Source organism: Micromonospora sp. CNZ309 (genome assembly GCF_002846525.1).
Genome location: NZ_PJNG01000001.1, coordinates 3511302 through 3568972, shown reverse-complemented (window position 1 = coordinate 3568972; position 57671 = coordinate 3511302). Strand labels below are relative to the sequence as shown.

General features: G+C 72.8%; 43 protein-coding genes, 2 tRNA genes and 1 pseudogene (2 of these 46 cut by a window edge). 32 read left to right on the top strand and 14 right to left on the bottom strand.

Annotated features, from left to right (window positions below; translation table 11 throughout):
* The 3 genes from CLT72_RS14530 to CLT72_RS14520 all read right to left on the bottom strand — a co-directional run.
* Positions 1-906, bottom strand: the 5' end (the start) of a protein-coding gene (locus tag CLT72_RS14530) for a sensor histidine kinase (protein ID WP_101412326.1). It extends 1506 nt beyond the left edge of the window; only the first 906 of its 2412 coding nucleotides appear in the window; its start codon is at positions 904-906; its stop codon lies beyond the left edge, outside the window.
* A 68-nt stretch (positions 907-974) separates the two neighbouring features.
* Complete coding sequence (locus tag CLT72_RS14525; RefSeq protein WP_101412325.1) at positions 975-1994, bottom strand: TAXI family TRAP transporter solute-binding subunit; 1020 nt, start codon at positions 1992-1994, stop codon at positions 975-977.
* Positions 1991-4198, bottom strand: coding sequence for a TRAP transporter permease (locus CLT72_RS14520; RefSeq protein ID WP_434089782.1), 2208 nt, complete (start codon positions 4196-4198; stop codon positions 1991-1993). The genes CLT72_RS14525 and CLT72_RS14520 overlap by 4 nt, the downstream gene beginning before the upstream one ends.
* A 450-nt stretch (positions 4199-4648) precedes the next feature.
* Here CLT72_RS14520 and CLT72_RS14515 point away from each other — a divergent pair, with 450 nt between their 5' ends.
* The 21 genes from CLT72_RS14515 (at position 4649) to CLT72_RS14410 (ending at position 32118) form a co-directional block, all read left to right on the top strand.
* The gene (locus CLT72_RS14515) at positions 4649-5581 is read left to right on the top strand and encodes an ABC transporter ATP-binding protein (RefSeq protein WP_101412324.1); all 933 of its coding nucleotides are present in this window, start codon (positions 4649-4651) and stop codon (positions 5579-5581) included.
* Positions 5582-5674: 93 nt separating this feature from the next.
* Positions 5675-6220: a hypothetical protein gene (locus CLT72_RS14510; protein WP_144082255.1), complete on the top strand. Its 546-nt coding sequence runs from the start codon at positions 5675-5677 to the stop codon at positions 6218-6220.
* A gap of 189 nt (positions 6221-6409) precedes the next feature.
* Positions 6410-7210, top strand: a complete 801-nt coding sequence (locus CLT72_RS14505) for an ABC transporter permease (RefSeq protein WP_101415166.1) — start codon at positions 6410-6412, stop codon at positions 7208-7210.
* A gap of 10 nt (positions 7211-7220) precedes the next feature.
* Positions 7221-8030 (top strand): ABC transporter permease, encoded by an 810-nt coding sequence (locus tag CLT72_RS14500; protein ID WP_101412322.1) that lies wholly within the window; start codon positions 7221-7223, stop codon positions 8028-8030.
* Positions 8031-8162: 132 nt separating this feature from the next.
* A complete protein-coding gene (locus CLT72_RS14495) occupies positions 8163-9206 on the top strand; it encodes a YihY/virulence factor BrkB family protein (protein ID WP_101415165.1) in 1044 nt (347 codons plus the stop codon).
* A 655-nt stretch (positions 9207-9861) separates the two neighbouring features.
* Complete coding sequence (locus CLT72_RS14490; protein WP_101412321.1) at positions 9862-11040, top strand: ROK family protein; 1179 nt, start codon at positions 9862-9864, stop codon at positions 11038-11040.
* A gap of 476 nt (positions 11041-11516) precedes the next feature.
* A complete protein-coding gene (locus CLT72_RS14480; RefSeq protein ID WP_199184763.1) occupies positions 11517-13028 on the top strand; it encodes a sugar ABC transporter ATP-binding protein in 1512 nt (503 codons plus the stop codon).
* Positions 13025-14149, top strand: a complete 1125-nt coding sequence (locus CLT72_RS14475; RefSeq protein WP_101412320.1) for an ABC transporter permease — start codon at positions 13025-13027, stop codon at positions 14147-14149. The genes CLT72_RS14480 and CLT72_RS14475 overlap by 4 nt, the downstream gene beginning before the upstream one ends.
* 163 nt (positions 14150-14312) lie before the next feature.
* Positions 14313-15368 (top strand): substrate-binding domain-containing protein, encoded by a 1056-nt coding sequence (locus CLT72_RS14470; protein ID WP_101412319.1) that lies wholly within the window; start codon positions 14313-14315, stop codon positions 15366-15368.
* A gap of 53 nt (positions 15369-15421) precedes the next feature.
* Positions 15422-16645: a Gfo/Idh/MocA family protein gene (locus CLT72_RS14465; protein ID WP_199184762.1), complete on the top strand. Its 1224-nt coding sequence runs from the start codon at positions 15422-15424 to the stop codon at positions 16643-16645.
* Positions 16646-17130: 485 nt separating this feature from the next.
* A complete protein-coding gene (locus CLT72_RS14460) occupies positions 17131-18291 on the top strand; it encodes an inositol-3-phosphate synthase (RefSeq protein WP_101412317.1) in 1161 nt (386 codons plus the stop codon).
* A complete protein-coding gene (locus CLT72_RS14455) occupies positions 18275-19195 on the top strand; it encodes an SCO3242 family prenyltransferase (RefSeq protein ID WP_101412316.1) in 921 nt (306 codons plus the stop codon). The genes CLT72_RS14460 and CLT72_RS14455 overlap by 17 nt, the downstream gene beginning before the upstream one ends.
* Positions 19192-20139, top strand: a complete 948-nt coding sequence (locus tag CLT72_RS14450; RefSeq protein WP_101412315.1) for a sugar phosphate isomerase/epimerase family protein — start codon at positions 19192-19194, stop codon at positions 20137-20139. Before CLT72_RS14455 ends, CLT72_RS14450 begins: the two co-directional genes overlap by 4 nt.
* Before the next feature lie 36 nt (positions 20140-20175).
* A complete protein-coding gene (locus CLT72_RS14445) occupies positions 20176-20778 on the top strand; it encodes an EboA domain-containing protein (protein WP_101412314.1) in 603 nt (200 codons plus the stop codon).
* Complete coding sequence (locus CLT72_RS14440) at positions 20778-21641, top strand: TatD family hydrolase (protein WP_101415163.1); 864 nt, start codon at positions 20778-20780, stop codon at positions 21639-21641. The genes CLT72_RS14445 and CLT72_RS14440 overlap by 1 nt, the downstream gene beginning before the upstream one ends.
* Positions 21641-22921 (top strand): metabolite traffic protein EboE, encoded by a 1281-nt coding sequence (gene eboE / locus CLT72_RS14435; RefSeq protein WP_101415162.1) that lies wholly within the window; start codon positions 21641-21643, stop codon positions 22919-22921. The genes CLT72_RS14440 and eboE overlap by 1 nt, the downstream gene beginning before the upstream one ends.
* Positions 22918-24387, top strand: a complete 1470-nt coding sequence (locus CLT72_RS14430; RefSeq protein WP_101412313.1) for an alkaline phosphatase family protein — start codon at positions 22918-22920, stop codon at positions 24385-24387. Before eboE ends, CLT72_RS14430 begins: the two co-directional genes overlap by 4 nt.
* Positions 24384-25448, top strand: a complete 1065-nt coding sequence (locus CLT72_RS14425; RefSeq protein WP_101412312.1) for a polyprenyl synthetase family protein — start codon at positions 24384-24386, stop codon at positions 25446-25448. Before CLT72_RS14430 ends, CLT72_RS14425 begins: the two co-directional genes overlap by 4 nt.
* A gap of 308 nt (positions 25449-25756) precedes the next feature.
* Complete coding sequence (locus CLT72_RS14420; protein ID WP_101412311.1) at positions 25757-28624, top strand: PQQ-dependent sugar dehydrogenase; 2868 nt, start codon at positions 25757-25759, stop codon at positions 28622-28624.
* 76 nt (positions 28625-28700) lie between these two features.
* Complete coding sequence (locus tag CLT72_RS14415; protein ID WP_101412310.1) at positions 28701-30806, top strand: ThuA domain-containing protein; 2106 nt, start codon at positions 28701-28703, stop codon at positions 30804-30806.
* Between the two features lie 304 nt (positions 30807-31110).
* Entirely contained in the window at positions 31111-32118 is a 1008-nt protein-coding gene (locus CLT72_RS14410; RefSeq protein ID WP_101412309.1) for a sugar phosphate isomerase/epimerase family protein, read from the top strand.
* Between the two features lie 144 nt (positions 32119-32262).
* Here the strand turns inward: CLT72_RS14410 and CLT72_RS14405 are convergent, their stop codons facing one another.
* Positions 32263-32667 carry a hypothetical protein gene (locus CLT72_RS14405; protein WP_101412308.1) on the bottom strand — a complete coding sequence of 135 codons (405 nt, stop codon included), beginning with the start codon at positions 32665-32667 and terminating at the stop codon, positions 32263-32265.
* A 272-nt stretch (positions 32668-32939) separates the two neighbouring features.
* Here CLT72_RS14405 and CLT72_RS14400 point away from each other — a divergent pair.
* The 6 genes and pseudogenes from CLT72_RS14400 to CLT72_RS14380 all read left to right on the top strand — a co-directional run bounded on the left by CLT72_RS14400 (position 32940) and on the right by CLT72_RS14380 (position 37441).
* A tRNA-Asn gene (locus CLT72_RS14400) sits at positions 32940-33012 on the top strand.
* Between the two features lie 218 nt (positions 33013-33230).
* Positions 33231-33386, top strand: a pseudogene (locus CLT72_RS32305) (hypothetical protein); the annotation flags it as partial.
* Positions 33376-34614 (top strand): NAD(P)/FAD-dependent oxidoreductase, encoded by a 1239-nt coding sequence (locus CLT72_RS14395; protein WP_101412307.1) that lies wholly within the window; start codon positions 33376-33378, stop codon positions 34612-34614. The pseudogene CLT72_RS32305 and the gene CLT72_RS14395, both read left to right, overlap by 11 nt.
* Before the next feature lie 43 nt (positions 34615-34657).
* The gene (locus tag CLT72_RS32810) at positions 34658-35611 is read left to right on the top strand and encodes a hypothetical protein (RefSeq protein ID WP_144082254.1); all 954 of its coding nucleotides are present in this window, start codon (positions 34658-34660) and stop codon (positions 35609-35611) included.
* Complete coding sequence (locus CLT72_RS14385) at positions 35608-37299, top strand: peptidase M16 family protein (RefSeq protein ID WP_101412305.1); 1692 nt, start codon at positions 35608-35610, stop codon at positions 37297-37299. Before CLT72_RS32810 ends, CLT72_RS14385 begins: the two co-directional genes overlap by 4 nt.
* A gap of 65 nt (positions 37300-37364) precedes the next feature.
* Positions 37365-37441 (top strand) — tRNA-Ile (locus tag CLT72_RS14380).
* Positions 37442-37573: 132 nt separating this feature from the next.
* On the opposite strand, the gene CLT72_RS32805 is transcribed toward CLT72_RS14380, so the two are convergent.
* The 6 genes from CLT72_RS32805 to CLT72_RS14350 all read right to left on the bottom strand — a co-directional run bounded on the left by CLT72_RS32805 (position 37574) and on the right by CLT72_RS14350 (position 45952).
* On the bottom strand, positions 37574-37714 hold the full coding sequence (locus tag CLT72_RS32805) for a hypothetical protein (protein WP_393400982.1): 141 nt from the start codon (positions 37712-37714) through the stop codon (positions 37574-37576).
* Between the two features lie 687 nt (positions 37715-38401).
* A complete protein-coding gene (locus CLT72_RS14370; RefSeq protein WP_101412304.1) occupies positions 38402-40315 on the bottom strand; it encodes a GGDEF domain-containing phosphodiesterase in 1914 nt (637 codons plus the stop codon).
* Positions 40302-40925, bottom strand: a complete 624-nt coding sequence (locus CLT72_RS14365) for an RNA polymerase sigma factor (protein WP_101412303.1) — start codon at positions 40923-40925, stop codon at positions 40302-40304. The genes CLT72_RS14370 and CLT72_RS14365 overlap by 14 nt, the downstream gene beginning before the upstream one ends.
* Complete coding sequence (locus tag CLT72_RS14360) at positions 40922-41218, bottom strand: hypothetical protein (RefSeq protein WP_393400976.1); 297 nt, start codon at positions 41216-41218, stop codon at positions 40922-40924. The genes CLT72_RS14365 and CLT72_RS14360 overlap by 4 nt, the downstream gene beginning before the upstream one ends.
* A 342-nt stretch (positions 41219-41560) precedes the next feature.
* Positions 41561-45607: a trypsin-like peptidase domain-containing protein gene (locus CLT72_RS14355; RefSeq protein WP_101412302.1), complete on the bottom strand. Its 4047-nt coding sequence runs from the start codon at positions 45605-45607 to the stop codon at positions 41561-41563.
* A 15-nt stretch (positions 45608-45622) separates the two neighbouring features.
* Positions 45623-45952 carry a CU044_2847 family protein gene (locus CLT72_RS14350; protein WP_101412301.1) on the bottom strand — a complete coding sequence of 110 codons (330 nt, stop codon included), beginning with the start codon at positions 45950-45952 and terminating at the stop codon, positions 45623-45625.
* A gap of 371 nt (positions 45953-46323) precedes the next feature.
* Here CLT72_RS14350 and CLT72_RS14345 point away from each other — a divergent pair, with 371 nt between their 5' ends.
* Together CLT72_RS14345 and CLT72_RS14340 are read left to right on the top strand one after the other, a co-directional pair.
* Positions 46324-46995, top strand: a complete 672-nt coding sequence (locus CLT72_RS14345) for a hypothetical protein (RefSeq protein WP_101412300.1) — start codon at positions 46324-46326, stop codon at positions 46993-46995.
* Positions 46992-50348 (top strand): ATP-binding protein, encoded by a 3357-nt coding sequence (locus CLT72_RS14340; protein ID WP_101412298.1) that lies wholly within the window; start codon positions 46992-46994, stop codon positions 50346-50348. Before CLT72_RS14345 ends, CLT72_RS14340 begins: the two co-directional genes overlap by 4 nt.
* Before the next feature lie 109 nt (positions 50349-50457).
* On the opposite strand, the gene CLT72_RS14335 is transcribed toward CLT72_RS14340, so the two are convergent.
* From CLT72_RS14335 to CLT72_RS14325, 3 genes are read right to left on the bottom strand one after another with little or no spacing between them, the layout of a single operon-like run.
* Entirely contained in the window at positions 50458-51450 is a 993-nt protein-coding gene (locus tag CLT72_RS14335) for a hypothetical protein (RefSeq protein WP_486484264.1), read from the bottom strand.
* Positions 51447-52832 carry a hypothetical protein gene (locus tag CLT72_RS14330; protein WP_358167815.1) on the bottom strand — a complete coding sequence of 462 codons (1386 nt, stop codon included), beginning with the start codon at positions 52830-52832 and terminating at the stop codon, positions 51447-51449. The genes CLT72_RS14335 and CLT72_RS14330 overlap by 4 nt, the downstream gene beginning before the upstream one ends.
* Positions 52814-53119 carry a DUF6403 family protein gene (locus CLT72_RS14325; protein WP_088998970.1) on the bottom strand — a complete coding sequence of 102 codons (306 nt, stop codon included), beginning with the start codon at positions 53117-53119 and terminating at the stop codon, positions 52814-52816. The genes CLT72_RS14330 and CLT72_RS14325 overlap by 19 nt, the downstream gene beginning before the upstream one ends.
* Before the next feature lie 481 nt (positions 53120-53600).
* Between CLT72_RS14325 and CLT72_RS14320 the strand changes: the two genes are divergently transcribed.
* Positions 53601-54377, top strand: coding sequence for a hypothetical protein (locus CLT72_RS14320; protein WP_144082253.1), 777 nt, complete (start codon positions 53601-53603; stop codon positions 54375-54377).
* Between the two features lie 140 nt (positions 54378-54517).
* Here the strand turns inward: CLT72_RS14320 and CLT72_RS14315 are convergent, their stop codons facing one another.
* The gene (locus CLT72_RS14315; protein WP_486484263.1) at positions 54518-56752 is read right to left on the bottom strand and encodes a DUF4153 domain-containing protein; all 2235 of its coding nucleotides are present in this window, start codon (positions 56750-56752) and stop codon (positions 54518-54520) included.
* Between the two features lie 637 nt (positions 56753-57389).
* On the opposite strand from CLT72_RS14315, the gene CLT72_RS14310 reads away from it, so the two are divergent.
* Together CLT72_RS14310 and CLT72_RS14305 are read left to right on the top strand one after the other, a co-directional pair.
* Positions 57390-57659: a hypothetical protein gene (locus tag CLT72_RS14310; protein WP_088998975.1), complete on the top strand. Its 270-nt coding sequence runs from the start codon at positions 57390-57392 to the stop codon at positions 57657-57659.
* Positions 57659-57671 carry the 5' portion of a hypothetical protein gene (locus CLT72_RS14305; RefSeq protein ID WP_101412292.1) on the top strand. Its footprint extends 1025 nt past the window's final position, so the window shows 13 of its 1038 coding nt (coding positions 1-13); the start codon lies at positions 57659-57661; its stop codon lies beyond the right edge, outside the window. The genes CLT72_RS14310 and CLT72_RS14305 overlap by 1 nt, the downstream gene beginning before the upstream one ends.

The following is a 57671-nucleotide window of genomic DNA, read 5'->3' as shown; positions in this document are numbered from 1 at the left end:
TTCCCGGCCGAGCAGGTTGTAGCGCCGGATGGCGCCGCTCTGGGCCACGTACCAGGCGTCGCCGTCGGTCTTCAGCCCGGCGGGCTCGGTCTCCACGTTGAGCGCGCTGTCGCGCATCCGGCGGGCGGTGGAGACGTCGGTGCCGGCGACCAGCCGGGTGTACGCGTCCGCCGCCGGCCGGCTGGCGATCCGGGAGAACTCGGCCTGCCGCTGCTCCTGCGCGCCCCGCAGCTGGCCGAGGCGGACCAGTTCGCCGTCCACCAGCGCGCCCCGCACGAAGACGGTACGCAGCAGGTCGCGTTCCACGGCGGCGAGGTGCTCCTGGGCGGCGACGGCGGCGACCTCCCGTGCCCCGTTGGCCAACTCCCGGTCGCGCAGCTGGGCCGGCAGCGCGTCGGCGACGGCGAGCAGCGACTCGACCAGCGAGAGGTAGGTCGGGTCTGCGGTGGTGCCGCCCAGCGCGGACCCGCGGGCCGTTTCGAGCTGGCCGAGCTGCGCGTCGGCGCCGTCGAGCACCTGGCGCAGGTCGGGGGCGGCCCGGCGGGCGTCCCGGCTGGAGCCCCGGTACCGCTCGACGGACGCGTCGACCCGCCGGCGCTGCGCGTCGACGAGGGGCCGTCCGCTGTTGCCGCCCCGCTGGCGCAGGGCCGCCGTCTCGCCGAGTTCCCGTTGCAGCTCGTGCACCAGGCGCACGGTGGCCGTCGCGGTGCCGGCGAGCACCCGGGCGCGGTCCGCGTCGTCGGTGGCGGCCATGGCGATGGCGGTCTGGGTGGACCCCAGCACGACCAGACCGATCGTGGCCACCAGGATGGGCGCGAGCAGCTGGGTGCGTACCGACCACAGGCGGTCGGTGTGGTCGGCGGGCCGGTGGTGCCGGCGCACCCGGCCGGGGGTGGGGAGCGACACTCGTGCCCTCCGGGGTGGGGGTCGGGGGTGCCGGGCCCGGGCGCGAGGCCCGGACCCGGCACCGGGGATCAGCGTGTGCCGAGGTCCTGCAACGCCTTGTCCGCGCCGCGGTGCAGCGGTACGGGGTCGGTCTTGCGGGCGTTGTCCAGGCTGATGCCCTTGGCGGCGGGGTTCGCCTGCGCCAGGGCGTCCTTCTTGTCGAACACCGTCCGGGTGATGGCGCAGGCCACGTTCGCGTTGAGGTCCTTGCGGACCAGCAGCACGTTCGGCACCACGATGGTCGGGGTGTCCGCGGAGGTCTTGTAGACGTCCGCGCCGATGGTGCCGGCCTGGTACGCCGGGTTGAGCTCGGTCATCTTGGGCAGCAGCGGGGTGATGTCGATGAACTTCACCTTGTCCCCGGCGGTGGTGAACAGGTCGGTCAGGCCGCCCGTGGGCACCCCGCCCGACCAGAAGAGCCCGTCGACGCTGCCGTCCTTGACCCCCTCGACGCTCTTGGTGAGGTCGAGCCGCTGCGCCTGGACGTCCTTGGCGGGGTCGAGGCCGGCGGCCTCCATCAGCCGGTTGGCGATGACCTCGGTACCGGACTTGGGGGAGCCGGTGGAGATCTTCTTGCCCTTCATGTCGGCGACCGAGTTGATCCCCGAGTCGGCCCGGACGACGACCTGCGTGTAGTTGTCGTAGATCCGGGCGAGCGCCTCGACCGGCTGCGGGGACGTGAAGCTGCCCTTGCCCTGCACCGCGTTGACCGCCGTGTCGAACAGCGAGAAGGCGACGTCGTACTGGCCCGCGACGAGCTGCTCGACGTTCTGCACCGAGGCGCCGGTCTCGGCGGCGGTGCCGGTCAGCTTGCCCTCGGTCGCCCCGGAGAGCTGACTGGCCAGCGCGTTGCCGACCACGTAGTAGACGCCGGTGGCGTTGCCGGTGGCGATGCCGACGCGGGTGCTGTCGGTGACCTTGCAGGTGACCTCACTGGCGGCGTCGTCCTTGGTCGCGCCGTCCTGACGGCCTCCGCAACCGGCGGTGCCCGCCGCGACGAGGGCCAGCGCACCAACCCCAGCGGCGAGCCGCACGTTGATCCGTCTCACTGTCTTTCCTCCCCATGGTTCACCGTTGGTACTGCTGACGGCCCGCCGTTCCGGCCGGCGGATCCGCGTCTGACGAGCACACCCGCCACCATGACGGCCGCCAGTACGGCGCCGATCGCGACGGGCACGGGTTCGAGCCAGAGCAGCGTCAGCCCGGCGAGCGCGCCGAGGATCCGCTCCGGCGTACCGGCGGGGCCGACGCCGGGCAGCCAGCCGCCCGCCGCCACCGCCAGCACGGCGACGCTGAGGGCGGCGACCGTCGCGGCGACGGCGATCCGCTGCGCGCCCCCGATGCCGAGCAGCCCGAGGCCGGTCGGGGTGACCACGAAGGCGAGCGGGATGAGGTAGGCCGGTAGGGCGTACCGCAGGGTCTGCCACATGGTGGGCACCAGCCGGCCGCCGGTCACCGCGGCGGCGGCGACCGCGGCGAGCGCGGTCGGCGGGGACGCCTCGGACAGGACCGCGAAGTAGAAGACGAACATCGCGGCGGCGGGTGCGGCGACGCCCAGGTCCAGCAGGGCCGGGCCGATGATCACCCAGCCGATGACGAACGACGCGGTGACCGGTACGGCCAGCCCGAGCAGGGTCAGGGCGACGGCGGCGAACAGCGCGGTGAGTGCCAGCACGACGGCCGGCTCGGAGCTGATGGCCTGGGCGTTGTCGATGAGCAGCGCCGCCGCCTGGGGGCCCAGGCCGGTCTTGGTGGTGGTGGCGGTGATGATGCCCGCGGCGGCGCAGACCGCGCTGACGGCGAGCACCCCGCGCACCCCGGCGCTCAGCGCGGCGAGCAGGCGGGCCGGGGTGAGCCGGTGCCGACGGTCGAGGAAGGACAGCACTGCGGCCAGGATGGTGGCCAGCACCACGGCCTTCGTGGCGGAGAAGCCGACGGCGAGCAGCCCGACGATCGCGAAGAGCGAGAGGAAGTGGTAGCCGAAGCGGGCCAGCAGCCGGCCGGCGGAGGTCGTCTCGATCACCACCGGCCGCACGCCCGAACGCCGGGCGTCGATCTCGACCGAGAGGAGGATGCCGAGGTAGTAGAGCACCGTGGGGACGGTGGCCCAGCCGAGCACCTGGAGGTAGGACACGCCCAGGTACTCGGCGATGATGAAGGCCGCCGCGCCGAGGGTGGGCGGGGAGAGGATCGCCCCGACGCCGGCCGCGGCGAGCATGCCGCCCGCCCGCTCCGGCGGGTAGCCGGCCCGCCGCAGGACGGGCCAGGTGACCGCGCCGATGCTGACGGTGGTCGCCGCGCCGGAGCCGGAGACGGTGCCGAGCAGGAAACCGGAGGCGACGGCCGTGCGCCCGGCGGCCGTCCGCGAGCGCCGGAAGGCGGCGGCGGAGAGTTCCACGAAGAACCGGCCGGCCCCCGAGAGGTCCAGCACCGCGCCGTAGATGGTGAACAGCACGATGTACGTCGCCGCGACGTCGAGCGGGGTGCCGTAGAAGCCGCTGTCGGAGTTGTAGAGGCCGTCGACGATCTGCCCGAAGTCGAGGCCCGCGTGGGCCACCTGCCAGGACTGGGGCAGCAGCCCGCCGTAGTAGCCGTAGGCGAGGAAGACCACGCAGACGGCCGGCAGGATCCAGCCGGTGGTGCGCCGGCACGCCTCCAGCAGCAGGAGCAGCACGACGGTGCCCATCGCCACGTCCAGGCCGACCAGCAGGCCCTGCCGGTCGAGGAAGGCGTCGTACCCGCCGCCGCCGGTGCCCAGGCCGACGGGCAGCACCGGGTAGAGGCAGGCGACCAGCGCCGCGCCGGCCAGGACCCAGTCCGCCACGGTGGGGCCCCGGCGCCTGGGGCGCTCCGCCGGGACCGCGTCGCCCGGGCCGGTCGCGCCGGTGCGGCGCAGCCGCCGGGGCAGACGCAGATCCGCGGGGTACGCCAGGAAGACCATCGGCAGGACGCCGGCCAGGAAGATGATCAGATAGAACTTGCTGCCCTGCGGCAGCGGATTGAACACCTGCCAGAGGGCGAGCAGCGCGATCGCCAACGTCGTTCCGGTGACCAGTACGCCGATCGGTCCGGAGAGTTCCCGCCCGGGCTTCTCGTCCTCGAACTGCGCGGCGAGTTCCCGCGGATCGGGTGCCGGGCCGTCGGGATCGACCCGATCGTCCGCCTCGGGCGGCAACGGGACCGGACCGTCGTCCGGGGTGGACCCGGTGCCCACGGTGGACGGCTGCGGGGCGGACTCGCCGGATGAACGCACTGGTGGCACGAGGGGGCACGATACGCGAATTACATAACCGGCGGAACATTGCTGATCGTGATTGCGGTCAGTAATAAATTCGAACCTCGATCACGCAGAGAGACCACTTTCGAGTGCGGAAATGCGGCAGGCCGTACGCCGTAATTGGTAACAATGCGGCAAGCCGGCGGCGGTTTTGTATCCGATCCGTCCACTCTGGTCCGGTAGCCGCACGTACCGATCGCCACCTAGCCCCGCCGGCACACCCACGATTGGGGCCGCACGGATCGGTGACGCAGGGTAGTTTTCGTCGCTCTCCGTTGCCGGATAGGCCCTGACCAGGGCACCTGTACCCCTACCGCCACGGCCCCACCCTTACCCCTACCGCCCGGCGACGGACCCGCCCGGCACCGGTCGGGGTGCCGCAGCCGTCCGGTGGGAGGTGTCGGAGCCGGCGGTTATGGTCGGGCGATGACGACGGCTCCACCACTCATCCAGGCGCGGGCGCTGGTGAAGCGGTTCGGCGACTTCACCGCCGTCGACGGCATCGACGTCGAGGTGCGGGCCGGCGAGGCGTTCGGCTTCCTCGGGCCCAATGGGGCCGGCAAGTCCTCGACCATGCGGATGATCGGGTGCACCTCCCCGCCCAGCGGCGGCGAGCTGCGCATCCTCGGCATGGATCCGGTGCGCGACGGGCCGGCGATCCGGGCCCGCCTCGGCGTCTGCCCCCAGCTCGACAACCTCGACCCCGAGCTGACCGTCCAGGAGAACCTCACCACCTACGCGCGCTACTTCGGCATCTCCCGCCGGGTGGCCCGGGAGCGGGCCGCCGAGCTGCTCGACTTCGTCCAGCTCACCGAGCGGGCCGACAGCAAGGTCGAGCCCCTCTCCGGCGGCATGAAGCGGCGGCTGACCATCGCCCGCGCGCTGGTGAACGAGCCCGAGATCGTCCTGCTAGACGAGCCCACGACGGGCCTCGACCCGCAGGCCCGGCACCTGGTCTGGGAGCGGCTGTTCCGGCTCAAGCAGCAGGGCGTCACGCTCGTCCTCACCACGCACTACATGGACGAGGCGGAGCAGCTCTGCGACCGCCTGGTCGTCATGGACGGCGGGCGGATCGTCGCCGAGGGCTCCCCCCGGGCACTGATCGACCGGCACTCCACCCGGGAGGTGGTCGAGCTGCGGTTCGCCGCCGAGTCCCAGGAGGCGTTCGCCGGCAAGCTCGACGGGCTGGGCGAGCGCGTCGAGGTGCTGCCCGACCGGATCCTGCTCTACGTGCCCGACGGAGACGCGGCCGTCGCCGAGGTCGGCGAGCGGGGGCTGCACCCGGCCAACGTACTGGTCCGGCGCAGCAGCCTGGAGGACGTCTTCCTCCACCTCACCGGCCGCACCCTGGTCGACTGACAGAGCCTTGGGCGGGTGCGGTGGCACCGGCCGTTACGTAGCATCGGCGGGCCGGCGGCACGTCGCCCGCCCGGCGACGCACACGGGGGTGTCATGTCGAGGTTGGAGTTCCAGTCGCGCCGCCAGGCCGGGCTCGCCGCGCTCTATCTGGGCGTGTTCGCGACCATCTGGTTCAGCGTGCCGGCCGCCGAACAGCCGCTGCGTGCCCTGCTGGTGGTCGCGAGCGGGGGGGCGCTGGTCACGGCGGTGGTCGGGGCCGTCGTGGTGGCCCGCAGCCGGGCAACCGCCGTGGACGTCGCCCGGGACCGCGCCGCCGACCGTCGTTACCTGCTGATCGTCCTCGCCGAGTTCGCCGCCGCCGGGCTGGGCGCCGTCCTGCTCGCCCTCGTCGGGTGGTCGGAGTTCATCCCGGTGCTGGTCTGCGCCGTGGTGGGGCTGCACTTCTTCCCCCTCGTGCCGGTGCTGCGCGACCCGGTGCTGCGGCTGCTCGGCGCGGCGATGTGCGTCGTCGCGCTGGCCGGGCTGGTCACCGCACTCGCCACGGCGGTGTCGGCGGGGCTCGTGGTGGGCACGGGCGCCGGCCTGCTGCTGCTCGCCTACGCGGTGCTGGTGCTGCTGCGCGCGGCCCGGCAGCCCTGACGTGTGGCGACGGCACGGCGGGGACGGCGACGGGGCGACGGAGTCGCCGGCCTGTCGTACCCGCCCAGGCTGTCGTACCCGCCCAGGCTGTCGTACCCGCCCAGGCTGTCGTACCCGCCCAGGCTGTCGTACCCGCGAGGTAGGAAGTCCGTGGTGGACGCGGAGCGAGACGGGGGTGGTCGCGTGAGCGTGGCGCAGTCGGCGCGGGAACGGGCGCGCCCGAGGTTGCCCCGGGTGCCGGCGCTGGCGGTGCTGGCGCATCATCTCGTCGGCTACCGGCGCACCTGGCGGGCCGGGCTGTTCTCGTCGTTCCTGCTGCCGGTGCTGACCGTCCTCGGCTTCGGCGTCGGCGTCGGCGCCTACGTCGACCAGGGCATCGACGGGGTGAGCTACCTCGACTGGATCGTGCCCGGCCTGATCGCGTCGACGGCGTTGCAGACGGCCGTCAGCGAGTCGACGTGGCCCGTGTTCGGCAACTTCCAGTGGGTCAGGACCTACTTCGCGCAGAGCGCGGCGCCGCTGCGGGTGAGCGACATCCTCGGCGGGCACCTGGCCTTCGTGGTGTTCCGGGCGGTCACCACCGTCGCGGCGTTCCTGCTGGTGACGGCCCTGCTCGGGGCGCTGCGCTCGCCGTGGGCGCTCGTCGCGCTGCCGGTGACGGCGCTGCTCGGGCTGGCGGTCGCCGCGCCGACCTTCGCGTACGCGTCGGTGGTCTCCGTCGACAGTTGGCTCGCGATGCTGCTCCGCTTCGCGGTGATCCCGATGACGCTCTTCGCCGGCGTGTTCTTCCCCGTCGAGTCGCTGCCCCTTGCGCTGCGCTGGCTGGCGTACGCGACTCCGCTCTGGCACGGCGTCGACCTGTGCCGGGCGGCGGCGCTCGGCGTCGCTCCGCAGTGGTCGGTCGTCGGCCACCTGCTCTACCTCGCGGCCTGGGCGGTCGGCGGCTGGCTGCTGGCCCGGCACGCGTTCCGTCGCAGGCTGGTCGTCTAGGAGGGTGGCAGTGGTCGGTCTCGTCCTGCCCAGGCTGGTCGCCGTCTCCGCCGCGTCCCGCCGTTCGGTCTCCGTGGCCGAGCGCAACGTCGCGGCCCTGAAGGCCGTCTACTGGCTGCTGCTCGTCTCCGGGTTCGTGGAGCCGCTGCTCTACCTGCTCTCCATCGGTGTCGGGGTCGGCCGGCTGGTCGGCGACCTCACCCTGCCGGGCGGCGAGGTCGTCACCTACGCGGCGTTCGTCGCGCCGGCCATGCTCGCGTCGTCGGCCATGTCCGGCGCGCTGTCGGAGACGACCTTCAACTTCTTCGGCAAGATGAAGCAGATGAAGCTGTACGACGGGGTGATCGCCACCCCGGTGCAGCCGTTCGAGATCGCGCTGGGGGAACTGCTCTGGGCGATGCTGCGCGGCAGCGCGTACTCGGCCGCCTTCCTGGTGGTGATGGTGGTGATGGACCTGACCACCGCGGCTCGGGCGCTGGTCGCCTTCCCGGCGGCCGTGCTGGTCGGCTTCGCGTTCGGCGCGCTGGGCATGGCGATCACCACCTTCATGCGCAGCTGGCACGACTTCGACCTGATGTCGGCGGCCCAGTTCACCCTCTTCCTCTTCTCCGGCACGTTCGTCCCCGCCGAGTCCTACCCGGCCGTGCTGCGCTGGGCGGTCGAGGTGACGCCGCTCTACCGCGCGGTGCACCTGATCCGCGGCGTCTCGGTGGGCGCGGCCGGCTGGGAGTGGGTGCTCGACGTGCTCTACCTGCTCGGGGCGATGGCCCTCGGGCTGCTGATCGCCTCGCGGCGGATGGGCAGGTTGCTCTACGGCTAGGGGTTAACGGCGGCGGCTGCCTGGGCATGTCGAGGGGACTGACGCCGAGCACGAGGAGGGGCGATGGCCTCCGACGAGTCTTCCGCCCGCGGGCGCGACCGCGACGATCCCGGGGCGGTGGCCGCCGGCCGGATGGCCGACCGCCGGACGGGCCACCCCGACCGGGGGTCCGACGCGCGTACCGAGCGACACCGCCCGGGGCGCGGCCCGGTGGGGCCGGACGAAGGTCCCGACAGCCCGACCGAGCTGCCGGGCGCCGGGTGGAAGGCCGCGCTGCGCCGCACCGCACGGGAGTTCCAGGACGACAGCCTGACCGACTGGGCGGCGGCCCTGACGTACTACGGCGTGCTCTCCATCTTCCCCGGCCTGCTGGTGCTGGTGTCGATCCTCGGCCTGCTGGGTCCGGGCGCGACGCAGGGCGTCAAGGACACCGTCAACCAGGCGGTTCCGCAGGGCGAGATCCGGCAGATCGTCGAGGGGGCGATCGACCAGGCGCAGCAGAGCGGCGGTTTCGCCGGTTTCGCCGCGATCCTGGGTCTGCTGGCCGCCTTCTGGTCGGCGTCGGGCTACGTCGCCGCGTTCATGCGCGCCTCCAACACCATCTACGACGTGCCGGAGGGGCGCCCGATCTGGAAGACCCTGCCGATCCGCGTCGGGGTGACCGCGGTGATCGGCGTGATGCTGCTGGCCAGCGCCGTGATCGTGGTCTTCACCGGCGGCCTCGCCGAGCAGGTGGGGGAGGCGATCGGGCTGGGCTCGACGGCGGTGACCGTGTGGAACATCGCCAAGTGGCCGGTGCTGCTGCTCCTGGTGAGCCTGATGTTCGCGATCCTCTACTGGGCGTCGCCGAACGCGCGACACGGTGGCTTCCGCTGGGTCAGCCCCGGTGGCGTACTGGCCGTGGTGATCTGGCTGGTGATCTCGGGCCTGTTCGCGCTCTACGTCAGCAACTTCGGCTCGTACAACAAGACGTACGGGGCGCTCGCCGGTGTGATCATCTTCCTGATCTGGCTGTGGCTGAGCAACATCGCGATCCTCCTCGGCGCGGAGTTCGACGCCGAGTTGGAGCGCAGCCGCGCCATCGAGGCGGGCCACTCGCCGGAGAAGGAGCCGTACGTCGAGCTGCGCGACGACCGCAAGCTCAAGAAGAAGCGCAACGCCGCCAACCGCAGCTGACCCTCCGCCCGCAACCGCAACTGCAACCGTCTTCCGCCGCCCCGCCACCAGTCCGGTGCCGGGGCGGCGGCGGCACGTCCCGCGCCGCCACTGGCACGGCGTGCTGACCCACCCGCCACCCGCCCCACCCGCCCTACTGTGCGCCCTACCCACCACGCCCCCGCGCGCCGCCCCACGGTGCGCCCCACCCGGCCGCCCCACCGGCCCCGCGCACCTCACTTTGCTCCGCGTGCCCCGCGCACCCCGCGCACCCCGCGCACCCCGCGCACCCCCGCGCACCCCGCGCACCCCGCGCACCCCGCGCACCCCGCGCACCCCGCGCACCCCGCGCACCCCGCGCACCCCGCGTGCCCCTGCGTGCCCCACCCGCCCCGCCTCCTGGCTGGGCGTGCCGCCCACCCGCCGCCTCCTCCGGTGATCCCGGGTGATCAGGACGCGGTGGACCTTATCCGCCGGCTTTTAGGTACATGGCGTCCTGATCACCGCAGGTAGGGGTCGCTTTTCTTGATCTACCCGAAGCTTTTGCTCGTATGGACAAAAGTTTGCGTCAGATCGGCCGAAGCTCTGGACACGTGACACGGAACACTCCTACTGTGTCGGGCACGGCACCTCGGCAGTACGTCGATGTGCGCGAGCCCGCGAAGAGGTGAGTCCGGTGCGGATGGTCGACCCCCTGCACGTACGGCTGCTGCGCCTGCTCCGTGACGAGGGTGCGGTGTCCCGGGCCGAGCTGGGCGACCGGCTCCAGATGCCCCGTCCCCGGTTGCTGGCGGAGCTGGAACGGCTCGTCGGCCTCGGCTACGTGGCCGAGGCGGGGCTGGCTGCCTCCCGGGGCGGCCGCCGCTCCACCCTCGTCGAGCTGAGCCCGCGCCTGCGCTTCGCCGCCGTCGACCTCGGCGCCAGCTCCATCGACGTCGAGGTGGTCAACGGTCGGCTGGAGCCGGTCGCCGCGTACGCCGAGGCGGCCGACATCCGCACCGGCCCGAAGGTGATCCTCCAGCGGGTCAACGAGCTGCTGCACAAGGCCCGGGTGGACGGCGCCTACGAGCGGCTCGACGCCGTCGGCATCGGCGTGCCCGGCCCGGTCAGCTTCCGCGACGGCGTGCCGGTCTCCCCGCCGATCATGCCGGGGTGGGACCGGTTCCCGGTGCGCGAGCTGCTCACCCGTGAGCACGGCTGCCCGGCGGTGGTCGACAACGACGTCAACATCATGGCGATCGGGGAGCGGCACGGCGGGGTCGCGCACTCCGTGGACGACTTCCTCTTCGTGAAGATCGGCACCGGAATAGGGTGCGGGATCTACCTCAGCGGCGAGGTCTACCGGGGCACCGACGGCTGCGCCGGCGACATCGGCCACATCCAGGTCGACGCGCACGGCCCGATGTGCTCCTGCGGCAACGTCGGCTGCCTCGAAGCGCTGTTCAGCGGGGCCGCGCTGGCCAAGGACGCGACCGCCGCCGCGCGCAGCGGCGCCTCGCCCGCGCTGGCCGAACGGCTGGCCGCGCGCGGCGCGGTGACCGCCCTGGACGTCGCCGGGGGCGCGGTCGAGGGGGACGTGACCTGCATCCAGCTGATCCGCGACGGGGGTCGGCGGGTCGGTGGGGTCCTGGCCGGGCTGGTCAGCTTCACCAATCCGTCGATGATCGTGATCGGTGGCGGGCTGGCCCAACTCGGGCACATCCTCCTCGCCGAGATCCGCAGCGTGGTCTACCGCCGGTCCCTGCCGCTGGCCACCGGCAACCTGCCCGTCGTCCTGTCCGAACTCGGCCCACGGGCCGGCGTGGCTGGCGCGGCCGTACTCGCCAGCGACGTCGCCTTCGGGGAGGCGTCGTGAGCGTGAGGAGTGAGCCGGGTCTGCGAGCCCCGCAGTCGCGATCGGAGGGCGGATCTGTGAGCGTGAGGAGTGAGCCGGGTCTGCGAGCCCCGCAGTCGCGATCGGAGGGCGGATCTGTGAGCGTGAGGAGTGAGCCGGGTCTGCGAGCCCCGCAGTCGCGATCGGAGAAGTCGTCGTGAGCGTGAGGAGTGAGCCGGGTCTGCGAGCCCCGCAGTCGCGATCGGAGAAGTCGTCGTGAGCGTGAGGAGTGAGCCGGGTCTGCGAGCCCCGCAGTCGCGATCGGAGGGCGGATCTGTGAGCGCGAGGAGTGAGCCGGGTTTGCGAGCCCCGCAGTCGCGAACGGGGAAGGCGTCGTGACCGAGCGCGAGGAGGAGACCGTGGCCCGAACCGAGGAGACGCCCGCCGCCGGGTCGGCGCCGCTCGCCCCCGCCGGCGTCCCGCTGGTCGAGGCGCCCGCCGGCACCGTCGCGGGCGAGGTGGTGCTGCGCCTCACCGACGTGGTCAAGACCTTCCCGGGCGTACGCGCCCTGGACGGGGTGCAGTTGGAGGTGCGCGCCGGCGAGGTGCACTGCCTGCTCGGGCAGAACGGCGCCGGCAAGTCCACCCTGATCAAGGTGCTGGCCGGGGTGCACCGGCCCGACTCGGGGCTCGTCGAGTGGCGGGGCAGCCCGGTCACCTTCGCCAACCCGCAGGCCGCCATGCGCGCCGGCATCGCCACGATCTACCAGGAACTCGACCTGGTCGAGGACCTCTCGGTGGCGGAGAACGCCTTCCTCGGCCACGAGCCGCGCCAACTCGGCTTCGTCCGGCGGGGCGCCATGGCCCGGCGTACCCGGCAGATCCTCGGTCGGCTCGGCCACGCCGAGATCCCGCCCGGGCGGATGGTGCGCGCGCTGCCCGCCGCCGGCAAGCAGATCGTCAGCATGGCCCGCGCGCTCTCCCACGAGGCCCGGCTGATCATCATGGACGAGCCGAGCGCGGTGCTGGCCCACGACGAGGTGGGCAACCTGTTCCGGATCATCCGGGAGCTGACCGCGCAGGGCATCGCCGTCATCTACATCTCGCACCGGCTGGAGGAGATCCGCGAGATCGGCGACCGGGTCACCGTACTCAAGGACGGCCGGACCACCGCGGCGAACCTGCCGGCCCGCGACACCCCGACCCGCGACCTGGTCAGCCGGATGACGGGCCGCACCATCGAGTACGTCTTCCCGGACCGCCCGACCGGCGCGGCCGGCGGCGCGCAGCTGCTCACGGTCGAGGGGCTGACCCGGGCCGGCGAGTTCGCCGACGTCTCGCTCGACGTCCGGGCCGGCGAGATCGTCGGCATCGCCGGGCTGGTCGGCTCGGGCCGTTCCGAGCTGCTGGAGACCATCTACGGCGCGCGCCGCGCCGAGGCCGGCTCGGTGCGGATGGCCGGCCGGGCACTGCGCCCCGGCAGCGTCGGCGCGGCGGTGCGCTCCGGCATGGGGATGGCCCCCGAGGAACGCAAGAGCCAGGCGCTGCTGCTGGGCGAGCCGATCTACCGCAACGTGACCCTGGCGACCTTCGCCCGCTACGCCCGCGCCGGGTTCACCGACGTAGGGCGGGAACGGGCGGAGGCGGACCGGATCGCCGAGAGCCTGGAGCTGCGCCCCCGCGACGTACGCCGGCCGGTGCGCACCCTCTCGGGCGGCAACCAGCAGAAGGTGGTGGTCGGCCGCTGGCTGCTCGGCGAAACCCGGCTGCTGCTGCTCGACGAGCCGACCCGGGGCGTCGACGTCGGCGCGCGGGCGGAGCTCTACCAGGTGATCCGGGGGCTGGCCGCGCGCGGCGTCGGGGTGCTGCTGGTCTCCAGCGAGGTCCCCGAGGTGCTCGGCCTGGCCGACCGGGTGCTGGTGATGCGGGAGGGGCGGGTCGTCCACGAGGCCCCGGCCCGCGAACTCGATGAGAACACCGTGCTCGACCTCGTCATGGCGGGGTCCCTGATGGAAGGCGCGCCGGCATGACCGAGGGTCCTACTCCCACCGTGGCGCCGCAGCCGGCGGCACACCTGCCGGCGCAGTCGCCGCCGGTGCATCCCGCACAGACCGGGGCGGCCGTCGACAAGGTGGCGGCACCGGGCCGGATCTCCTGGTGGCGGGGCGACGGCGGCGAGGGCGCCCGCCGCAACCTCGGCCTGATCGGGGTGCTGGTCGTGCTCGTCGTGATCGGCGCCCTCACCCGCTCCGACCTGTACTCGAACCCGGACTGGGTGTGGGACAACGTCCTGAGCATCCTCAAGCTGGCGGCCGTGGTCGGCGTGGTCACCGTGGGCATGACCTTCGTGATCATCGGCGGGGGCATCGACCTCTCCGTCGGCGCGATCGTCGCGCTGGCTGGCGTCTGGTGCACCACGGTGGCCACCCAGAGCTACGGCGCCGGCGGCATGATCTTCAGCGCGCTCACCGTCGGGCTGGCGGTCGGCCTGGTCAACGGGCTGCTCATCTCGTACGGCCGGCTGGTGCCGTTCATCGCCACGCTCGCCATGCTGGTGGCCGCCCGGGGCCTGGCGGCCGAGATCTCCGACAAGCAGACCCAGGTGTCGGAGAACGGCTTCATCAACGGGCTCGCCAGCAACAGCCTGCTCGGCATCCCGCTGCTGGTCTACATCCTCGCCGCCGTGGTGGCCGCCGGCTGGGTGCTGCTCAACCGCACCACCTTCGGCCGGCGTACGGTCGCCGTCGGCGGCAACCCGGAGGCCGCCCGGCTCGCCGGCATCAACGTCCGGTGGCACACCGTGCTGCTCTACGCGCTCTCCGGCCTCTGCTGCGGGATCGCCGCCATCATGCTCACCGCCCAGGCCAACTCGGCGCAGGCGGCGATGGCGAACCTCTACGAGCTGGACGCGATCGCCGCCGCGATCATCGGCGGCACGCTGCTCAGCGGCGGGCGGGGCACCATCATCGGCTCCCTGCTCGGGGTGGTCATCTTCGCCACCATCACGAACCTCTTCGCCATCAACGGCCTCTCCACCGAGGCCCAGAACATGGTCAAGGGCGGCATCATCGTCGCCGCCGTCCTGGTCCAGCAGGTCCAGTTCCGCAGCCTCACCCAGTTCCTAAGCCGCAACCGGCTCACCACCACCTGACCCGCACCACAGCACACCGGGCCGGGTCGCACGACCCGTACCCGACCCGCATCCGCACTCCCGCGACATCCGGGCCACCCGAACGACGGTGGCCGGGCCCCGTACGCCCTCTTCCGTCCCGCACCGCGAGTTTCCTCCACCACCGTCAACCCAGGAGGTCGTCATGACCCAGCACAGTCGCGACATGTCACGCCGCCGACTGCTCTTCGGCGGGGCCGCCGTCGGCGCCGGCGTGCTGCTCGCCGGCTGCACCAGCAACGAGGCCAAGCCGACCGAGGCGCAGACCAAGGCGGCGGCCGCGCCGGGCGGCAACAACGAGCCCGGCAAGCGGGTCGTCATCGGCTTCTCCGCGCCGGCTGCGGACCACGGCTGGATCGCCGCCATCACCAACAACGCCAAGGCGCAGGCCGGGACGTACTCCGACGTGGAGTTCAAGTCGGTCGAGGCCGGCGCGGACGCGGCGGCCCAGCGGGCGGCGCTGTCCACGCTGATCTCGCAGAAGCCGGACGTGATCGTGCTGCTGCCGCACGACGGCAAGGAGCTCAACGCGTTCGGCCTGGAGGCGATGAAGGCCGGCGTGCCGGTGGTCAACCTGGACCGGGCGTTCCCCGACGCGCGGGCCTACCGGCTCCAGATCAAGGGCGACAACTACGGCATGGGGGTGGCCGCCGCCACCTACATGATCGAGCAGTTCAAGGCCAAGGGCGTCAGCAACCCCGTGATCGCCGAGATCGCCGGCATGGACGAGCTGGAGCTGACCCAGGAGCGGTCGAAGGGCTTCCTCGACACCCTGACGGCGAGCGGCTTCAAGGTCGCCAACCGCCGGGCCGCCCGGTTCACGGCCGACTCGGGACAGCAGGAGGCGGCGCAGCTGCTCCAGGCGCTGCCGAAGATCGACGCGCTCTGGAACCACGACGACGACCAGGGCATCGGCGTGCTGGCGGCGGTCAACCAGAGCGGCCGCAAGGAGTTCTTCATGGTCGGTGGAGCCGGCTCGAAGAAGGCGATGGAGGACATCCAGGCGGACAACACGGTGCTCAAGGCGACCGTGACCTACAGCCCCTCGATGGCCTCCTCGGCCATCTCCCTGGCCCGCTTGATCGGCCAGGGCAGGGGCATGTCCGACCTGGTGGAACTCCAGGTGCCCAAGGAGATCATCCTCGCCTCGGAGACGATCACCAAGGAGAACGCGGGCGACTACCTCAAGCTCGGGTTCTGACACACGGGGGGAGACCCACCTTGTCCACGACAGACAGAGAACTGCGGGTCGGCATGGTCGGCTACGCGTTCATGGGCGCCGCGCACTCGCAGGCGTGGCGCACCGTGAACCGGGTGTTCGACCTGCCGGCGCGGGCCCGGATGGCGCTGATCTGCGGCCGGGACACCGCGAAGGTGGCCGACGCCGCCGGCCGGCTCGGCTGGGACGCGCACACGACCGACTGGCGCGAGCTGGTCGCCTCCGACGACATCGACGTGGTCGACGTCTGCACGCCGGGGGACAGCCACGCCGAGATCGCCCTGGCCGCGCTGGCCGCCGGCAAGCACGTGCTGTGCGAGAAGCCGCTGGCCAACACGATCTCCGAGGCCCGGGCGATGGCCGCCGCGGCGGTCACCGCGCAGGCCGCCGGGGTGCGGTCGATGTGCGGGTTCAACTACCGGCGGGTGCCGGCGGTCGCGATGATGCGCCAGCTCGTCGCCGACGGGCGGCTCGGGGTGATCCGGCACGTCCGGGCGACGTACCTGCAGGACTGGATCGTGGACCCGCAGTTCCCCCTGGTCTGGCGGTTGCAGCGGGACCGGGCCGGCTCCGGTGCGCTCGGCGACATCGGGGCGCACATCATCGACCTGACCCAGTACGTCACCGGCCGGCGGATCACCGGGGTCAGCGCGGTCACCGAGACGTTCGTCAAGGAGCGGCCGCTGCCGGCCGGGTCGAGCGGGCTGGCGGCGACGGTGGACGGGGCGACGGTGGACGGGCTGACGGCGGCCGACGCGAACGGCGCCGACGGTCACCGCCCGGCCACCGGGATGGTCACCGTCGACGACGCGGCGGTCTTCGTGGCCCGGCTCGACGGCGGCGTGCTGGCCACGTACGAGGCGAGCCGCTTCGCCACGGGACGCAAGAACGCCCTCCGGGTGGAGATCAACGGCTCGCTGGGCACGGTGGTCTTCGACCTGGAACGCCTCAACGAGCTGGAGTTCTACGACGCGACGCGACCGGCCGCCGAGCAGGGCTTCAGCCGCATCCTGGTGACCGAGGGGGAGCACCCGTACATGTCCGCGTGGTGGCCGCCCGGGCACATCATCGGCTACGAGCACTCCTTCACCCACCAGGCGCGGGACTTCATCGAGGCGGTCGCCACCGGCGTCGACCCGGCCCCCTCCTTCGTGGACGGGTTGCAGGTCCAGCTCGTGCTGGACGCGGTGACCCGGTCGGCGGAGCTGGGCTCCTCGTGGACGGAGGTGGAGCCGGCCCTGACCACGGTGGCCGCCTGAGCCGCCTCCGGTGCCGACCGGCGAGGGACCGGCCGCGGTTGCGCCCCGCGGCCGGGACGAGGTCGGAGCCGGAGGGCGTGCGGCCGGGCCGGCGTGGCCCGGTGCCGCACGAGCAGAACGGTCGTCCGGTGCGGCCGGACCGGGATTCCCCGGTCGCACCGGAGGGCCGTCACCACCCGGCGACGCCGCCGGGCCGTGTCACCCCACGACGTCCGGTCGGTGCGCGCCGTCGTCCCGGCCGGCGGACGCGGGGGAGGCAGGGACGGGACGCCGACCGGCCCTGCCTGCCAGCCCCGTCCGTCCGCGCCCGCACCGGGAGCCGGGCCGGGGTCGTCGCCGCCGACGTCGACACCGGACCGGCGGGCTCCACCCGGGGCGGCCGGCGGACGGGGCCCATCCGCATAGATCCGTATCTTTCTGAACAAACTTCTGATATCTATGTAAGTCAATGCACGGCTGGTTCCTCCTGATCGGGAAGGAGCACCATGCGTACGGGTGTCTGGCTGGTGGGAGCGCGCGGCTCGGTCGCGACCACCAGCATCGTGGGGGCGCTCGCCCTGCGGTCCGGGCTCACCGGCCCGACCGGCTGCGTCACCGAGCTGCCCGACCTGCGTGGGCCCGCCCTGCCGGCCTTCTCCGACCTGGTCTTCGGCGGACACGACGTCGTCACCACCCCGCTGGCGAAGCGGGCCGAGGCCCTGGCCGCCGCCGGCGTGCTGCCCGGCCGGCTGGTCGCCGCCCTGCCCGACGAGCTGGCCGCCGTCGAACGCGCGCTGCGCCCGGCCCCCGCCGCCGGCACCCAGGCGGACCGGGCCGCCGCGACCGTACGCGACCTGACCGACTTCCGCCGCCGGCACCGGCTCGACCGGGTCGTGGTGGTCAACGTCTCGGCCACCGAACCGGCCGCCCGCCCGCACCCGGGCCACGCCGACCCGGACGCGCTGGCCGCCGCGCTCGCCGGTGGCGACGAGGTGCTGCCGCCCAGCTCCCTCTACGCGTACGCGGCGGTGCGCGCCGGCTGCCCGTACGTCGACTTCACCCCGTCCACCGGGCTGCGGCTGCCGGCCCTGACGGCGCTGGCCGCCGAGTACGGCGTCCCGTACGCCGGGCACGACGGCAAGACGGGGGAGACCCTGGTCAAGTCCGTGCTCGCGCCGATGTTCGCGATGCGGCACCTCGCGGTGCGCTCCTGGTCCGGGGTCAACCTGCTCGGCGGTGGCGACGGCGCCACCCTCGCCGACCCGGCGGCCAACGCGGCCAAGGTGGAGAGCAAGCAGCGGGTGCTCGGCGAGACCCTCGGCCACCTGCCGCAGGGCGGCACCCGGATCGAGTACGTCGAGGCGCTGGGCGACTTCAAGACCGCGTGGGACCTGGTCACCTTCGCCGGCTTCCTCGGCACCGGGATGCGGATGGAGTTCACCTGGCACGGCTGCGACTCCGCGCTGGCCGCGCCGCTCGTGCTCGACCTGGCCCGGCTCACCGCCGCCGCGCACGCCGCCGGCCTTGCCGGCCCGCTGGTGGACCTCGCCTTCTTCTTCAAGGACCCGCTCGGCGCGCCTACCCACTCGCTGGCCGAGCAGTGGACCCGGCTGTGCGACTTCGCCCGCCGGCTGCACGCGGGGGACACCGATGCCACGCCTCGCTGACCTCGCCGAACTCGTCCGGGCACCGGCCGCGCTGTCGGTACCCGGGGACGTCGTCGCCGGCGCGGCGGCCGCCGGCACGCTCGGCCGGCGTACGCCCGCGCTGGCCGCCGCGTCCGTCCTGCTCTACTGGGCGGGGATGGCGGCCAACGACTGGGCCGACCGCCGACTCGACGCCGTCGAACGCCCCGAGCGGCCCATCCCGAGCGGCCGGGTGGCCCCCGCAGCCGCGTTCGGCCTCGCCGCCGGGCTCACCGCCGCCGGGGTCGCGCTCGCCACCGCCGCCGGGGGCAGGCGCGCCGCGGCGGTCGCGGTCCCGCTCGCCGCCACCGTCTGGGGGTACGACCTGGCGGCGAAGTCGACCCCCGCCGGCCCGGCCGTGATGGCCGCCTGCCGGGGGCTGGACGTGCTGCTCGGCGCGACGGGCGGCCGGGTGCTGCGGGCGGTGCCGGCGGCGCTCACCGTCGCCGCGCACACGTGGACGGTCACCGCGCTCTCCCGCCGGGAGGTCAGCGGCGCCGACGCCGCGCTGCCGCTGCGTACCCTCGCCGGCACCGCCCTGGTCGCCGCGAGCGCCGCCGTGCCGCGCGTCGCCCCGCCGGTGCGGGACCGTCGCCCCGGCGCAGGCGCCGAACCGCCCGGCCGCGCCCCCCGGCGGGGCCCGGCCGCCGCGTTGCCCGCCCTGCTGGCCGGCTGGTACGCGGCCCGCTACGGCGCGGCCCAGGCCCGGGCGGCGGCCGACCCCACCGCCGGCCGGGTACGGGCGGCGGTGGGCGCCGGGATCACCGGACTGCCCGCGTTGCAGGGCGCGCTGACCGCCCGCGCCGGGGCGGGGCTGCTCGGGGCGGCGGTGGCGGTGGCCGCGCCGCTGGGCGGCCGGCTCGCCCGGAGGGTCTCCCCGACATGACCGCCCCGACCCGTTCCGTGCCGGCTCCCCGCAGCCCGGCGCCGGCCGGCGCGGCCGGCGGGCTCCGGTTCGGCTACGGGACCAACGGGTTCGCGAACCACCGGCTGACCGACGCGCTCGCCGTCCTCGCCGACCTGGGCTACCGGGGCGTGGCGCTCACGCTGGACCACGACCACCTCGACCCGTTCGCGCCCGCGCTGGCCCGGCGGGTGTCGGCCGTCGCCCGTCGGCTCGCGGCGCTCGACCTCGCCGTGGTCGTCGAGACCGGCGCCCGCTACCTGCTCGACCCGTGGCACAAGCACGCCCCGACGCTGCTGCACGACGACCCGGCGCGGCGGATCGGGTTCCTGCGCCGGGCCGTACGGATCGGCGCCGACCTGGGCGCGGAGGCCGTCTCCCTCTGGGCCGGCGTCCGGCCGGAGACCGTCGAGCCGGCGACCGCCTGGGACCGGCTGGTCGCCGGCTGCGCGACGGTGGTCGACGCGGCCGAGGCGGCCGGTACGACCCTCGGCTTCGAGCCGGAGCCGGGCATGCTGGTCGAGGACATCGCCGGCTGGCGCCGGCTGCGCGGCGCGCTCGGCGACCCGGCCCGCTTCGGCATCACCCTCGACATCGGGCACTGCCGCTGCCTGGAGCCGCTACCGGTCCCCGAGTGCGTACGCGAGGTGGGCGCGCACCTGGTCAACGTGCAGATCGACGACATGCGCCGGGGCGTGCACGAGCACCTGGAGTTCGGCGCCGGCGAGATCGACTTCCCGCCCGTGCTGCGCGCCCTGGGCGACGCCGGCTACCGGGGACTGGTCGCCGTGGAACTGCCCCGCCACTCGCACGCCGCCCCCGCCGTCGCGGCCCGCTCGCTCGACTTCCTGCGCGCCGCCGCCAGGGAAGCGGCGCGACCGCGACCGGATGCGGCCGTGCGGCAGGCGGCGCGACGGCGGCGGTGACCGGGCCCACGGCGGAGGCACGAGAGAGGAGACGGGATGACACCGGATGCACTGCGGGCCGCGCTGCGGGGCGTACCCGATCCCGACTGGCTCGACGCGGCGCTGCGGCGGGTGGCGGCCGAACCGGCGGCGATCGACCGGTTCTTCCCGGCCGCCGGGCGGCGCTGCGGCCGGGCGCCGCTGCCCGACGCGCCCGGCTGGAGCGCCGACGAGGCGGCCCGGGCCCTGCTGCTGGCCGCGCTGCCCGACGAGCACGCCGCGCACGCGCGGACCCGCTACCTGCACGGCGACGCCGCCGAGAAGCGGGCGGTGCTCAAGGCCCTGCCGCTGCTGCCGGTCGGCGCGGCGGGCGTGCCGCTGCTGCACGACGCGATCCGCACCAACGACACCCGGCTGCTGACCGCCGCCCTCGGCCCGTACGCCCGGCACCTCGACCCGGCCGCCTGGCGGCAGGCGGTGCTCAAGTGCGTCTTCACCGGCGTACCGCTGGCGGTGGTGCACGACCTCGACGCCCGCGCCGACGGCGAACTCGCGGCGATGCTCGGGGCGCTGGACGCCGAGCGGCGGGCCGCCGGGCGCGGCCTGCCGGCGGACGCGACCGACCTGCTCACCCGGCTGCGCGCGAACCAGGAGGCGTGATGCGCATCTTCGACCCGCACGTCCACATGACCTCGCGGACCACCGACGACTACGAGCGGATGGCCGCCGCCGGCGTACGGGCGGTCGTGGAGCCGGCGTTCTGGCTCGGGCAGCCCCGCACCAGCCCCGCGTCCTTCGCCGACTACTTCGACTCGCTGATCGGCTGGGAGCCGTTCCGGGCCGGGCAGTTCGGGGTGCGCCACCACGCCACCGTGGCGCTGAACCCGAAGGAGGCCAACGACCCGCGTTGCCGCCCGGTGCTCGACCTGCTGCCGCGCTACCTGGAGAAGGACGCCGTGGTGGCGGTCGGCGAGATCGGCTACGACTCGATGACCCCGCAGGAGGACGAGGCGTTCGCCGCCCAGCTCGCCCTGGCCGTGGCGCACGACCTGCCGGCCCTGGTGCACACCCCGCACCGGGACAAGGCGCGCGGCGTCGAGCGCAGCCTCGCGGTGGTGGCCGAGTCGGGGATCGAGCCGGGCCGGGTGGTGCTCGACCACCTCAACGAGGTGACGGTGGGCCTGGTCCGCGACACCGGCTGCTGGCTGGGCTTCTCCATCTATCCCGACACCAAGATGTCGCCGCCGCGCATGGTGGAGCTGCTGCGGGCGTACGGGACGGAGCGGATGCTGGTCAACTCGGCGGCCGACTGGGGGCGCTCCGACCCGCTGCTGACCCGGGCCACCGGGGAGGCGATGCTGCTCGCCGGCTTCACCGACGACGACGTGGACCGGGTGCTGTGGCGCAACCCGGTCGAGTTCTACGGCCAGTCGGGGCGGCTCGACCTGACGGACCTGGACGCCGCCGTCGACGCCGGCACGGGCACGTGGGCCGGGAACTCGATCCTGCGCGGCGGCAGCTGATGCGGCTGCGGCACCCCGGCGGCGGCACCGTCCACCTCGGCTACTGCACCAACGTGCACCCCGCCGAGGACCTCGCCGGCATCCTGCGCCAGTTGGACACCCACGCCGTGCCCGTACGCGAGGCGCTCGGCGCCGACCTGCTCGGCCTCGGGCTGTGGCTGGCCGCCCCGGTCGCCGCCGAGCTGGCCGCCGACCCGGCCGCCCGGCGTCGGCTGCGCGCCGAGCTGACCGTCCGGGGGCTGGAGGTGGTCACCCTCAACGGTTTCCCGTACGCGGCCTTCCAGGCGCCCGTCGTCAAGGGCGACGTCTACCACCCGGACTGGACCACCCCCGCGCGGCTCGCGTACACCCTGGACCTGGCCCGGGTGCTCGCCGACCTGCTGCCCGACGACGCGGCCCGGGGCTCGGTCTCCACCCTGCCGCTGGCCTGGCGGCAACCCTGGGACGTCGCCCGCGCGGACGCCGCCCGCCGACGGCTCGACGAGCTGTCGGCCGGTCTGGCGGCCGTCGAGCGGGAGACCGGCCGGCCGGTGCGGGTCGGCTTCGAGCCGGAGCCCGGCTGCGTGGTGGAGAGCACCGGCCAGGCCGTCGCGGCCCTGTCCGGCCTGGACACCGACCGGCTCGGCGTCTGCCTGGACCTCGCCCACCTCGCCTGCGCGTGGGAGGAGCCCGCCGACGCGCTGGGCCGGCTGCGTACGGCCGGACTGCCGGTGGTGAAGGTGCAGGTGTCGGCCGCCATCGAGGCGCCCGCCGGGGCGACGGCGGAGCTGCGCCGCTGGGTGGAGCCGCGCTTCCTGCACCAGACCCGCGCCGCCGGCTGCGCGGGCGCGGCGGACCCGGCCCATCCCGCCCACGCCGCGGACGACCTGGACGCCGCCCTGGCCGCGCGGCTGCCCGGGCCGTGGCGGGTGCACTACCACGTGCCGCTGCACGCCCCGCCCGAGCCGCCGCTCGGCTCCACCCTGCCGGTGCTGCGTGCCGCGCTGGCCGCGCTCTACGCCGGGCCCGCGCCGGGCTGCGACCACCTCGACGTCGAGACGTACACCTGGGGGGTGCTGCCGGCCGCGCGGCGCCCGCGCACCGCCGCGGAGCTGGCCGTCGGCATCGCCGCGGAGCTGGCCTTCGCCCGCGCGGAGCTGGTCGCCCTCGGCCTCGCGCCGGCGGGCCGCGCGCCCGGCGACGGCGGAGGTACGACGATGAGCGAGCGTCAGCGAGCGAGTCATCGACTCTGGGCTGGGGTGGCTCATGGCGGCGCCGAGCGGAGCGAGGTGACGACATGAGCCGGCGGCTGGTGGTCCTGGACGTGGTGGGGCTGACCCCTCGGCTGCTGGCGCACATGCCCCGGCTGCGCGCGGTCGCCGACGCCGGCTTCCGCGCCGAACTCGGCACGGTGCTACCCGCGCTGACCTGCCCGGTGCAGTCGACGTTCCTCACCGGGGCGCTCCCGGCCGGGCACGGCGTCGTGGGCAACGGGTGGTACTTCCGCGACCTCGGCGAGGTGCTGCTCTGGCGGCAGCACCACGCCCTGGTCGGCGGCGAGAAGCTGTGGCAGGCGGCCCGCCGGGTCGAGCCGGGCTTCACGGTCGCCAACGTCTGCTGGTGGTACGCGATGGGCGCCGACGTGGACTGGACGGTCACCCCCCGCCCCGTCTACCGCGCCGACGGGCGCAAGGAACCGGACTGCTACACCGACCCGCCGGAGCTGCACGACGCCCTCACCGACCGGCTGGGCACCTTCCCGCTGTTCAGCTACTGGGGGCCGGGCGCCGGGCTGGCGTCGTCGACGTGGATCTGCCGGGCCGCCGAGCTGATCCTCGCCGACCACGCGCCGGACCTGACCCTGGTCTACGTCCCGCACCTCGACTACGACCTGCAACGTTTCGGCCCCTCGTCGCCCCGGGCCGCCGCCGCGGCGGCCGAGCTGGACGGCGTGCTCGGGCCGCTGCTGGACGCCGCCCGCGCCCGCGACGCCACCGTGGTGGTGCTCTCCGAGTACGGCATCACCGACGTGTCCCGCCCGGTCGACGTCAACCGGGCGCTGCGCGCCGAGGGGCTGCTGCGGGTGCACACCCAGGCCGGCATGGAGTACCTCGACCCGTGGACCTCGCGGGCCTTCGCGGTGGCCGACCACCAGGTGGCGCACGTCTACGTCCGCGACCCGGCCGACGTGCCGGCGGTGGCGAAGCTCTGCGCCGCGCTGCCGGGGGTGGGCGAGGTGCTCGACGCCGACGGCCGGGCCGCGTACGGGCTGGACCACCCGCGCGCCGGGGAGCTGGTCCTCGTCGCCGAGCCGGACGCCTGGTTCACCTACTACTACTGGCTCGACGACGCCCGCGCGCCCGACTTCGCCCGGCTGGTGGACATTCATCGCAAGCCGGGTTACGACCCCGCCGAACTCTTCTTCGACCCGGCCGCACCGTCGGCGGCGAAGCGGCGGGCGGCCGGGGCGCTGGCCCGCAGGAGGCTCGGGATGCGCTACCTGATGAGCGTGGTGGGGCTGGACGCCGGCGCCCGGGCGGTGCGCGGGTCGCACGGGCGGCTGCCCGCCGACCCGGCGGACGGGCCGGTGCTGCTCTGCTCCGATCCGTCCGCCGCCCGGGACCGGGTCGCCGCGACCGAGGTCAAGGCCCTGCTGCTGGAGCTGGCGGGGCTGGCGTCCCCGCCGGCCCGCGACGCGGTCCCGCCGTCGCGTCACGTCGCGCCGCCCACCCCGGTGGCGGGTCGGCGGCCCGGGGAGGAACCGTGACCGCCGACGCCGCGACCGACACGAGCGGGCTGCGGGCGCGCTTCGACGCCGCGCTCGCCGCGTTCCTCGACCGGCAGGGCCGGGACTGGCCGGACGGCGCGCCCCGGGGCGTCTTCACCGCGCTGCACCGGTTCGTGCTGGCCGGCGGCAAGCGGCTGCGCCCGCTCTTCTGCTACTGGGGCTGGCGGGGCGCGGACGGCGTCGACGGCGCCCCGATCGTGACGGCCGCCGCCGCGCTGGAGCTGTTCCACGCGTTCGCGCTGATCCACGACGACATCCTCGACGGCAGCGACTGCCGTCGGGGCGGGCCGTCGGTGCACCGGCTCTTCGCCGACCTGCACGCCCGCTCGTCCTGGCGCGGCGACCCCGAGGCGTACGGGCGCAACACCGCGCTGCTCTGCGGCGACCTCTGCGCCGCCTGGTCCGACCAGATGTTCCACGAGTGCGGCCTGGACGTGGGCCGGGTGCACCGGGGATACGCGGTCTACGCGCTGATGCGTACCGAGGTGATCGCGGGGGAGTACCTGGACCTGGTCTCCGGGGTGGGCGACGGGTCGGTGGCGAGCGCGCTGACCGTGGTGCGGATGAAGGCGGCCCGCTACACGGTCACCCGGCCGTTGCAGATCGGCGCGACGCTGGCCGGGGCCGGGCCGGAGCGGGTCGCCGCGCTGGCCGGGTTCGGCGACCCGTTGGGCGACGCGTTCCAGCTGCGCGACGACGTGCTGGGGGTCTTCGGCGACCCGACGGTCACCGGCAAGTCGGTCCTGGACGACCTGCGGGAGGGCAAGCCGACGGTGATGATGGCGCTGGCCCGTGGTGCCGCGGACCGGGCGCAGGCCGCGCGGCTGCGGGAGCTGTTCGGCAACCCGGCGCTGGACGGCGACGGCGCCGCCGAGCTGCGGAAGATCATCGAAGCCACCGGGGCCCTTGAGCGGATCGAGGGGATGATCCGGGTACGCGCCGAGGCCGCGCTCGCGGCGCTGGCGTCCGCCCCGGTGACCGCCGGGGCCCGCGCCGCCCTGGCCGGGCTCGCCGCCCAGGCCGTCGACCGGCCCTGCTGAGTCGCCGCGCGCCGACGACTTTCCGCGATATCGACGAAAGTTAGTGCCGAATCGGCGGAAGGTATGGACACATCGATGTGCGCCGCTTAATGTCGGGCCATCACGAATGTGTTTCGTCGAGGTGAACCGGCGGCGCCGGAACCCATCGACTGGTGACCTCCGATCGATGGGGTCCGCCCCCATCCCTCGCAGGTCACGGCCGGCCGGGCACGGCACCCGGCGGGCCGAGCGCATCCCCCGCTACGGCATCCGGCGCGACGGCGCGCGCCCGCCCTGGCAGTCACTCGTCAGGAAGGGACGGCACACCCATGTCCACCCAGGACGCCCCCATCCACCGGCTCCGTCGACGGCTCAGCGCCGCCTCGGCGCTGCTGCTGGCCGCCACCGCGGGCACGGTCGCCCTCGGCGCCGGCCCGGCCACGCTGGGCGGCCCCACAGCGGCCGCGGCCCACCCCGTCGTCGGCACCGACTTCCAGCAGGTCACGCTCGCCAAGGGCGTCGCCGAGGTCGGCGAGCCCATGACGATCGCGGTGCTGCCGGACCGGTCGGTCCTGCACACCGCCCGCAACGGCACGGTCCGGCGTACGGACTCCGCCGGCACCACCTCCGTGATCGGCACGGTGCCCGTCTACACGCACGACGAGGAGGGGTTGCAGGGCATCGGGGCCGACCCCAACTTCGCGACCAACCGGCACATCTACCTCTACTACGCCCCGCCGCTGGCCACCCCCGCCGGGGACGCGCCCGCGACGGGCAGCGACTTCTCGGCCTGGCAGGGCGTCAACCGGCTGTCCCGGTTCACCCTCAACGCCGACTTCACGATGAACACCGGCAGCAAGGTCGACATCCTCGACGTGCCCGCCGACCGGGGCATCTGCTGCCACGTCGGCGGCGACATCGACTTCGACGCCGCCGGCAACCTCTACCTCTCCACCGGCGACGACACCAACCCGTTCGACTCGGCCGGGTACGCGCCCATCGACGAGCGCGCCAACCGCAACCCCGCGTACGACGCGCAGCGCAGCGCCGCCAACACCAACGACCTGCGCGGCAAGATCCTGCGGATCAAGGTGAACGCCAACGGCACCTACTCGATCCCGGCCGGCAACATGTTCGTCGACTCGGACACGCGGACCCGCCCCGAGATCTACGCGATGGGCTTCCGCAACCCGTTCCGGATGAGCGTCGACCGGGCCACCGGCATCGTCTACGTCGGCGACTACGGCCCGGACGCCGGCACCACCAGCGCCCGGGGCCCCAGCGGCCAGGTCGAGTTCAACCGGATCACCGGGCCCGGCAACTACGGCTGGCCGTACTGCACGGGCACCAACACCGCCACCGAGACGTACGCCGAGTGGGACTTCGCCGCCGGGACCGCCGGGGCGAAGTACAACTGCTCCGGCGGGCCGACCAACAACTCGTTCCGCAACACGGGCCTGCCCACCCTGCCCGGCGCGAAGCCGGCCTGGATCCGGTACGCCGGCGACGCCGGCACCCCACCGGAGTTCGGTGGCGGCTCCGAGTCGCCCATGGGCGGCCCCGTCTACCGCTACGACGCCGCGCTCAACTCCACCACCAAGTTCCCGCAGTCCTTCGACGGGCAGTTCTTCGCCGGCGAACTCGGCCGGGGCTGGGTGAAGCCGATCCACCTCAACGCCGACGGCAGCCCGGGTGGCATCGACACGTTCCCGTGGAACGGCAAGCAGATCATGGACATGGCGTTCGGGCCCGAGGGCGCGCTCTACATCCTCGACTACGGCACCGGCTACTTCAACGGCGACGCCAACTCGGCGCTCTACCGCTACGACTACATCGCCGGCGGCAACCGGGCGCCGACCGCCGTCGCCGCGGCCGACAAGACCTCCGGCACGGCCCCGCTGACCGTGAACTTCTCCTCGGCCGGGTCCAGCGACCCGGAGGGCGGGGCGCTCACCTACTCCTGGGCCTTCGGCGACGGCACCAGCTCGACGGCGGCCAACCCCAGCAAGACCTACACCGCCAACGGCACCTACCGGGTCACCCTGACCGTACGCGACCCCCAGGGCGCCACCGGCACGGCGAACGTGCAGATCGGCGTCGGCAACACCGCGCCCACGGTCACCATCACCAGCCCGGCCAACGGCAAGCTGTTCAGCTACGGCGACACCGTGCCGTTCAGCATCACGGTGACCGACCCCGAGGACGCCGCCATCGACTGCACCAAGGTCAAGATGACGTACGTGCTGGGCCACGACAACCACGGTCACCAGATCACCTCGAAGAACGGCTGCTCGGGCTCGATCACCATCCCCGTCGACGGTGAACACGACGACGCGGCGAACATCTTCGCCGTCTTCGACGCCGAGTACACCGACGCCGGCGGGCTGACCACGCACAAGCAGCACACCCTCCAGCCGCGCAAGCGCCAGGCGGAGCACTTCAAGACCTCCTCCGGCATCGGGACCTTCGACAAGGCCACGGCCGAGGGCGGCAAGACCGTCGGCGACATCCACAGCGGCGACTGGATCGCGTTCGAGCCGTACCGGATCGACAACGCGACCGCGTTCAGCGCCCGGGTCTCCTCGGCCGGCGCCGGCGGCACCCTCCAGGTGCGCGTCGGCTCGCCCAGCGGCACCGTGCTCGGCTCCGCCACCGTCCCGGTCACCGGCGCCTGGGACGCGTTCACCACGGTCAGCGGCAGCATCTCCGGTGCGCCGGCCAGCACCGGGACCCTCTACCTTACGTTCGCCGGCACGGGCACCGGCGCGCTCTACGACGTGGACACGTTCGCCTTCACCACCGGCGCGGCGGGGGTCCGCACCGGACCGGTCGTCGGGCTCGGCGGCAAGTGCCTGGACGTGCGCAACGGCGCCACGGCCGACGGCACCCAGATCCAGATCTACGGCTGCAACGGCACCGCCGCCCAGACGTGGACGGTGACGCCGAACTCGACGGTGAAGGCGCTGGGCAAGTGCCTGGACATCTCCGGCGGCGGGTCCGCCGACGGCACGAAGATCCAGCTGTACGGCTGCAACGGCACGGGCGCGCAGAACTGGTCGGCCCAGGCGGACGGGACGCTGAAGAACCCGCAGTCGGGCAAGTGCCTGGACGTATCCGGCAACAACCCGGCCGACGGGCAGGCCGTGCACCTGTGGACCTGCCACACCGGCGCCAACCAGAAGTGGACCCTGCCCTGACCTGAGGCGGGGAGGGGCCGCCGTGCCCCTCCCCGCCCCGGCGGGCTCCTGAACATCCCCGGCATTGGAGAGCGACATGCGCAGACTCCTCCGACCCCTCCTCGGCGCGGCCACCGCCGTCCTCGCCGTCCTCGCCTGCACCACCCCGGCCACCCCCGCCAGCGCCGCCGACGCCCCATACGACGTGCTGGTCTTCTCCAAGACGGCCGGCTTCCGGCACGACTCCATCGCGGTCGGCACCCAGGCGATCCGCGACCTCGGCGCGGCCAACAACTTCACGGTCACCGCCACCGAGGACGCCGCCCAGTTCACGACCGCCAACCTGTCCCGCTTCGAGGCGGTGGTCTTCCTCAACACCACCGGCGACGTGCTCGACGCCACGCAGCAGAGCGCCTTCGAGTCGTACATCGGCGCCGGCGGCGGGTACGTCGGCGTGCACGCCGCCGCCGACACCGAGTACGGCTGGTCCTTCTACGGCAACCTGGTCGGGGCGTACTTCGCCTCGCACCCGCACATCCAGCAGGCGAACGTCAAGGCGGAGAACCGGGCGCACGCGGCGACCGCGCACCTGCCGCAGACCTGGAACCGCACCGACGAGTGGTACAACTACCAGACCAACGCCCGCTCCACGGCCCGGGTGCTGGCCACCCTCGACGAGTCCTCCTACTCGGGCGGCTCGATGGGCGCCGACCACCCGCACTCCTGGTGCAAGACCTACAGCGGGGGCCGGTCCTTCTACACCGGCGGCGGGCACACCCAGGCGTCGTACGCCGAGCCGGCCTTCCGCGCCCACCTGCTCGGCGGCATCCGGTACGCGGCCGGCCGGGCCAAGGCCGACTGCCGGCCCGAGACCGGGTACACGCCGCTCTACAACGGCTCCACCACCGGCTGGTCGCAGGCCGGGCCGGGCAGCTTCAGCAACGCCGACGCCACCCTCACCTCGGTCGGCGGGATGGGGCTGTACTGGTACAGCGCGAAGCAGTTCACCAACTACTCGCTGAAGCTGGACTGGCGGCTCGCCGGCGACGACAACTCCGGCGTCTTCATCGGCTTCCCGGCCTCCAGCGACCCCTGGTCGGCGGTGAACAACGGCTACGAGGTGCAGATCGACGCCACCGACGCGGCCGACCGCACGACCGGCGCCGTCTACACCTTCAAGTCCGCCGACATCGCCGCCCGGGACGCGGCGCTGAACCCGCCGGGGGAGTGGAACACCTACGAGCTGCTCGTCGAGGGCGAGCGCCTCCAGGTCCTCCTCAACGGGGTGAAGATCAACGACTTCACCAACACCGACCCGGTCCGCTCGCTCGCCGGCCACATCGGGCTGCAGAACCACGGCACCGGCGACGACGCCTCGTTCCGCAACATCCGGATCAAGGAACTCGGCGTCGATCCGCCGGCCGGGAACACCGTCCAGGCCGAGGCGTTCAGCTCGGCCTCCGGGGTCGCCCCGTTCACCAAGGCCGGCGCCAACGGCGGGCAGACCCTCGGCCACATCGACCCGGGAGACTGGGCCGCGTACGCCGGGCTCGACCTGACCGGGGTGACGTCGCTGCGGGCGCGGATCGTCTCCGGGGGGCCGGGCGGCACCCTCCAGGTGCGTACGGGATCCGCGACCGGCACCGTCCTCGGCTCGGTGGCGGTGCCCAACACCGGCGGCTGGAACACCTTCGCCGACGTCACGGCCGCCCTCTCCGGTGTGCCGTCCGGCACCCGGGACCTCTACCTGACCTTCACCGGCTCGGGCACGGGGCTCTTCGACGTGGACGACTTCACCCTGGTCAGGTCCGGCGGCAGCGCCGGCGTCGGGCCGATCCGGGGTCTGGGCGGCAAGTGCCTGGACGTGCGCAACGGCGCCACGGCCGACGGCACCCAGATCCAGATCCACGGCTGCAACGGCTCCGCCGCCCAGACGTGGACGGTGACGCCGAACTCGACGGTGAAGGCGCTGGGCAAGTGCCTGGACGTCTCCGGCGGCGCCTCGGCGGACGGCACGAAGATCCAGCTGTGGACGTGCAACGGCACGGGCGCGCAGAACTGGTCGGCCCAGGCGGACGGGACGCTGAAGAACCCGCAGTCGGGCAAGTGCCTGGACGTCTCGGGCAACAACCCGGCCGACGGGCAGGCCGTGCACCTGTGGACCTGCCACACCGGCGCCAACCAGAAGTGGACCCTGCCCTGATCCGCTGACCCTCCGTTCCTCCCCGCGATCCGCGGTCCGGCCCGGCACGGTGTGCGCACCGGGACGGACAGCCGCAGGATCGCGGGGCGGCGCGGGGGCTTTCGTGGGGGGCCCGGCGGTCCTAGAGTGGGGGCGGCGACCGTCGCGGTTGCCGGTGACCGGCGGGAGGCGCAACCCGCCCGGGTCCAGGTGCGCAGGCACCCACCGGCGCTCCGCAGCGGCCCGCCGCGTACCGGCCCGGCCGGTCCCCCTCGCCCCGGTCACGCACCCACGGAATCCCCCATCACCACAGGGGAGAAGCACCATGGCGCGACCCATCACGCTCTTCACCGGCCAGTGGGCCGACCTTCCGTTCGACGAGGTCTGCCGGCTCGCCGCCGAGTGGGGCTACGACGGGCTGGAGATCGCCTGCTGGGGCGACCACTTCGAGGTCGACAAGGCGCTCGCGGACGACTCGTACGTCGAGCGGAAGCGCGAGACCATGGCGAAGCACAACCTGAAGGTCTTCGCGATCTCCAACCACCTGGTCGGCCAGGCCGTCTGCGACCACCCGATCGACGAGCGGCACCAGGGCATCCTGCCCGCCCGGATCTGGGGCGACGGCGAACCCGAGGGCGTACGCCGCCGCGCCGCCGAGGAGATCAAGGACACCGCGCGGGCGGCGGCGAAGCTGGGGGTGGACACCGTCGTCGGCTTCACCGGTTCGTCGATCTGGCACACGCTGGCGATGTTCCCGCCGGTGCCGCCGTCGATGATCGAGCGCGGCTACCAGGACTTCGCCGACCGGTGGAACCCGATCCTGGACGTCTTCGACGAGACGGGGGTGCGCTTCGCCCACGAGGTGCACCCGAGCGAGATCGCGTACGACTACTGGACGACGAAGCGGGCGCTGGAGGCGGTCGGGCACCGGCCCGCGTTCGGGCTGAACTGGGACCCGTCGCACTTCGTCTGGCAGGAGCTGGACCCGGTGAACTTCATCTTCGACTTCGCCGACCGGATCTACCACGTCGACTGCAAGGACGCGAAGGTGCGTACGGGCGACGGACGGCGGGGCCGGCTCGCCTCGCACCTGCCGTGGGCGGACATGCGGCGCGGCTGGGACTTCGTCTCCACCGGCCACGGCGACGTGCCCTGGGAGGACTGCTTCCGGGCGCTGAACGCGATCGGCTACGCCGGCCCGATCTCGATCGAGTGGGAGGACGCAGGGATGGACCGCCTCGTCGGCGCCCCGGAGGCGTTGCAGTTCGTCCGCCGGCTCGCCTTCGACGCCCCGGCCGCGGCCTTCGACGCCGCGTTCAGCAGCAAGGACTGACCCGTTCCGGGTCTACCCGGGCGGGCTGGCGTCAAGGGGGCCCGCAGCCGAGCGGGCCGGCGTCGAGGGTGCCGGGCTGCCGGCAGCGGGCAACACCCGAGCGGGCCGGTCGCCCGAAGGCGTCCGGCCCGCTCGAAGGTGCGATCAGAGGGTGCTGCCGTTGGTGCCCGAGCTGGACGGCTTGCTACGGGGCGTGGTGGTGGCCGACGTCGACCCGGGGGTCGCGCTCGTGCTCGACGACCCGGAGGCGCTCTTCGCGCCGACCGTGGCCGGCGTGCCGGCGAACGCGTCGTCGGCGGCGGTCAGCTCCTGCTTCTGGCCGTTGCTGCTCAGCTTCTCGCCCAGCTTCGACTGGCCGAGCTTGTCCTTGCCCTCGCTGTAGAGGCGGGTCGCCTGGGCCTGCGCGACACCGGCCGCCTCCTGGACGGTCGGGTGGTCGAGCACCTTGCGGCCCCGGATCACCAGCTCCTCGTACTTCTCCCGACCGGCACGGGCGCCCAGGACGAATCCCGCAGCCAGCCCGCCAAGGAACATCATCTTTCCGCGCATGGCGGCTCCTTCCGTACCTGACGCGCCGTCGTCCGGCGGGCTACCCCACCGGAGGCGACCAAATCGCGCCTGCCTTCTCTGTCCGCAGCTAACTACCCATCCTGCTCTCCGCTCATACCTCCTTGTGCCGTGATGACGATTTGTCTCGGTTTATTATCGTCTGGCCCAGGGGGCGGTTCCGAGGGTAACCCCCTGGACCAACACCCCCCGGAATCCTGTACTCTTGTCCCCGTCGCACGGCGCAGCGAGATCGGCGCCGGACGACGCAACGGTCCCCCGTAGCTCAATTGGCAGAGCAGCCGGCTGTTAACCGGCAGGTTTTTGGTTCGAGTCCAAACGGGGGAGCTTCCACACCTGACGCCCGTCGGCCACGCCGGCGGGCGTTCGCCGTTCCCGCCTCCGGGAGGCACGGGCCGGGCGACCCGTTCCCGCCTACAGGAGCCCCGGGCGACCCGTTTCCGTCACCCCGGGCCCGCTCGCCCGGCAGGATTGTCGACGCCGGCTTAGACTCCCGCTGCGTCGATTGTTGCGTCGATTCATGGCTTGGATGCGGATGCCCGCCGGTGGAGCTGGGCGTCGCGGTCCGGGTGCTGCCCGACACCAGCGTCGTCCGCCCCCTGCTGGTGCCCGCGCCGGCGTACGACATCGGGCCGAAGATCTGGTGGCCGGGCCGGCTGTCCCGGACGAACGGAGAACGGGAGGCGCGCGATGCTCGCTGAGACCGACGTGATCGTGGTCGGCGGCGGCCTGGCCGGGCTCGCCGCGGCCCGGCGGCTGCACCGCGCCGGCGTGCCGTGGCGGCTGCTGGAGGCCGGCGACCGGCTCGGCGGCCGGGTCGCCACCGACGCGGTCGACGGCTACCTGCTCGACCGCGGCTTCCAGGTGCTCAACACGGCCTACCCCCGGCTCGGCGCCCTGCTCGACGTCGACCGGCTGCGCCTGGGCCACTTCACCTCCGGCGTGCTGGTGCGCAAGGGCGACCGGCTGACCCGACTCGTGAACCCGCTGCGCGAACCGGCCGGCGCCCCCGGCACCGCGCTGGCCGGCGTGGGCTCGCTACTCGACCGGCTGCGCTTCGCCGCGCTCGCCACGGGCTGCGCCACCCTGCCGAAGGGGCGGCTGCTCGCCGCCCCGGAGACCACCACCGAGACGGCGCTGCGCCGCGCCGGCCTCTCCGACGCGATCGTCGAGGAACTGCTGCGGCCGTTCCTCTCCGGCGTCCTCGTCGACCGGGAACTGGAGACGTCCAGCCACGTGCTGGCGATGGTGCTGCGCTCCTTCGCCCGGGGCCGCATCGGACTGCCCGCCGAGGGGATGGCCGCGCTGCCCCGCGCCGTCGCCGACCCGCTCCCGGCGGAACTGATCGACCTGGACACCCCGGTCGCCGAGGTGGCGCCCGGGCGGGTCCGCACCCAGGCCGGCGACATCCGCTGCCGCGCCGTCGTGGTCGCCGTGGACCCGCCGGCGGCGGCCACGCTGCTGCCGGGCCTGCCGGCCGTACGCATGCACAGCTACACGACCTACTACCACGGCATGCAGGAGCCACCGCTGGACGAGCCGATCCTGATCGTCGACGGCGACCGGCGGGAGATCGTCGCCAACACGGTGGTCGTCAGCCGGGCCGCGCCCACGTACGCGCCCGCCGGGTGGCACCTGGTCGCCACCTCGATCGTCGGTCCGTCGGCCCCGCCCGAGGCGACCGTACGGGCGGAACTCACCCGCCTCTACGGCCGCTCCACGGCGGACTGGACCCACCTCGGCACGGTGTCCATTCCCGACGCGCTGCCCGCCGCGCCGCCGCCGCAGGGCCGGCTGCGCAAGCCGGTGGCGCTGGGGGAGGGCCTGTTCGTGGCCGGGGACCACCGCGACAGCCCCTCCATCCAGGGCGCCCTGACCAGCGGCTGGCGCGCCGCCGGGGCCGTCCTGTCGGAGCTGCGTACCGGCTGAACGGTGGGTCACGGCCCGTTGAAGATCACTTATGCTCCTCGCCATGCCCGCACCCCTCCCGCCGCCCGACTTCGACGCCGCGGCGGCGTACCCCCAGGTCGGTGAGGTGCGCGCGGCCCTCGCGGCGCGCGACTGGCCGGCCCTTCGCGTGATCGTCGACGGGCAGGACCCGCACGGCCGGACCCTCCTCGTCGGCGAGGCCGGCGAGACCGAGGACATCGAGGAGTTCCTCCGGGACGTGCTGGCGCAGCGGCCCGACGACGCGCTCGCCGGCGCCCTGCTCGGGTCGCACCTGATCCGGGCCGGCTGGCGGATCCGCTCGTCCTACCGGGCCCAGCACGTCAGCCGCGAGCAGTTCGCCCAGTTCCACGCCCACCTGCGCCGCGCCGAGCAGGTGCTGATCGACGTCACCGCCCGGCACCCGGACGACGCGGCGGCGTGGACGCAGCGGATCACCAACGCGCGGGGACTGGAGCTCGGCCAGGCCGAGGCCCGCCGCCGCTACGACCAGCTCGCCAAGCACCACCCCCACCACCTGCCGGCCCAGGCGTCGCTGCTGCAACAGTTCTGTCCCAAGTGGAGCGGAACCTGGGAGCGGGCACACGGCTTCGCCCGGGAGTGCGCCGACGCCGCCCCGCCCGGCGCCCCGAACGCGGTGCTGGTGGTCGAGGCCCACCTGGAGGAGGCGCTCGACCACGACAACCTGCGCGAGGCGAGCGCCCACCTGCGCGGCGCGCACGTGCGGCACGAGATCCACCAGGCGGCGCAACAGTCGGTCTGGCACCCCGGGTTCCGCAACGGCTGGGGCTGGGTCTGGGTGCGCAGCGTCTTCGCGATGGCCTTCTGCCTCCTGGAGGAGTACCCGGCGGCGGCGCAGCAGTTCGCGGCCATGGGACCGCTCGGCGACGAGGCGATGTTCGGCTACATCGACGGCGACCCGGCCAAGCAGTTCCAGAAGTTCCGCGACAAGGCGTACGCGAAGGGCCGGCAGTCATGATCCAGGAACTGGACGTGGACGGGGTGCCCACGCTGCTCGCCCCCACCGGCGGGCCGATGCGCGCCGGGCTGACCTTCCGGGTCGGCACCGCCGACGAGACGCTCGCCCGCAGCGGCATCACCCACCTGCTGGAACACCTCGCCCTGGCCCCCCTCGGGCTGGCCGACTACCACGTCAACGGCGCCACCGCGCCGGTGTTCACCACGTTCCACATGCAGGGCTCCGCGCAGGACATCGCCACCTTCCTCACCTCGGTCTGCGCCAACCTGACCGAGCTGCCGACCGGCCGGTTGGACGTCGAGAAGGAGATCCTGCGCACCGAGCACAGCAGCCGGGGCACGGCCGCCGTTGACGACATCCCGCTGTGGCGCCACGGCGCCCGCGACTTCGGCATCACCAGCTACCCCGAATGGGGGCTGGGCGCGCTCACCGCCGACGACCTGCGACAGTGGGCGGCCCGCTGGTTCACCCGGGAGAACGCGGTGCTCTGGATCGCCGGGAAGTCCGTGCCCGCCGGGCTGCGGCTGGCACTGCCGTCGGGCGTACGGCAGCCGGTGCCGGCGGCGTCGTCCGCGTTGCCGCAGACCCCCGCGTACTTCGTCAGCGGCTCGCGGGCGGTGGTGCTGGACGCCGTCGTGCGGCGCCGGACCGCCGCGAGCGTCTTCGCCGGGGTGCTGGAGCGCGAGCTGTACCGGGCGCTGCGCCAGGACGGCGGCCTGTCCTACCAGACCACGGCGGGCTACGAGCCGCGCGGCGACGGCCACGCGACGCTGCGGGCGCTGGCCGACTCGCTGCCGGAGAAGCAGGACGCCGTGCTCGGCGGCTTCGTCGACACGCTCGCCAAGCTGCGCGTCGGCCGGATCGAGCAGGGCGACCTCGACGCCGTCGTGGCGAAGCGGGAGGACTTCCTCGGCACCGCCGAGGTGGACGCGGCACGACTGCCGTCGTACGCCTTCAACGTGCTCACCGGCGAGCGCAACCTCACGGTCGACGAGCACCGCGCCGAGCTGAAGGCCGTCGACGTCGACGACGTGCACGAGGTGGCCCGCGAGGCGCTGGCCGGCGCACTCCTGATGGTGCCCGAGGGGCACCGCGCCGACTGGGCCGGCTTCGCCGCGGCACCCACCCGCTCGGCCGACACGGTGGCCGGCACCGCCTACCGCGAGAAGGAGGGCGACGGCGAACTGCACGTCGGCGTCGACGGGGTGAGCTGGCTCGGCCACGGCGGCCCGCTCACCGTCCGGTACGCCGAGTGCGCCCTGATGCTCGCCTGGCCCGACGGCGCCCGGCAGCTCATCGGCGACGACGCCATCTCGATGCGGATCGAACCGACCATGTTCGACCTGCACCCCGGCGCGATCCGCGTGATCGACTCCCAGGTGCCGGCCTACCGGCAGGTGGCGATGCCGGCCCGCGACCCGGACCGCATCCCGCAGCCCCGGGCCGCGGCCGGCGCCGGGCGGCGGGAGCCGGCGAAGCGCTCCTGGTGGGAGATCCCGCTGATGGTCGTCAGCGGCCTCGCCGCGCTGGCGATCGGCGGCGCGAACGCTCTGCTGACCCTCGGCATGTTCGTCACCGAGACCGCCGAGAGCGACAAGGGCTGGCTGTGGGGCGTCATCACCGTGGGATGGCTGCTCACTGTTATCCTCGCGTTGCCCATCGTGCTGCTGCGCCGGCGACGCCGATGAGCGACGGCGCGCCGTTTCGTACTGGCCGGTGATCCACCGGGCGGGATAAGATCCGGCGCGGTAACGGGGCGGTAGCTCAGCCGGTTAGAGCAGGGGACTCATAATCCCTCGGTCGCGGGTTCGAGTCCCGCCCGCCCCACCACGTGAAACCACCGGTCAGCCATGCCATTATTCCGCAGCGGCGCGAGCTGGCCCTGGCCCTCAGTTGCTCTGGTAACGGTCGGCGGCATCCGAGCGCATGCGGGCGAAGCCGCATTCGATGTGCCGAAGAACGTCATGCTCCCTGACGAAGCTCGTAGGCGCGGACCACCCGTCTCGTGGGGTCGGCGCTCTCGGGCGTCCGCAGCCGGTCGGTCCACAGGAAATCGGGCATGCTGAACCCGGACGCGTGCTCTTGCTCGATCAGCAGGAACATTCCGCCCTGCCGCTCGGGCTGCCACCCGTGCTCCACGGCGTAACTGATGACCGCTCGTACGTCGGCCGGCGTCGGATAGGTGCAGTCGGTGGCGCATCCCCCACGGTGGAGGCCAGGCGATCGAGAGCAGATCCGCCTGGAGTGCCTGGCTCGTCTTTCCGGCGCCCCACATCCGCAGCCGGATGCCCCGGTGGCAATCACCGCTGCCGGCACGTGCCGGATCATCGCGCGCCACACGAAGGTCCGTGTACCGATTCGTACCTGCCGCAGTCGGGTCCGCACGTGGTCACTTCACGGTCAAACTCTCCCGCTCCGCCGTTCTCCTCGGCCTGGTCGGCTGCGAGCAGCGCCGTGCCGAAGCGTGCCGCGAGGTGTTCCAGCCACCCCGACTCCGCGTAGATGAGGTTTTCGCCCTGCGCCTCCCCGGAGCCCCCGGATCAGATCTCGGATCCGGTTCTCCGGCGCGCGCTTGGAGGGCTTGATGCGCTGGTCCGCACTGGTCCAGCGGCGTACCACGACGTCGATGTAGGACGACGGATCCTCCGGGCGGCAGCACTCGGGACATTAACCTCTCGCAGCAGGGCGCGTAACGCCGCCGCCCGTTCTTCTCGGGACTGCCGATCGCTTACCGCGTAGGGATGCCGTGGGTGCAGTGTCGACCACACTCGATCTCTGCCCGGTTCCCGGTCACCCCATCGCGGTGTGTTGTGGTGGAAACCGCAGTACGAACTCGATCGTCCGCACCGGTTGCTCCTGGCTCACCGCTATCGGTTCAGGCCGCCCGGTCCGGTAACCCTGGGCGAAGTCGACACCGCAACTCCTCAGGAGTTCGATGGTCTCCTCGTCCTGGACGTACTCGGCAGCGACACGGATACCGAGCGAGTGACACAGCTCGACCAACTTCGACACGACGGCCTGGTCCGCCGGCGACCGGCAGAGGTCGACGACGAACGTCCCGTCAATCTTCACCAGGTCCACCGGAAGGTACTTCAGATGGGCGAGGGCGCCGTATCCCGTACCGAAGTCGTCCAGCGCCAGGTGACAGCCGATCTCCCTGATTCCCGTGGCGAAGGCAAGGGCCTCGTTACGGTTCTCGATGAGAGCGGTCTCGGTGATCTCGAAGGTCAGGCATTCCGGGTTGACCCCGTGCCGATGGATCGCCTCGGTCACGTACGTGAGCAGGCCGGGGTCGGCGAGCGACTTGCCGGAGACATTGACCTGGTAGTGGGAGGTCTGGGCACCTCGGCCGATCAGTTCCAAGGCGTGGTCGATGACCCACTTGTCCACGGCGAGGATCTCGTCGACGCGCTCGGCCATCTCGAGGAACGCCCACGGCGCCACGGGCTCACCGGTGTCGCTGCGAACTCGCAGGAGGATCTCGTGGCGGGTGACCTGGTTGAGGCTGAGGTCGACGATGGGCTGTGCATAGAGGGCGAACCTGTTGGCCGAGACCGCACGGCGCACCCGCGAACGGCATCGCTCCGTCCGATCCTCCTCGGTGACCGGTTGGTCGAGAACGCTGATTGGAGTGCCGTTCCGGCGGGCGTCGCCGGCCGCATGCTCACCATCGACGAGCAGATCGAACCCGGTGGCGGGCACGCCGCTGCCGAACTCCACCAGGCCCGCCCAGGTGTTGAGGCGCAACGTCCGATGCCGGACGCTGAACAGGTGGCGCCGGAACGTGTCGACGATCCGGACCGCCACGGCCTCGGCGGCCTCGGCGTGCGCGGGGGACGGGGCGAGGAGCACGGCCCACAGGCCGGAGCCGGCCAGCCCGCAGGTCACCTCGTCCCCGACGATCGTACGGAGGAGACGGGCGACCGCTGCCGTCAACTGGTCGTGGTCCTCGTCGGTGAGCGCCTCGGGCAGCCGGGTGGCGGGTTCGGTCGCCACGACGACGAGTGCTCCGCCTGTGGTTCGACGCACCCGATCGATCTCGTCGGTGACGTAGCCGCGGGTCGGCAGGCCGGTCACGGTGTCCCGTACGGACAGGTCGGCGCAGAGCATCTCGCTGCGGATGGCAAGTCGGCGGCGCTCTTGTCGGGCGAGTTCGAGCACGGTGACATCCTCTCCCGTGGCGATGAGCCCCGACGGCTCCCCGTCGGTCGTGAGCACCTCGAGGTGACAGTGCACGTGGCGGACACAGCCGCCCGGCTGGATCACCCTGAAGCTGATCTCGCCGGGGCGGAGTTGCTCCCAAGCCGCCCTGACAGCCCTTCGGACCCTCTCCACGTCCGCGGGATGCACGAGTCTGACGAGCGTCTCGGGGGTGAGGCGGAACGTTCCTGGCGGCTGCCCGAAGATCATCGCCATCTCGTCCGACCAGACGAGGTGCCCAGAGCCCTGGCGCTTGCAGCCACCGGTCGTCCAGGTGATCGTGCCCAGCTTCGCCAGCTGTGCGGCGCGGGAGACCCTGGTCGCCTCGTCGACGTCGGCGGTCAACGGGTCGACGAGATCGCTGTCCACCCTGATCTCGTAACCCTCGGCGAGCGAGAGGTCGTATTGGCTCTGCGCCGTGCGCGCGACACGGCGTGCGCGGGCGAGCTCCAGCGGACTGGGCTGGCTTGTCTCGGCCAGCGCCAGAATGTCATCGAGATCCATGACTTGCTCCCTGCCGGCGGCGGCCTTCCGAGTCCGTGTATCCGGCCTCCTCGGCCAGTTCGCGCAGGCGCTTCCGTGCGGCGACCTTGTAGGAGCGAACGCTGTTTTCGGTCAACCCGAGGGCGCGGGCGATCTCCTGGTTGGAGAACCCCTCGCGGGACATCTGGAACACCTCCGCGTGCCGTGACGGGAGCTGGTGCAGCCAGGTCCGTAGCGCCTCCTGTGCCTCCCACACGTCGGCGATGTCCGGGTGCGGCGCGGGGGGCAGGTCTTCCGGTGCCACTGCGGTTTCGCGCTGACGTCGTTGATGGTCCTTACGAATCTTGTACCGCGCGGTGGTGACCACCCAACCGATCGGCTTGGTGTAGGCGCGCAGCTTGGGCCACTGGACTCGTCCGTGCAGGTACGCCTCGTTGAGTGCGTCCTGGACCACCTCACGGTCCCAGCAGCCCGCCCTGAGAATCCGTTCCACGATGTGGTAGGAGGCCTCGGCGAAGGCAGCGAACTCCTGGTCGTGCTGGGCCTTCAGGCGCGCGGCCTCCGCCCTCCGCGCCGCTTCGCTGTCGGCCGGCTCCGGCCTCAGGGCGGCCGTGCCCTCGATCTCAGTCACGCGGCCTCCCTGGAGACGTCGCACCTCTGCATCCTGCGGCCACCCAGTTCGACCTCACGATGCCCGTCAAGGTCGCGTTCCACGATCCGTACCGCATCGTGGTTGGCCTCCGCGAGCCTGATCAGACCGGTCACTCGGGCTGCGGCGCGTGTCGATGCCTCGCGTTCCTGGTGTAGCTGTGTCCGGTGGGCGACATAGGCGCGTACCAACCCTGCCGTCGTCGCCGCCATGGTGAGAAACAAGACCAGCACTTCGTAGCCGGAGAGCGGCTCGGCCAACGCTTCGTTCATCATTCCCCCTCGTCACCCTTCGTCCGCCAATTACTATCCGTGGCGAGGGGCGAATGTAGATGTCTCACCGTCCAGAATCTTTCCGGAACTCGGCAATCAAGCGTTACACCTGGTCATACAGCGCAAAGTAACGCTCGTTGCACGCAGGGCGAGGCGACTTGTCGGACCATGTCAAGCCGGCTCGCATTGACACTCAGTAACTATGAGTGTCTGCGTAATCACTTTTTCCGGGTCCGAGCCGGCAAACGACGTCCCATGTCTCAATTCGAGGGTCGGGGTCGCCGAGTCGGTGAACCTGGTGGCGTGTGCAAGGAATCCTTGCCGCCGACGTGGTCGGTGCGTTCGTCAGGCGTCGATCGTCAGAGCCAGCAGTCCCTGGTCCAGGCCCACCAGCAGGGTGTCACCGACGGTGCAGCAGGCGAGCGCCGGATGGTAGACGGGGATCGTGCGCACCAACCGGCCGGTGGTCAGTTCCCAGATCCGTACCGTGCGGTCCCGGCTCGTCGAAGCGAGCAGCGTACGACCGTCGATCTCCACCAAGCTGAGCCCGGTGACCGGCCCGCAGTGCCCGATGAACCATCGCACGGGCTGACCACGCTCGGCGTCCCACATCCGGATCGTGTGGTCGGCGCTGCCCGACACCAGCACCGGACGGCCCGACACCGTGACGCCGCACAGCGCGTCCACTGCATCCTGGTGGCCCTGCTGGGTCCAGCGCGGCGTGTCCCCGCCCGTCCAGAGCATCACGGTGCCGCTCTTGTCCGCCGAGGCGAGCGCCTGGGCGCCGGGCCAGCTGATGGTGGCCAGCGCGGTCACCCAGGCGCGGGTGACGTGCCCGAGCAGAACTCTCCGCACGGTGCCGGTGTGCGGATGCCACAGCCGGATCGCCTGGTCGTCACCGGCGGAGGCGATCAGGGTCTCGCCGTTGATGATGATCGGGCAGACCGCCGCGACCGGGGCGTGGTGTTCCGCCATCTCCTGCACAGGTGAACCGTCCCGCGCGTCCCACGTCCCGATGACGTTGTCGTCGCGGGTGGTGAGGATCAACGGTTCCTCGTCGTCGACGACCGCGCACATGGCGTTGACGGCACCCCCTGGCGCCTTGAACTCCCGCAGTCGCTCACCGGTGCTGGCGTTCCAGAACCGCACCCGGCCGTCGGCGCTGCCGGAAGCCACCACCGTCGGTCCTTCGCCGGGCACGCGGCAGAGTGCGTTCACCGGTCCGAAGCGGTCCTGGTCGGCGACGGCGTCGGGCTGACCGCCCGCCGGATCCCACAACCGGACCGTGCCGTCATCGCCGGCGGTGGCCAGCATCCGGTTCTTCGCGGTTCGCAGTTCGCACACGGCGCGGATCCAGGTCGCGTGTCCCCGCAGGGTCGGTCGGCTCGTCCAGGTCGGCACCTCCCACAACCGGATGAGCCCGTCCTCGCCCGTGGACGCGAGCAGGCAACCACCCTCGACGTCGATTGTGCAGAGATCTGTTACCGGGCCGCCGGTGTCGAGGACCCGGACCTGCCGACCGGTCAGCGGATCCCACAGGCGCACCGTGCCGTCGTAGCCCGCCGAGGCGAGCAGCGTGCCATCGGGCGTACGCACTGCGCAGAGAGTGGTGACCCAGCCCGCGTGGCCGGTGAGAGCCGACGGCGGCCCATCCTGGGGGGTCAGCGGCCAGATCCGGATGACCCCGTCGTATCCGGTGGATGCCAGCAGATGGCGGTCGTCTGCCGGCACGTAGGTCACGGCCGTCACCCAGCCGACGTGCCCGGTCAGCTCGTACCGCTGCGCACCGGTGACCGGGTCCCATACCCGTACCGTGCGGTCGTCTCCGGCCGAGGCGAGAAGGTCGCCGTCGGGCAGCGGAATCGCGCAGATGTTGCGTACCCAGTCCTGGTGTCCACGCAGCTCGTGCCGGTGGTGGCCGGTCCGGGGATCCCACAACCCGACCGTGCCGTCATGGCTGGCGGTGGCGATCAGTACCTCGTCCGCGCCGGCCCGTACGGCGCAGACGCTGCGGATCGTGTCATCGTGGCAGGTGAAGACCTGCTCGGCCTGGTTCGTCAGCGGATCCCAGAGCCGGACCGTGCCGTCATCCCCGGCGGAGGCGAGTAGCCGCCGGCCGTCGATCTCGATGGCGGCGACATCGTAGACGGCCTGCGAGTGCCCGTCGAGCACGCTGCGCTCCTGGCGGGGAGGCGTGTGTGCCCACCGCGCGCGGTAGGGTGCCCCGTCGGCCACGATCCCGCTGCCGAGACCGTCGAGGCGGTCGACGACCGAGAACAGCGCGGCTCGCTCGGCCGGATCCGCCGCGACCGCCAGCGGCGTGCGTTGCAGCAGGCGGGCCCGGGCCTGCGGCAACGGCGCCATCGGCGTCGGCTCCGCGTCGACGACCATGAGCAGCCGGTCCAGGTGTGCGTGTCGCAGGTAGTCCTCGTCGGTGAGCAGCCGCGCCACGAGCCCGGCACGGGCGGCGTGCTGGGGCAGCGACCGCAGCAGGTAGTCCGGGACGGCGGCCCAACCGGTCGCAGCGGCCGACTCCACCCAGGCGGAGACGAGCCGGTGCTGATCGTGGGCCACCCGCGCGCCGCGATCCGCAAGGAGCGCGTCGTTCAGCGCCTGGTGGAACAACCGGTACGCGGGCTGCGCGCCGCCGCCCGTCTCGACGAGGAAGTTCGCCGCCGAGGTGCGGGCGAAGCGGCCGAGTTCCGCCTCGGTGACCATCCCGCCAAGGGCCGTCACCGCGGCATGCCACAAAGACAGCGGCAGCCCCGGTGTCTCCGCGTACGCCAAGGCGGTCAGGGCCAGCCGGGCGGAGGTGGAGCCCGCCGCTGGCAGGCCGGCGAGATACGTGTCCAGCGCGTGTGCCACCGTTGCGGTGAAGGACACCTTCGCGGGATCGACCGGCTCGCTGTCGCGCAGCGCGTGCGCCCGGGCGACGAGACCGGCGACGAGGAAGTTGCCTTTCGCCAGGGCGGCGATTCGCCGGGCAAGTGGTACCGCCGAGACGGAAGCGGTGTATGGATTGGCCGGGCGTTCAGCGCCGAGCAGTTGCAAGGTCGCCTGGGCATAGTTGACGAGATCCGATTCGGCGAAGTACTCCGGCGTGTCGAGGTCGATCAGCTCGGCATCATCACCGAAACACGGGATCAGATCGCCTCGGTCGTCGGAGCGTCGGGTGCCGACGATCACCCGCACTCCGTACTGGCCACAGTCGCGAGCCAGCGGCCGCAGGATCTCGTTGATGATCTGCCGGACGTTGCCGGGATCGGTGGCCTCGTCGAGCGCGTCGATGATCAGGGCGAACCGGTGGGGGCGTCGCTCCAGCCGCTCGCGTACCGTCGGCATCAGATCGGCCGGCGTGTCGGGCAGGTCGACGGCGACCGCACGGGCGATTTCGGTCGCCACCTCGATGGCGGTCTTGCCCTTGGCGTGCACGGCGCATGAAACCGAGCCGAGGGTGGCCCGGACGGCGACGTCGTCGGCCGGTAGGGCCGCGTGGATCTGCCGGTCGGCGGTGGTGACGATCCGGCCGAGGACCGCGGACTTGCCCACGCCGGGGGAGCCGGTGACGATCAGCGGCCGGGCGACCGGTGCCGGTCCATCGATCCAGTCCACGACGTGCCGCAGGGCGGCGGTACGGCCACGGAACCGGGTGCCGCCCTCGGTGTCGACCGTCACGCCCCTGGCCCGGGGCAACCAGTGGCGTCCGGCCTCACCATCGGTGCTGAGCGTCCAACCCCAAGCTGAGAGGGCCGTGTCGTCGGCGTCCTCGACCCGCCACGCGGCAAGTGCCCCCAACTTCATCTCGGGTAGCTGTTCGTCGGCGTAGTGCAGTGTCACGGCCTGGCCCTTGCCGTGGCCGTCGGCGGAGACGACGACACCGACCACCGCCTGGTACTCCGGTGACCAGACGGCGCCGCCGCTGAACCCCTTTCGCAGGGCGCCGCTGGCGCCGCTGTCGATCATGACGTGGCCCCAGCCGCCGATCTCGGTCACGGTGCCGGTGGCCGGAGTGCCCCCGGCTATCCCGACCGGATACCCGTACGCCCAGAAGGGATGGTCGATCAGCGGTTTGGGCTCTAGGCAGCGAAGCCTCGCGGGTGCGACGGTGGCCGGCACCGGCTCGACGAGTTCGAGCAGAACCAGGTCGACGCGCGCGGCCCGCCAGCCGTCGTGCAGGCATTGGCGGACCTTGCGTCGATCGAAGTACTTGACCTTCGGGGCGCGGGGGAAAGCGACCGATAGGTCATCGTGCATGGTGCCGTCGCCAGCACATGCCACGTGGTGGCAGGTGAGGACGAGGTTCGTGTCGATGACGATGCCTGTGCCGACCGGTGCGTGCTCATTTCCCCGATGCAGGGCGACGGCCCACGGGCTGTCAGGGACTGCGGTCACCGGCCACTCCGTCCGTCAACGCTGCGGCCCGGTGTCGCTCTCCGGGGAGCTGACCGCGTGCCAGTGGAGAGTGACCTCGAAGTTGGCTTCTCCGGTTGCCTTCGCGACGACCCAACTCGCGGTACCGGTCGCCTTGACCCCGAATTTCACCTCGACGGCGTCCGGAGCGGCCGTCTTCACCTGTTCCAACAGCTCTTTCGCGGCGGCGACCGCCGGCGCGGCGGATTCCCGTACCCAGCCGGCGACGTCGCCGATTCCGGCAGGCTGGAAGCCGGCGGGTGGCTCGACCTCGATCAGCGCGACCGTCCGGTCGTCGACCTGGTAACGGACCACCTCAGACTGCACGGTTGCCTCCGGGACGTCTTTGCGGGAAAGGCCAGATGAGAGGTCTCGGCGCGCGAATGACCTGCGCCCTCTCGCCGGTCAACATGCTGCCTCTTGCCGCCGATGCTTGGCAACGGCCGGGCACTGGATCACTTCTCGCCGCCGCGAACAGGTGTTTCAGTCATGCCTTCCAAGCAGGACTGCTGAAGATCCATTGAACGGTGGTGTCGGCTTTCTGCAGCCGGATTAGTGACCTTGCGCTCGTCGGACGCCCTCGGCAGAATCGGCCCGGGCACGGGCCGCCCCGTTGCCGAAAGCATGGCCACCCCTTCGAGTCTTCGATGATCACCGTGAACGTGGCGCGAAGACGCGCGCCACAGAGGAGCATCCGCATGCCGGAAAAGGAACTCCCCCTCGTTGACCGGTGCATTCTCATCACGCTCATGATCAAGGCGACGCCGCTGCCGCAGACCTACTTCACCAATGTCGCCGGGATCGGGCTGAAGGCCGACCATCGGCGCCGACTGTTGTCGCTCAAGTTGATTGAGGTCACCGAAAAGCCGATCACCCTGGCCCTGACCGATGCCGGGTGGCGCCGAGCCGCCCAGGAACTGGGGGCGGAACCGCCGAAGGGGGCAGGCAGCCCCGGTGGGACGCTCTACGTCGCACTGGACTTCCTGCGACGGCTGGTCGACCACTCGGGCCTTCGTGTTGACGACCTGTTCCGTTTGCAGATCAACGGTGAGGCCGTGGCCTCGGCGGTGTCCACGCCACCGACGTCCGGCCCGGCCCCGAGCCGGACGGCCGACCCCGTCGCGCTGGTGCGGCAGGCATATCAGGGATTGGCCGCCGCGCCGGGTGACTACGTCATGCTGTCGGACCTGCGCTCCGCGCTCGACGACCTGTCCCGTGCGGAGGTCGACGCCGCCCTGGTCGAGTTGAACCGGGAACGGAACGTCCACCTGGTTCCGGAGTCCAACCAGAAGGTCCTCCGGCCGGAGGAGCGGGCCGCCGCAGTGAGCATCGGCAACCAGGACAAGCACCTCATCGCCATCTCGTCATGATGAGCGACGAGGAGCGGCAGGCCCTGGCCGCGCTGAGGTTCAATTGGGCTCCGACGCCGGACGACGTCTGGAAGCCGGTCCCTTTCCACGTCGAGGGTCTGCACCGCGACGTCGTCCAGACGGTGCTGGAGAGCTTCCTGGAAGCGGACGGCAGCGCCGACTCCAGCCCGGTAGGTGTCGCCATCCTGGGCCAACGGGGCACCGGTAAGACCCACCTGCTCGGCACGGTGCGCCAGGAGGTGCAACTGCGCGGTGGGTTCTTCTTCCTAGTCGAACTGCTTGAGGCTCGCGCGTTCTGGCACAGCACCGCGATGTCGCTGCTCACGAACCTCGCCAGGCCGATGCCGGACGGTACGACGCAACTGCGTACGTTCCTGCGTCGGCTGGCGGATCTGGTCGGCTCCCCGAGGGCGGTTCGCCGGGCGGTCACCGGAGAGACCGAACTGAGTCGACCGGCGCTCGACGCCTTCGTCGACCTGATCCGTAAAGCGGACCGCCAGATCGGCACCGAATGCCAGGACACGGCGCGAGCGCTCGTGCTCTACGCGGCCGAGTCCGCAGAGATGCAGGACATCGGCTACGACTTCCTCTGTTCCAGTGACGAGGAGGAGCCAGGCACCAGGGCCGCCTGGGGCCTGCGGCGCACCCGGCGGGCCCCGCAGGAGGTGGTTCGGGACGCCTCGCGGCTGCTGGCCATGGTCGGTCCTACGGTGATCGCGGTCGACCAGATCGACCTGATGGTCGCCCAGTCCGTCAAGGCGACCAACCAGGACGTCCGGGGCGAGACCGACTGGCAGACGTCGTTGTTGCTGGAACAGGTCGCGAGCGGGCTCATGGCGCTGCGGGAGACGACCAGGCGTTCACTCTCCGTCGTGTCGTGCCTGCCGCAGACCTGGCAGAACGTCAAGGACCAAGCCACCGACACGGTTCAGGACCGGTTCCGGGAGGCTGCCCCGCTGAAGGAGATTCCCTCCGTCGGCGTCGGGCGAGAACTGGTCGAGAAGCGGTTCACGGTGATCTTCGATGGGCTCGGGTTCGAGCCGCCGTACCCGACCTGGCCCATCCACCCATCCGCGTTCGACGAGGTAGTCGGTTTCACGCCCCGCGAACTGCTCCGCCGGATCGACACGCACGTGCGGGCCTGCCTGGCGGCTGGCGAGGTGCAGGAACTCCGACATCTGCTGCACTCGACGGCGGACCGAGCGGTAGTCGAGACTGCCCCGACGCCGATGGTTCGTACGTCGGCCGCTGGCAGCCGAAGAGACGAGTTCGACAAGATCGACGCCCGCTACCAGGAACTTGTCAACCGGGGGGAGCCTGAGCTCGCCGAATTCCATCAATACGAGGACGTCCGAGTGCCACCGCTGCTCAAGGCCGGGTTGACCGCGTGGATCGCCGAGCAGGGGAGCGCCGTTGACACCTTCAGCCTCGATCCGCTTCCGGCCGGCGGGAAACCCGCCCTGCACGCGCGGCTGCGCCACAGTCTCGACGACGAAAGCGAGGATGAGGAGCACTGGTCGTTCCGGGCGATAGCCGCATCGCACCACATCGCCGCGCTGAACCGGATCCGCAACGCCGTCACCACCGCCGGGCTGACCGAGGGAGTCGCCAAGCGACGGCTGTTCCTGCTGCGCAGCGCACCTTGGTCGGCCGGTGCCCGCACCCGTGAGGTGCTGGAGGCGTTCGGGCGGGCCGGTGGCCGTACGCTCCCCTTCTCCGGTCAAGACATCCGCCGGCTGGTAGCCCTGGAACAGCTCATCCAGCAATACGGGCTGGAGACGTTGCGCCCGTGGTTCGCCGACCGGCGGCCGGCTTCGGATGTCACCTGCCTGAGGGATGCGTTGGGCAGCCGTAGTAGCACTTCCGCGGTGGAGCCGCGACCAGTGGCCGCACTGGGCCGCGCGGTGCTCGCCGGTGAGAGCGAACCGGGCGGCATGTTGAGGTCGGGGCAGGCAGCCGAGCCGCAGACGCCTCCGTCGACCCGCGTGGTCGGGCGGGCAGGGGTCCCGGGCACACCAGGACCCGCCGAGGCTGCGCTGCCGGCGACCGACCCGGCAGCCGTACGGGTGGTGCCGCGCGCAGACACCCGGCCGGAAGCCGGGCCCGATGCGACGTCCCTCGTGCTCGGGACGGTCGCCGGGCGGCCGGACGCCGTGCGGATCAACCTCGAGTCGCTTCGACGGCATACGGTGATCTTCGCCGGTTCCGGCTCAGGCAAGACCGTCCTGATCCGCCGGCTGGTCGAGGAGTGCGCGCTGCGCGGTGTCTCCGCGATCGTCCTCGATCCGAACAACGACCTGGCCCGGCTCGGCGAGGCGTGGCCGGCACAGCCCGACGGGTGGGGACCGGATGACGCGGCCCGGGCCGAGGCGTACCTGTCCGGTACCGATGTAGTCATCTGGACGCCGGGACGGCAGAGCGGACGACCGCTGGCCTTCCAACCGTTGCCGAAGTTCGCCGATGTACTGGACGACCCGGACGGGTTCACCGCCGCGGTGAACGCCGCCGTTGCCACGCTGGCTCCGCATGCCCGGGTCGACGGCGGGACGGACAAGGCCCGGCTGGGCCGCGCGGTGCTGCGCGAGGCGCTGATCAGCTACGCCCGCACCGGTGCGAACGACCTGCGCGAGTTCACCGAGGTGCTCAACGAACTGCCGGACGGGGTGAGCCAGCTCGACAGCGCGCCGAAGCTGGGGGCGGGCATGGCGCAGCTGCTCAAGGCAGCGCTGATCAACGACCCGCTGTTCGGCGGTGTCGGTACCCCCGTCGACCCAGGGGACCTGCTGACCCCGAAGTCCGGATACCGGGCCCGGGTGTCGGTGATCAGTTTCGTTGGTCTGCCCGAAGAGCACCAGCGTCAGAGCTTCGTGAACCAGTTGCAGCTCGCACTGTTCACCTGGATCAAGCGTCATCCGGCCGGCGATCGGCCGCTCGGTGGGCTCTTCGTGATGGACGAGGCCCAGACCCTGGCCCCGTCCGGTGCCGTCACCGCCTGCACGGAGAGCACCCTGGCGTTGACCTCGCAGGCGCGCAAGTACGGGCTGGGTCTGGTCTTCGCCACGCAGGCACCGAAGGGGCTGCACAACCAGATCGCCGGCAACGCCGCCACCCAGTTCTTCGGCCTGCTGACCGCTCCGGTGCAGATCGAGGCGGCTCGGGAGGTGGCCAGAGCGAAGGGGACCGATGTCCCGGACGTCGGCAAGATGCGGACGGGGCAGTTCTACGCCGGGGTGGAAGGTGCCCGTTTCGTCAAGATGCAGGCCCCGTTGTGCTTGAGCCACCATCCACGTAGTCCGCTGACGACCGAGGAAGTCGTTCATCGCGCGGTTCGCCCGGAGCCCAGCGGACCCTGACGTCAAGCTGACCACGCACGAGGTAGCGGCTGTCCACGAGCTGTGTCCGGGTTGTGCGCCCGTCGTCGCCCTGCTCCGACGGGCGACACCCCCGCCCTCCGACGGGCGGTCAGCCGCCGGAGGGCGGGGCGCTGCGGCTGCGGGCGCCCTTCGGGCGGGCCCCGTTCCCGGTCGGCGATTCCGTCAGCGTCGACGCCCGCCGGCTCAACGCGTCGACCCGCTCGACGAGTTCGCGTACGGCCTCCTCGTCGTCGGCGTCCACCGCCGCGACGCGGTCGAGCAGCGCGGCGTAGTCCGACGTCAGCGCCAGGTACCTCCTGCCGAACGCCTCCTCGGCGCCGCTGACGTAGGCCTGGCGCTGCGCCCGGGCGTACCGCTGGTCGAGGTCGATGATCTGCTGCGCCAGTACGGCCGCGGCGGCGCCGAGCGCGCCACGGGCGTCGGCGTTCCCGTCGCGGCGGCGGCGACGGGCGTCCGCGAGCCGGCCCGCGCGGCGGCCACCCACGTAGAGCACCGTCGCCCCGGCGACGACGGCCAGGATCGCGGCGCCGGCGAGCAGGAAGCGGGGCAGCGACGGGCTGATCGTCCGCGCGCCGTCGGGGACGGTGCCGGCCTTCACCAGCAGGTCGTAGTTGACGGTGACGACCTTCAGCGCCTCCAGGGGGCGGTCGGCGAAGGTGTCGACGCCCCGGCTGATGGTCATCTCCGCCACGAAGGCCCGGCCGAAGTTCCCGTCGTCGCGCCCGGGCAGCAGCGCGCAGCCGTAGGTGTCGTACTCGTCGGAGTCGCGGCTCATGACCAGCACGACGGTCCCGTCGGCGGCGCGCTCGACCTGGTGGCAGCCCTGCCTGAGGTCCGCGCCCGGCTCGAGCATCAGCACGACCAGCCGGCGGTTGCCGATGATCCGTTCGGCCGCCGCGCGGTCCAGGTCGACACCCGGTGCGACGTACACGGACGAGGCGCGCACGTGCCGGGCGACCGGACCGTCCAGCGCCCCGCCGGTCCACAACGCCCAGCCGGCCAGCACCAGGCAGGCCAGGACGGCGATGCCGAAGGGCGTGCCGAACAGGTCACCGAGCCGACGTCGTACGGACGGGTTCACGACAGCCTGCCCCGGAGGTAGAGGTCCGGGCGGTAACTGGCGATCCCCAGGGTCCGGGCGGCGTCGTCCAGCTCCTCGGACGCCTCGTTGAGCAACGTACGCGCGTGGCGGTCCGGTAGCTCCTCGTCCAGCGCGGCGCGGGCGGCCTGGAGCTTGACGACGCCCCGGGTCAGCGCCGGGTCGCTGCGCGCGTCGGTGAGCAGGGACATCTCGACGGCGAGCGCGGTGAGACCCGCCAACCGCGCGGGAGTGCCGCCCCGCCCCGGGTCGCCCCGCCGGAGCACGGCCCCGTCCGGCCGGCGCAGCGACCGGACCGAGAGGATCAGGAACGTCGCCACGCAGCCTGCGAAGATCCACGGCAGGGCCGGCAGCGCCACCCGCAGCGGATCGATCGGCCGGTACGGCAGCGGACGGTCGAACAGCCCCGAGTAGCGCAGGTCGGTGACCCGGTTCAGCCAGGCCGTCAGCACGTTGCCCTGCGGGTAGTCGTAGCGGCTCAGCCGACCGGCGAACTGGCCGTAGAAACTCGCCCCGGCCAGCTCCGCGAAGTCGTCGGCCGCCGGCCCGTGGTACTCGATCCAGAGCCCGTACATCACGACGATCGGCGTGCCCGGGAACAGCTCGGCCAGCGCCGGCCCGTACCGGGGCACCGGCTCGCCGAACGGCTGCGCGGGCAGCGCCACGTACCGGGCGCCGTCCGGAAAGGCGTTGCGCGCGGCCTTGTCGGGGACACCGGTCAGCGTGGCCCCGGCCCCGAGGTGCAGGCCGGTGGCCCGCAGGTCGGCGGCGACGGCGGCCAGCTCCCGGTCGGTCGGCGCGCGCCACCGCAGTTCGTCGTGCTCGGGCGGGTCGGGCGCGTCCCGCAGCGCGGCGATCAGCCCCACCAGCAGGTTCGTCACGTCGGCGGTGGCGAACTGCGCCCGCCAGTCGGGCAGCGTGTCGGCCACGGCCTGGTAGATGCCGCCGCTGACCTCGGTGCCGATCACCCGGATGGTCGCGTTCTCCACGTCCCGCACCCGGTCGCGCTCGTCCTTGTCGAGCCCGGGCGGCGCGACCAGGATCCGGACGGGGCGGTCGCCGGCGGCCTCGCGGACCCGCTGCTCGTTCCAGCGCGCCGTCGAGCCGGGCAGCCGCACCACCGGCTCGGCGGCCACCAGCGCGGTCATCTCGTCCACCGATGGCACGCTCGCGTCGCTCAGCTCACCCGCCGAGCCCTCGTCGATCTTCGCCGTGGCGGCCGGCGACCGGCCGTAGCTGACGTCGACGCTCTGCCGCTGGGCGAGTAGGAAGACCACCAGGACGACCACGGCGACGCCGAGCAGCGACCACCGCAGCAGCTCGTAGCGGTAGTGCCTGCGGGGTGTCACTGGTGCGTGCGCCACAGCCGGTCGGCCTCCCTCGCGTGTTGCGCCGCCGCGCGGGCGGCGGAAGCCCCGCCGCGCCCGGCTGCCATCGACTCGGCGCGGGTCAGCAGCCGCTCGGCCTGCGGCACCCGGGTCGCCGCCGCGTCCCGGCTGACGGCCGCGCTGTCGATGGCCGCGCGCGCGGTGGACCAGGCCGTCCGGCGCTCCCGCTCCCGCGCGCGCCACCTCGGCAGCAGAGCCGTCGCGAAGCCCGCGCCCACCAGCAGGAGGCCGCCGACCAACCAGACGAGGAGGGTGTGGGACATGCGCTCCAACCATCGGACGAGGGGTACGGGGTGCGCTCGCAGGCTGTCGGGCGGGCAGGGGTACGACCGAGTCTGGCTGACCGAGTCGAACCGGCGCGAACCGGCCCCGGCGGTCGAGGCCCGGCAGGCGACCTGCGCCGTACGGTTTGCGCATGACGCACCCCGTCTGGGTGGATGGCAGGGCCTACGAGGCGTCGGTGGAGCCGCCCCGTCGCGGGGGAGTTCCTGCGGTGGCTGGCCGTGCCGCCGCGCCCCCACGTATGTCGCCTCCCTGACGGCGCGGGACCGCGCCCGCCTGCGCGACCTGCTGTCGGCCCGCCTGCCCGGGGCGCCGGATGGTGCCGTCCGGCTGTCCGCTTCGAGACCCAGCGGTACTCGCCGCCGACGTCGTCGGTCAACCTGATCCGTGACGCCGGGTGTCGTGCCCGTCGTGGAGATCGGAGGACCGATGAAGGCCCGTTTCCGATGGCGGTCGACCCGCGTGACGCTGTTCGCGGCCCTGGTCGCCGCGCTGGTCGCCGCACTGCTGCCCGCCTCGCCGGCGCTCGCGCTACCCTCCGGTAGCGGCTGGTCGGCCTCGTGGAGCTACTACCATCCCACCGCCTACCAGTACGCCGGCACGCTGCCCGGCGTCCGGCTGACCGGTTACGCCACCGACAACTCAGGCACCAGCACCACGGTCGGTACGATCGAGGACACCGCCGACGACGGCCGCTGCGCCAGGGTGATGCTCTACGCCAACGGCGTCGGCTACGTCGCCGACCGGACCACCTGCGGCAGCGGCAGCTACCTGACCTACTCCACCGGCAGCTACAGCCAGGGGCTGCTGGTGATCGTCTACCGGATGGTCGCGGGCACCACCACCCACGACAAGGGCTTCGCCATGTTCGTTCCCGGTTCGTCCGCCGATCCGGAGCTGCGCACCGTGGGCACCGGCGCCAGTTGGTCGTACTACACGTCGACGGCGTTCCAGTACACGGTCACCCGTCCCGGCGTGCGGCTGATCGGCTACGGCGTCCACCAGTACACGGACGAGCGCTCCTCGCTGAACACGGTGGAGAAGACCGCCGCCACGGTCGGCTGCGCCACGGCCAAGGTCACCGGCGGTGTGTCCACCAGCGGCGGCACCTGCGTCGACGGCGGCAGCACGTCCTTCTCCCGCTCCGACCTGACCAACAACCTGGAGGCGTCCGCCTGCTACCAGCCGGTCCCCGGCACCCGGCGCTGCCTCGCGGTGAGCATCCCCGAGCCCTGGTGACCCGACCGGCACCCGGTGGACGCACCCGGCCCACCGACCCGGCAGTCCCGCCGTCCCCGGAGCGACCCGGGGACGGCTGCTGCTTCGACCCTGGCGCGACGCCGATGCCCTGATCTGCCGCGTACCGCGACGCGGGTCCGTCAGCGGCGGCGCTTCGGCAGGTCGAACTGGTCGGCGGCCCGGCAGTCGCGTGGACCGCCGACCGCGCCCGGCCCGGCCCGGTCGAGCGCCGCGCGTGCCCGGTCCCGGCCCAGGTTCCAGGCGTACCAGGGGTCCGGCTCGTCGAGGTCCTTGGCGATCCAGCTCAGCGTGCAGCGGCGCACCGGATCGGGCAGGCCCGCCAGGGCCGGCGTCGCGTCCGCCGAGAGCGCCCGCAGGTACCAGGCGTCGATCTTCCCGGTCTGCTCGTACCGGGCGATGTTGCGGCGGGCGGCGTAGTCCTCCGGGTTGAGCACGGCCAGGCCCAGCAGCATCACCACGGCGAGCGCCACGGTGGTGCCGGGGATCCAGGCCCCGCGCCACCGCAGCCCGGCCACCAGGATCATCAGGAACACGGTGCCGAGCAGCAGCTCGAACGCCATCACGAAGAGCCGCTCGCCGGTGAAGCTGTAGACCTTCTGGTACGTGTACATCCGCGACAGCGCCGACACCACGATGACGAAGCTGAGGGCGCTGAGCAGGCCCAGCAGGACCCGCAGCAGGTGGCGCTCGACGGCCCGGTCCCGTCGCGCCCAGCGGGCCACCCCGCCGAGCACCGCCAGCGTCAGCAGGGTGACGACGACGAGCTGCCAGAACCCGCTGCGCGCGTACTCGGCGTAGCTGAGGCCGGCGGTGCGCAGGACGTGCCGCTGCCCGCCGAACAGGACGGTGAACTGCACCGCCACGAAGCCGCCGAAGAGCAGCGTCAGGGCGCTGATGACGGGAGCCCACTCCACGAGGCCGAAGCGGCGCGTGCCGGGCCGGTCCACGGTCGACAGGTCGGGCGGCGCGGCCAACGTGTAGACGGCGGCGACGGCGCAGAGCCCACCCACGGCGGCGAGGAAGACCCAGCGGAACGCCGTGCCGACGTTGACCTCCGGGATCAGCTCGCCGAGCATCACGGAGAAGGCGCCGTCGGCCGAGGACAGCAGCGCGCCGAACACGATCAGCGCGACGATGGTGGCCGCGGCCGATCCGACGACACGGCGGACCAGGCCGGGATTCGCCGGGGCGTGCAGGTGACCACGCACCCACGGCAGCCCCCGGAACGCCGCGAACGGCGCCGCCACCAGGCTGAACAGGATCGAGCGGACGAGCCGGCCGCCGACGATCGCGAGGGTCGCGCACGCGAGGGCGCCGAGCACGCAGAACGTCACCAGCCACCACGCGTTGCGGAAGGCCAGGACCGACAGCAGAGCCAGGGACGCCGCCGCCCAGCCGGCGCGGATCCGCCGGTCGGCGCGCGGCAGTTCCGCGCCCGTCCGCCGCACCGCGAGGACCACCGCGACGGTCAGGGCGAGCCAGCCGAGGAACCAGCCGATGCCGGTGCGGGTGAGCGGTACGAAGAACGCCAGCCCCAGCGCTCCGGCCAGGATCGCGGCCGGTACCGCCCGGTCCCGGGCCGGCGCCGGACCCGGCCAGCGCGTGTCGAGGAACGACGGCGGGCGCGGGACCGGCTGGTAGCCGCGGTACGGCGCGGGCGCACCGGACGGCACCCCGATCCGGTACGGCGCGGCGGCGTGCTGCTGGGCGATGGTCACGGGCGTGCCGGCGGCGGATGCGCCGCTGCCCGCCCACGCGCCTGCCGGTGCCCGGGTGGCGTGCGCCGTCTCGGTGGTGGGCGACTCGGAGGCGGGTGCCCCGGCGGTCGGCGCCGTCCCGGCGGCGGGCCCGTTCCCGGTCTGTCCGGCGGGAGCGGCGGCCGGTGCCGCGTCGATGGTGGCCGACGGCGGGCTGACGGCGTCGGATGGCGGCTCGGTAGCCGGTGCCACGGCGTCCGCCGCCGTCACGGAGGCGGGCTGCGTCGGGATGCCCGCTCCCGGCTGGGAAACTGCCGTGGGGCTGCCCGCTCCCGGCTGGGCGGGGACTGTGGGGGCCGGCGCGGCCGACGCCTCGGCCGACCTGGCGGCGGGGACGGACGGTGCCGGGGCCGGCGGGTCCGAGGCGGCCGGCACCAGCGGGATGAACACGGCGTACCCGCGCGTCCCGGGCGGGATGCTGACGGGGATCGCCCAGGCGGGCGCGCCCTCCGCCCCGGGCCACACCATCGGGGGCGGTGCGCCCTCGGTGGGCGGCATGACGAGCAGGTACGGCGTCTGGTTCCGGGGATCGTCACCGGTGTCGCCGTGCGTGTCGCCGGTTCCCGGAGGGCCCGGCACCGGTGGTGGCTGGGTCAAGGAACCCCTCCTCGATCGAACGGTCGGCACACTGTACGGCCGACTCCCAGCCCGCCGCCGCCCCGTACGCGCCATGACGCGAGCAACTCACGGCTGTGCCTGATTGCGGCTGAGGACCCTCCCCACAGACCATCGCCCGCCTGAAGCCCAGCGGCCGGACCAGTGGTGATCAGGACGCCATGGACCCTGAAACCGCCGGGTGACGTCCATAGCGTCCTGATCACGAGCGGGGAAGCGGGGGGAGGAGGGTGGGCAGGGCAGGTTGACCGAGTGCGGAGACGGCCGCACAGAAACGAATCGCGCTCATCCGGCATATGCGGCTAGATTGCGCAAGTGGTGATCGGTGGTGTGGAGCGTCCGATAACAGACAAGACGCCGGCCGTCTCTGCGGCGCACTGTTGTAGCAGGTGAGAGGCGTGAGGATGGCGGGCCACATCCCCTTCCCTCAGGCCCGGCGGGCAGCACCGCCCCCGCCAGCGCCGCCATCACCGAGTTCGGCCCCGGCGTAGCGCAGCGCTGGGCAGCCAGCGCAGCGCGAGGCCGCGTACCGGCAGTCGCCCGACGCCATCCTCCCCAGCCGGAGCCGGCCGTGGTCACGAGCGGTCAGGCCCGGCGGCCTAGCACGAGAGGAGCCGGCATGGCCGCTCCCACCGCCACCGCATCCCTGAACGCCACCACCTATTCGCCCGGCGACCAGATGATCCTGACGGTCACCTACGGCGACGCCGACACCAAGCCGGTGACCGTCACGATCGTGGTCACCGACGCGCAGGGCAACAGCAGCGCGCCGGTCAAGGTCACCGCCGTCATCGATCCGCTCACCCTCGCCGTCGCCGACGACTCGGGCCGCACCTGGACCAGGGCGTCGGACAACGGTTCGGTCGCCGTCTACCGGGCGGTGGCGTGATGCCCCGGGTCA

What these genes read in the sequence shown, in the direction of transcription:
- CLT72_RS14515 (WP_101412324.1), top strand. Translation starts at nt 4,649, where the DNA reads ATGACGACGGCTCCACCACTCATCCAGGCGCGGGCGCTGGTGAAGCGG.
- CLT72_RS14510 (WP_144082255.1), top strand. Translation starts at nt 5,675, where the DNA reads ATGTCGAGGTTGGAGTTCCAGTCGCGCCGCCAGGCCGGGCTCGCCGCG.
- CLT72_RS14495 (WP_101415165.1), top strand. Translation starts at nt 8,163, where the DNA reads ATGGCCGACCGCCGGACGGGCCACCCCGACCGGGGGTCCGACGCGCGT.
- CLT72_RS14475 (WP_101412320.1), top strand. Translation starts at nt 13,025, where the DNA reads ATGACCGAGGGTCCTACTCCCACCGTGGCGCCGCAGCCGGCGGCACAC.
- CLT72_RS14470 (WP_101412319.1), top strand. Translation starts at nt 14,313, where the DNA reads ATGACCCAGCACAGTCGCGACATGTCACGCCGCCGACTGCTCTTCGGC.
- CLT72_RS14465 (WP_199184762.1), top strand. Translation starts at nt 15,422, where the DNA reads ATGGTCGGCTACGCGTTCATGGGCGCCGCGCACTCGCAGGCGTGGCGC.
- CLT72_RS14460 (WP_101412317.1), top strand. Translation starts at nt 17,131, where the DNA reads ATGCGTACGGGTGTCTGGCTGGTGGGAGCGCGCGGCTCGGTCGCGACC.
- CLT72_RS14455 (WP_101412316.1), top strand. Translation starts at nt 18,275, where the DNA reads ATGCCACGCCTCGCTGACCTCGCCGAACTCGTCCGGGCACCGGCCGCG.
- CLT72_RS14450 (WP_101412315.1), top strand. Translation starts at nt 19,192, where the DNA reads ATGACCGCCCCGACCCGTTCCGTGCCGGCTCCCCGCAGCCCGGCGCCG.
- CLT72_RS14445 (WP_101412314.1), top strand. Translation starts at nt 20,176, where the DNA reads ATGACACCGGATGCACTGCGGGCCGCGCTGCGGGGCGTACCCGATCCC.
- CLT72_RS14440 (WP_101415163.1), top strand. Translation starts at nt 20,778, where the DNA reads ATGCGCATCTTCGACCCGCACGTCCACATGACCTCGCGGACCACCGAC.
- eboE (WP_101415162.1), top strand. Translation starts at nt 21,641, where the DNA reads ATGCGGCTGCGGCACCCCGGCGGCGGCACCGTCCACCTCGGCTACTGC.
- CLT72_RS14430 (WP_101412313.1), top strand. Translation starts at nt 22,918, where the DNA reads ATGAGCCGGCGGCTGGTGGTCCTGGACGTGGTGGGGCTGACCCCTCGG.
- CLT72_RS14420 (WP_101412311.1), top strand. Translation starts at nt 25,757, where the DNA reads ATGTCCACCCAGGACGCCCCCATCCACCGGCTCCGTCGACGGCTCAGC.
- CLT72_RS14415 (WP_101412310.1), top strand. Translation starts at nt 28,701, where the DNA reads ATGCGCAGACTCCTCCGACCCCTCCTCGGCGCGGCCACCGCCGTCCTC.
- CLT72_RS14410 (WP_101412309.1), top strand. Translation starts at nt 31,111, where the DNA reads ATGGCGCGACCCATCACGCTCTTCACCGGCCAGTGGGCCGACCTTCCG.
- CLT72_RS14405 (WP_101412308.1), bottom strand. Translation starts at nt 32,667, where the DNA reads ATGCGCGGAAAGATGATGTTCCTTGGCGGGCTGGCTGCGGGATTCGTC.
- CLT72_RS14395 (WP_101412307.1), top strand. Translation starts at nt 33,376, where the DNA reads ATGCTCGCTGAGACCGACGTGATCGTGGTCGGCGGCGGCCTGGCCGGG.
- CLT72_RS32810 (WP_144082254.1), top strand. Translation starts at nt 34,658, where the DNA reads ATGCCCGCACCCCTCCCGCCGCCCGACTTCGACGCCGCGGCGGCGTAC.
- CLT72_RS14385 (WP_101412305.1), top strand. Translation starts at nt 35,608, where the DNA reads ATGATCCAGGAACTGGACGTGGACGGGGTGCCCACGCTGCTCGCCCCC.
- CLT72_RS32805 (WP_393400982.1), bottom strand. Translation starts at nt 37,714, where the DNA reads ATGTTCCTGCTGATCGAGCAAGAGCACGCGTCCGGGTTCAGCATGCCC.
- CLT72_RS14370 (WP_101412304.1), bottom strand. Translation starts at nt 40,315, where the DNA reads ATGGATCTCGATGACATTCTGGCGCTGGCCGAGACAAGCCAGCCCAGT.
- CLT72_RS14360 (WP_393400976.1), bottom strand. Translation starts at nt 41,218, where the DNA reads ATGATGAACGAAGCGTTGGCCGAGCCGCTCTCCGGCTACGAAGTGCTG.
- CLT72_RS14345 (WP_101412300.1), top strand. Translation starts at nt 46,324, where the DNA reads ATGCCGGAAAAGGAACTCCCCCTCGTTGACCGGTGCATTCTCATCACG.
- CLT72_RS14340 (WP_101412298.1), top strand. Translation starts at nt 46,992, where the DNA reads ATGATGAGCGACGAGGAGCGGCAGGCCCTGGCCGCGCTGAGGTTCAAT.
- CLT72_RS14325 (WP_088998970.1), bottom strand. Translation starts at nt 53,119, where the DNA reads ATGTCCCACACCCTCCTCGTCTGGTTGGTCGGCGGCCTCCTGCTGGTG.
- CLT72_RS14310 (WP_088998975.1), top strand. Translation starts at nt 57,390, where the DNA reads ATGGCCGCTCCCACCGCCACCGCATCCCTGAACGCCACCACCTATTCG.